The sequence below is a fragment of the Pseudomonas sp. PME37.24/025 genome (assembly GCF_055556615.1).
This window is the reverse complement of sequence record NZ_JBVHNK010000001.1, coordinates 173,015-230,685: the sequence shown is the minus strand read 5'-3', so window position 1 is coordinate 230,685 and position 57,671 is coordinate 173,015. Positions and strand designations below refer to the sequence as shown.

At 60.0% G+C, this 57,671-nt stretch carries 47 protein-coding genes and 2 riboswitches (2 of these 49 running past the window's edge); of the genes, 24 read left to right on the top strand and 23 right to left on the bottom strand.

The window, feature by feature from the left end; genetic code table 11:
- Positions 1-661, top strand: the 3' end of a protein-coding gene (locus ACZ3HH_RS00860) for a dermonecrotic toxin domain-containing protein (protein ID WP_465802215.1). 3,281 nt of this gene lie to the left of the window's left edge; only the last 661 of its 3,942 coding nucleotides appear in the window; the start codon falls outside the window, past its left edge; it ends in the stop codon at positions 659-661.
- Positions 662-701: 40 nt separating this feature from the next.
- Here the strand turns inward: ACZ3HH_RS00860 and ACZ3HH_RS00855 are convergent, their stop codons facing one another.
- Together ACZ3HH_RS00855 and ACZ3HH_RS00850 are read right to left on the bottom strand one after the other, a co-directional pair.
- Positions 702-1,196 (bottom strand): DUF934 domain-containing protein, encoded by a 495-nt coding sequence (locus tag ACZ3HH_RS00855; RefSeq protein ID WP_217856336.1) that lies wholly within the window; start codon positions 1,194-1,196, stop codon positions 702-704.
- Positions 1,180-2,838 carry a nitrite/sulfite reductase gene (locus ACZ3HH_RS00850; RefSeq protein ID WP_465802214.1) on the bottom strand — a complete coding sequence of 553 codons (1,659 nt, stop codon included), beginning with the start codon at positions 2,836-2,838 and terminating at the stop codon, positions 1,180-1,182. Before ACZ3HH_RS00850 ends, ACZ3HH_RS00855 begins: the two co-directional genes overlap by 17 nt.
- A gap of 522 nt (positions 2,839-3,360) precedes the next feature.
- On the opposite strand from ACZ3HH_RS00850, the gene ACZ3HH_RS00845 reads away from it, so the two are divergent.
- Positions 3,361-4,446 (top strand): ABC transporter substrate-binding protein, encoded by a 1,086-nt coding sequence (locus tag ACZ3HH_RS00845; protein WP_465802213.1) that lies wholly within the window; start codon positions 3,361-3,363, stop codon positions 4,444-4,446.
- Between the two features lie 6 nt (positions 4,447-4,452).
- Here the strand turns inward: ACZ3HH_RS00845 and ACZ3HH_RS00840 are convergent, their stop codons facing one another.
- Together ACZ3HH_RS00840 and ACZ3HH_RS00835 are read right to left on the bottom strand one after the other, a co-directional pair.
- A complete protein-coding gene (locus tag ACZ3HH_RS00840; RefSeq protein WP_465802211.1) occupies positions 4,453-4,668 on the bottom strand; it encodes a DUF2970 domain-containing protein in 216 nt (71 codons plus the stop codon).
- 98 nt (positions 4,669-4,766) lie between these two features.
- A complete protein-coding gene (locus tag ACZ3HH_RS00835) occupies positions 4,767-5,306 on the bottom strand; it encodes a hypothetical protein (RefSeq protein WP_465802210.1) in 540 nt (179 codons plus the stop codon).
- 216 nt (positions 5,307-5,522) lie between these two features.
- Here ACZ3HH_RS00835 and ACZ3HH_RS00830 point away from each other — a divergent pair, with 216 nt between their 5' ends.
- On the top strand, positions 5,523-8,231 hold the full coding sequence (locus ACZ3HH_RS00830) for an NEL-type E3 ubiquitin ligase domain-containing protein (protein ID WP_465802208.1): 2,709 nt from the start codon (positions 5,523-5,525) through the stop codon (positions 8,229-8,231).
- Between the two features lie 54 nt (positions 8,232-8,285).
- On the opposite strand, the gene metH is transcribed toward ACZ3HH_RS00830, so the two are convergent.
- Positions 8,286-11,996 carry a methionine synthase gene (metH, locus tag ACZ3HH_RS00825; RefSeq protein WP_465802207.1) on the bottom strand — a complete coding sequence of 1,237 codons (3,711 nt, stop codon included), beginning with the start codon at positions 11,994-11,996 and terminating at the stop codon, positions 8,286-8,288.
- A gap of 155 nt (positions 11,997-12,151) precedes the next feature.
- Here metH and ACZ3HH_RS00820 point away from each other — a divergent pair, with 155 nt between their 5' ends.
- Positions 12,152-14,437, top strand: a complete 2,286-nt coding sequence (locus ACZ3HH_RS00820) for a fatty acid cis/trans isomerase (protein ID WP_465802206.1) — start codon at positions 12,152-12,154, stop codon at positions 14,435-14,437.
- Between the two features lie 197 nt (positions 14,438-14,634).
- Entirely contained in the window at positions 14,635-15,219 is a 585-nt protein-coding gene (gene nfuA / locus ACZ3HH_RS00815; protein WP_007946504.1) for a Fe-S biogenesis protein NfuA, read from the top strand.
- Positions 15,220-15,421: 202 nt separating this feature from the next.
- Here nfuA and cobM read toward each other — a convergent pair whose 3' ends face one another.
- From cobM to ACZ3HH_RS00795, 4 genes are all read right to left on the bottom strand, one after another.
- Positions 15,422-16,168 carry a precorrin-4 C(11)-methyltransferase gene (gene cobM / locus ACZ3HH_RS00810; RefSeq protein WP_465802204.1) on the bottom strand — a complete coding sequence of 249 codons (747 nt, stop codon included), beginning with the start codon at positions 16,166-16,168 and terminating at the stop codon, positions 15,422-15,424.
- A gap of 82 nt (positions 16,169-16,250) precedes the next feature.
- On the bottom strand, positions 16,251-16,664 hold the full coding sequence (locus ACZ3HH_RS00805; protein ID WP_465802203.1) for a cobalamin biosynthesis protein: 414 nt from the start codon (positions 16,662-16,664) through the stop codon (positions 16,251-16,253).
- Positions 16,661-17,368, bottom strand: a complete 708-nt coding sequence (locus tag ACZ3HH_RS00800; RefSeq protein ID WP_465802201.1) for a CbtA family protein — start codon at positions 17,366-17,368, stop codon at positions 16,661-16,663. The genes ACZ3HH_RS00805 and ACZ3HH_RS00800 overlap by 4 nt, the downstream gene beginning before the upstream one ends.
- 11 nt (positions 17,369-17,379) lie before the next feature.
- Complete coding sequence (locus tag ACZ3HH_RS00795; RefSeq protein ID WP_095053480.1) at positions 17,380-17,571, bottom strand: CbtB domain-containing protein; 192 nt, start codon at positions 17,569-17,571, stop codon at positions 17,380-17,382.
- A gap of 121 nt (positions 17,572-17,692) precedes the next feature.
- Positions 17,693-17,919, bottom strand: a riboswitch (cobalamin riboswitch).
- A 257-nt stretch (positions 17,920-18,176) separates the two neighbouring features.
- Positions 18,177-18,392: riboswitch (cobalamin riboswitch) on the top strand.
- A gap of 101 nt (positions 18,393-18,493) precedes the next feature.
- Here ACZ3HH_RS00795 and cobW point away from each other — a divergent pair.
- The 5 genes from cobW to ACZ3HH_RS00770 all read left to right on the top strand — a co-directional run bounded on the left by cobW (position 18,494) and on the right by ACZ3HH_RS00770 (position 27,071).
- Entirely contained in the window at positions 18,494-19,555 is a 1,062-nt protein-coding gene (gene cobW / locus ACZ3HH_RS00790) for a cobalamin biosynthesis protein CobW (protein ID WP_052964350.1), read from the top strand.
- Between the two features lie 3 nt (positions 19,556-19,558).
- Positions 19,559-23,425, top strand: a complete 3,867-nt coding sequence (gene cobN, locus ACZ3HH_RS00785) for a cobaltochelatase subunit CobN (protein WP_465802200.1) — start codon at positions 19,559-19,561, stop codon at positions 23,423-23,425.
- 154 nt (positions 23,426-23,579) lie between these two features.
- On the top strand, positions 23,580-24,587 hold the full coding sequence (locus tag ACZ3HH_RS00780; protein WP_465802199.1) for an ATP-binding protein: 1,008 nt from the start codon (positions 23,580-23,582) through the stop codon (positions 24,585-24,587).
- Positions 24,588-24,706: 119 nt separating this feature from the next.
- Positions 24,707-25,252: a vWA domain-containing protein gene (locus ACZ3HH_RS00775; RefSeq protein WP_429432365.1), complete on the top strand. Its 546-nt coding sequence runs from the start codon at positions 24,707-24,709 to the stop codon at positions 25,250-25,252.
- Positions 25,253-25,424: 172 nt separating this feature from the next.
- On the top strand, positions 25,425-27,071 hold the full coding sequence (locus tag ACZ3HH_RS00770) for a phospholipase D-like domain-containing protein (protein WP_465802196.1): 1,647 nt from the start codon (positions 25,425-25,427) through the stop codon (positions 27,069-27,071).
- A 50-nt stretch (positions 27,072-27,121) separates the two neighbouring features.
- On the opposite strand, the gene ACZ3HH_RS00765 is transcribed toward ACZ3HH_RS00770, so the two are convergent.
- Positions 27,122-27,580: a thioredoxin family protein gene (locus tag ACZ3HH_RS00765; protein ID WP_465802195.1), complete on the bottom strand. Its 459-nt coding sequence runs from the start codon at positions 27,578-27,580 to the stop codon at positions 27,122-27,124.
- A gap of 343 nt (positions 27,581-27,923) precedes the next feature.
- Between ACZ3HH_RS00765 and ACZ3HH_RS00760 the strand changes: the two genes are divergently transcribed.
- From ACZ3HH_RS00760 to ACZ3HH_RS00725, 8 genes are all read left to right on the top strand, one after another.
- Entirely contained in the window at positions 27,924-28,772 is an 849-nt protein-coding gene (locus ACZ3HH_RS00760; protein WP_465802194.1) for a transporter substrate-binding domain-containing protein, read from the top strand.
- Positions 28,773-28,824: 52 nt separating this feature from the next.
- The gene (locus ACZ3HH_RS00755) at positions 28,825-29,487 is read left to right on the top strand and encodes an amino acid ABC transporter permease (RefSeq protein WP_465802192.1); all 663 of its coding nucleotides are present in this window, start codon (positions 28,825-28,827) and stop codon (positions 29,485-29,487) included.
- 9 nt (positions 29,488-29,496) lie between these two features.
- Entirely contained in the window at positions 29,497-30,159 is a 663-nt protein-coding gene (locus ACZ3HH_RS00750; protein WP_465802190.1) for an amino acid ABC transporter permease, read from the top strand.
- Positions 30,156-30,947, top strand: coding sequence for an amino acid ABC transporter ATP-binding protein (locus ACZ3HH_RS00745; protein ID WP_050681225.1), 792 nt, complete (start codon positions 30,156-30,158; stop codon positions 30,945-30,947). The genes ACZ3HH_RS00750 and ACZ3HH_RS00745 overlap by 4 nt, the downstream gene beginning before the upstream one ends.
- A 24-nt stretch (positions 30,948-30,971) precedes the next feature.
- Positions 30,972-31,361, top strand: coding sequence for a RidA family protein (locus ACZ3HH_RS00740; protein ID WP_465802188.1), 390 nt, complete (start codon positions 30,972-30,974; stop codon positions 31,359-31,361).
- Positions 31,362-31,532: 171 nt separating this feature from the next.
- Positions 31,533-32,297, top strand: coding sequence for an IclR family transcriptional regulator (locus ACZ3HH_RS00735; protein ID WP_465802187.1), 765 nt, complete (start codon positions 31,533-31,535; stop codon positions 32,295-32,297).
- A 39-nt stretch (positions 32,298-32,336) separates the two neighbouring features.
- Positions 32,337-33,554, top strand: coding sequence for an amino acid deaminase (locus ACZ3HH_RS00730; protein WP_465802186.1), 1,218 nt, complete (start codon positions 32,337-32,339; stop codon positions 33,552-33,554).
- 173 nt (positions 33,555-33,727) lie between these two features.
- On the top strand, positions 33,728-34,660 hold the full coding sequence (locus ACZ3HH_RS00725) for a sugar kinase (RefSeq protein WP_465802184.1): 933 nt from the start codon (positions 33,728-33,730) through the stop codon (positions 34,658-34,660).
- A gap of 188 nt (positions 34,661-34,848) precedes the next feature.
- On the opposite strand, the gene ACZ3HH_RS00720 is transcribed toward ACZ3HH_RS00725, so the two are convergent.
- Together ACZ3HH_RS00720 and ACZ3HH_RS00715 are read right to left on the bottom strand one after the other, a co-directional pair.
- The gene (locus tag ACZ3HH_RS00720) at positions 34,849-35,124 is read right to left on the bottom strand and encodes a peptidylprolyl isomerase (RefSeq protein ID WP_007898282.1); all 276 of its coding nucleotides are present in this window, start codon (positions 35,122-35,124) and stop codon (positions 34,849-34,851) included.
- Positions 35,125-35,190: 66 nt separating this feature from the next.
- On the bottom strand, positions 35,191-37,728 hold the full coding sequence (locus tag ACZ3HH_RS00715; RefSeq protein ID WP_465802180.1) for a PAS domain-containing hybrid sensor histidine kinase/response regulator: 2,538 nt from the start codon (positions 37,726-37,728) through the stop codon (positions 35,191-35,193).
- 119 nt (positions 37,729-37,847) lie between these two features.
- Here ACZ3HH_RS00715 and ACZ3HH_RS00710 point away from each other — a divergent pair, with 119 nt between their 5' ends.
- Complete coding sequence (locus ACZ3HH_RS00710; RefSeq protein ID WP_465802178.1) at positions 37,848-38,957, top strand: PilT/PilU family type 4a pilus ATPase; 1,110 nt, start codon at positions 37,848-37,850, stop codon at positions 38,955-38,957.
- A 124-nt stretch (positions 38,958-39,081) separates the two neighbouring features.
- Here ACZ3HH_RS00710 and ACZ3HH_RS00705 read toward each other — a convergent pair whose 3' ends face one another.
- The 10 genes from ACZ3HH_RS00705 to ACZ3HH_RS00660 form a co-directional block, all read right to left on the bottom strand.
- Positions 39,082-41,037 (bottom strand): acetoacetate--CoA ligase, encoded by a 1,956-nt coding sequence (locus tag ACZ3HH_RS00705; RefSeq protein ID WP_465802176.1) that lies wholly within the window; start codon positions 41,035-41,037, stop codon positions 39,082-39,084.
- Positions 41,038-41,187: 150 nt separating this feature from the next.
- Entirely contained in the window at positions 41,188-41,961 is a 774-nt protein-coding gene (gene hbdH, locus ACZ3HH_RS00700) for a 3-hydroxybutyrate dehydrogenase (protein WP_465802174.1), read from the bottom strand.
- A 7-nt stretch (positions 41,962-41,968) separates the two neighbouring features.
- Positions 41,969-43,360 (bottom strand): GntP family permease, encoded by a 1,392-nt coding sequence (locus tag ACZ3HH_RS00695; protein WP_465802172.1) that lies wholly within the window; start codon positions 43,358-43,360, stop codon positions 41,969-41,971.
- A 282-nt stretch (positions 43,361-43,642) separates the two neighbouring features.
- Positions 43,643-45,058 (bottom strand): sigma-54 interaction domain-containing protein, encoded by a 1,416-nt coding sequence (locus ACZ3HH_RS00690; RefSeq protein ID WP_465802171.1) that lies wholly within the window; start codon positions 45,056-45,058, stop codon positions 43,643-43,645.
- A gap of 152 nt (positions 45,059-45,210) precedes the next feature.
- Positions 45,211-46,791, bottom strand: coding sequence for an ABC transporter ATP-binding protein (locus ACZ3HH_RS00685; RefSeq protein WP_465802170.1), 1,581 nt, complete (start codon positions 46,789-46,791; stop codon positions 45,211-45,213).
- A 14-nt stretch (positions 46,792-46,805) separates the two neighbouring features.
- Positions 46,806-47,828: an ABC transporter permease gene (locus ACZ3HH_RS00680; RefSeq protein ID WP_465802169.1), complete on the bottom strand. Its 1,023-nt coding sequence runs from the start codon at positions 47,826-47,828 to the stop codon at positions 46,806-46,808.
- Positions 47,828-48,889, bottom strand: coding sequence for a microcin C ABC transporter permease YejB (locus ACZ3HH_RS00675; RefSeq protein WP_465802168.1), 1,062 nt, complete (start codon positions 48,887-48,889; stop codon positions 47,828-47,830). Before ACZ3HH_RS00675 ends, ACZ3HH_RS00680 begins: the two co-directional genes overlap by 1 nt.
- On the bottom strand, positions 48,889-50,757 hold the full coding sequence (locus ACZ3HH_RS00670) for an extracellular solute-binding protein (RefSeq protein ID WP_465802167.1): 1,869 nt from the start codon (positions 50,755-50,757) through the stop codon (positions 48,889-48,891). Before ACZ3HH_RS00670 ends, ACZ3HH_RS00675 begins: the two co-directional genes overlap by 1 nt.
- 135 nt (positions 50,758-50,892) lie before the next feature.
- The gene (locus ACZ3HH_RS00665; protein ID WP_008150918.1) at positions 50,893-51,174 is read right to left on the bottom strand and encodes a peptidylprolyl isomerase; all 282 of its coding nucleotides are present in this window, start codon (positions 51,172-51,174) and stop codon (positions 50,893-50,895) included.
- Positions 51,175-51,308: 134 nt separating this feature from the next.
- Positions 51,309-52,190, bottom strand: a complete 882-nt coding sequence (locus tag ACZ3HH_RS00660) for an esterase/lipase family protein (protein WP_465802164.1) — start codon at positions 52,188-52,190, stop codon at positions 51,309-51,311.
- 337 nt (positions 52,191-52,527) lie between these two features.
- Here ACZ3HH_RS00660 and ACZ3HH_RS00655 point away from each other — a divergent pair, with 337 nt between their 5' ends.
- Positions 52,528-53,580, top strand: a complete 1,053-nt coding sequence (locus ACZ3HH_RS00655) for a hypothetical protein (protein WP_465802163.1) — start codon at positions 52,528-52,530, stop codon at positions 53,578-53,580.
- A gap of 59 nt (positions 53,581-53,639) precedes the next feature.
- Here the strand turns inward: ACZ3HH_RS00655 and ACZ3HH_RS00650 are convergent, their stop codons facing one another.
- Complete coding sequence (locus tag ACZ3HH_RS00650; RefSeq protein WP_465802162.1) at positions 53,640-54,728, bottom strand: 3-deoxy-7-phosphoheptulonate synthase; 1,089 nt, start codon at positions 54,726-54,728, stop codon at positions 53,640-53,642.
- A gap of 627 nt (positions 54,729-55,355) precedes the next feature.
- Between ACZ3HH_RS00650 and ACZ3HH_RS00645 the strand changes: the two genes are divergently transcribed.
- The 4 genes from ACZ3HH_RS00645 to uvrC form a co-directional block, all read left to right on the top strand.
- Positions 55,356-56,114, top strand: coding sequence for a carbon-nitrogen hydrolase family protein (locus ACZ3HH_RS00645; protein WP_465802160.1), 759 nt, complete (start codon positions 55,356-55,358; stop codon positions 56,112-56,114).
- On the top strand, positions 56,115-56,558 hold the full coding sequence (locus ACZ3HH_RS00640) for a GNAT family N-acetyltransferase (RefSeq protein ID WP_465802159.1): 444 nt from the start codon (positions 56,115-56,117) through the stop codon (positions 56,556-56,558).
- 127 nt (positions 56,559-56,685) lie between these two features.
- A complete protein-coding gene (gene gacA / locus ACZ3HH_RS00635) occupies positions 56,686-57,327 on the top strand; it encodes a response regulator transcription factor GacA (RefSeq protein WP_008015884.1) in 642 nt (213 codons plus the stop codon).
- Between the two features lie 2 nt (positions 57,328-57,329).
- Positions 57,330-57,671, top strand: partial view of an excinuclease ABC subunit UvrC gene (gene uvrC / locus ACZ3HH_RS00630; protein ID WP_008066868.1) — the 5' portion only. The gene runs 1,482 nt beyond the window's last position; 342 of the gene's 1,824 nt are visible here — the first part of the coding sequence; it begins with the start codon at positions 57,330-57,332; its stop codon lies off the right edge, out of view.

Genomic DNA, 57,671 nt, shown 5'->3' with positions numbered 1-57,671 from the left:
CTTGGGTGTTCCGCCGGTGTTGCTAGGGATGAACGAACTGCGCCAAGTGAACCTGAGGAGCACAGGGATCAGAACGTGTCCGATCGGAATTCGGGACGAGCCCTACCTGATGATGCTGGACCTGAGCGCTAACCGAATCACCCGGGTTCCGCCGGCGGTGCTGAGCCAGGCCGTCGCACGGGATCGAGTGAAGCTCTGGGGCAACCCGCTGACCGACGAGGACACCTTGCGGCGCTTGGTCAATCATCGGCAACGCACCGGGATCAACCTGTGGTTGAGTACTCCAGGAGCTGACTATGGCTATCCGGTTGCGTGGTTGCGGGAGGGTAACGAAGCACTGCGGCAAGCCAGGCGAACGATCTGGCAGCAATTGGCGGTCAAACCGTCGGGCGGTCGTTTCTTGAGGGTCATCGATGGACTCAGCCTGACGGCGGACTTTCAGGTCGACTACCTGGCGTTGCAAGCGAGGGTCTGGCGACTGTTGAGCGAAGTGCAGGCGTCGGATGAGTTGTGGGGCTGGATGAATCGGTTTGTCGAAGGCACAGCGATCGATGCCGAAAACCCGCTGGGAATTTTCACCTCGCTGGAAGATCGGGCCAGGCTTTACCGCGATTGGGTAACGATGGGGCGGCCATTTCCGGTGATCACCGAACAGGTCTAGAGGATGGCCTTGAACCCTGCAAGGGTTCAAGGCCTGGACATCAACGGCGACGGAACAGCGGCAGCGGTTCGTCGGTGGCGGCCTGATAGGTCACCGAGAAGTCCTTGAGACCTTCCAGGGCTTCATACGGGTCTTTATCGGCGCGGATCGCAAAGGCGTCGAAACCGCAGCGGTGCAGGTAGAACAGCTGGTCGCGCAGCACATCGCCAATCGCCCGCAGTTCGCCTTTGAAACCATAACGGTCACGCAGCAGGCGGGCGTTGGAGTAGTTGCGTCCATCGGTGAAGGCCGGGAAGTTCAAGGCGATGACCTGGAACTGTGCAACGTCGTCACCGATTTCTTCCGCTTCTTCATCGGCATCCAGCCATACGCCCAAGCCGCCATCGCGGGCCTTGAGCATGCGGCTGTGTTCGCGCCACAGCTGCAACGGGACGATCAGGTCGTCGCAGTTGCTGATCTCGTCGATGTTGAAATCCTTGGGCAGCAGGTGCCAGGTTTCGTCGACGACTTCGTTGTTCTTAATGATTCGCTGCATAGACGCGCTCCTTGAAGAGGTCGATGCCGATACGCTGATAGGTGTCGATGAAGCGCTCGTCTTCGGTACGTTGTTCGATGTACACGTCGATCAGCTTCTCGATCACGTCAGGCATGGCTTCCTGTGCGAAAGACGGGCCGAGGATCTTGCCCAGGCTCGCATCGCGGCTGGCGCTGCCACCCAGGGACACCTGGTAGAACTCTTCGCCTTTCTTGTCCACCCCGAGAATGCCGATGTGACCGACGTGGTGGTGACCACAGGCGTTCATGCAGCCAGAGATGTTCAGGTCCAGCTCGCCAATGTCGAACAGGTAGTCCAGGTCGTCGAAACGGCGCTGGATCGACTCGGCGATCGGGATCGATTTGGCGTTGGCCAGGGAGCAGAAGTCGCCGCCCGGGCAGCAGATGATGTCGGTCAGCAAACCGATGTTCGGCGTAGCGAAACCTTGCTCGCGCAAGTCGCCCCACAGGGTGAACAACTGGCTCTGCTCGACATCGGCCAGAATGATGTTCTGCTCGTGGGAGGTGCGCAGCTGACCGAAGCTGTAACGGTCGGCGAGGTCGGCCACGGCATCGAGCTGCTTGTCGGTGATGTCGCCCGGCGCAACGCCAGTCGGCTTCAGGGACAGGGTCACGGCCACATAACCCGGTTTCTTGTGGGCCAGGGTGTTGCGGGTGCGCCAGCGGGCGAAGCCTGGGTGCTGTTTGTCGAGCTCGGCCAGTTCGGCTGTCTGGTTGTCCAGAGCCTTGTAGTCCGGATCGACGAAGTGTTTGGCCACGCGATGCACTTCGGCGTCGGTCAAGGTGGTCTGGCCACCGCGAAGGTGTTCCATTTCCGCGTCGACTTTCTGCGCGAACACTTCAGGTGTTAGGGCCTTGACCAGAATCTTGATCCGCGCCTTGTACTTGTTGTCGCGACGGCCGTAGCGGTTGTAGACCCGCAGAATGGCGTCGAGGTAGCTCAACAGATCCTGCCATGGCAGGAACTCGTTGATGAACGCGCCCACCACCGGCGTACGGCCCAGGCCGCCACCGACCAGCACACGGAAACCCAGTTCGCCCGCGGCGTTGTGCACCGGCTCAAGGCCGATGTCATGGACTTCAATGGCCGCACGGTCGGATGTCGAACCGTTGATGGCGATTTTGAATTTGCGCGGTAAATAAGCGAATTCCGGGTGGAACGTGGTCCACTGACGGACGATTTCGCACCATGGACGCGGGTCGATCAACTCATCGGCCGCGACACCGGCGAACTGGTCGGTGGTGACGTTGCGCAGGCAGTTGCCGCTGGTCTGGATCGCATGCATCTGCACGGTCGCCAGTTCAGCCAGGATGTCCGGGATGTCTTCCAGGGCCGGCCAGTTGAACTGCACGTTCTGCCGCGTACTGATGTGGGCGTAGCCCTTGTCATAGTCGCGGGCAACTTTGGCCATCATTCGCGTCTGGCGCGAAGTCAGTTGGCCATAAGGCACCGCCACCCGCAGCATCGGCGCGAAGCGCTGGATGTAAAGGCCATTTTGCAGGCGCAGGGGGCGGAATTCTTCTTCGCTCAGCTCGCCTGCCAGATAGCGTCGGGTCTGATCACGGAACTGCTTGACGCGGTCCTCGATGATCCGCTGATCGTACTCGTCGTATACGTACATATAAGTCCTGTTCTCAGGCTTGGGCCGGTCGGATCCAGTTGCGTTTTTCGCTTGCTGAAGTCTCCGATACTGCCTCGGCAATTCTGCGCGCACGGCCGCGCACTCCCAACGGAGCGGAGGCAAGATACCAGTTTGCAGTTATGCGCAAAAGTGATGTTTGAGTATATGTAAAGAACCAAAACGACTAATGAAACTCATGGGGGTAAAACCCACATTTGTGGTGCGGGCAATCATCGTCTTAACTGTGCTCGAGTCTTTATGCAATCACCGATAAAACCGACAAGAGGCGATGCAATGAGCAACCCAACCAAAGCAGGGAAAAGCGATAGCACGGTCGATGCCTGGGCGATTTTGTTCCTGATCATCCTAGTCGTGGGCACGGCGGTGTTCTGGGTCAGCCATCAATAAACGACCCCGTCCGGGCCCGGCGCCGACAACTGTCGGACAAAAGCCGGAATAAGCGCCGTTCCAGGGATTTCGCTGGCTATAATGCGCGGCGGATTTTCGGGGCTCGGACGATTAATGTTGAAGTTCTTCTACGGTGTAGTGCTGGCGCTGGGTACGGTCTTGGGGCCGTGTGCTCAGGCGGCGTCCGTTTTGTTCCTCAATCCAGGAACCACCCAAGAGGTGTTCTGGGTCAGTTACTCGCAGTTCATGCAGGCCGCGGCCAAGGATCTGGGCATGGATTTGCACATCCAGTATTCCGAGCGAAACGCTGAAACCACACTCAAGCAGGCCCGCGAAGCCCTGCAAGGGCCGAATCGACCGGACTATCTGGTGTTCGTCAACGAACTGTACGTCGCACCCGAAATCCTGCGCCTGGCTCAAGGCAGCGGTGTGAAGCTGTTTTTGGTCAACAACGGCCTGACCGCGGACCAGATGCGCCTGCTCGGCGCCCAGCCCAGCAAGTATCCCGACTGGTTGGGCAGCCTGGTGCCCAACAATGAGGAGGGCGGCTACTTGATGCTCAAGGAGCTGATTCGCCTCCATCGCCCGGTCGCGCCCGGTCAGGTCATTGATCTCGTGGCCTTTTCCGGCCTGAAAATCACGCCAGCCGCGCAACAGCGTGAGCAGGGCATGATGCGGGCATTGGCCGAACACCCTGAGGTGCGGTTGCGCCAGTTGGTCTATGGCGGCTGGACCCGCGAGCGCGCCTATGAACAGGCCAGGTTGTTGTTCAAGCGTTATCCGCAAACGTCGCTGGTCTGGTCGGCCAACGATGAAATGGCCTTTGGCGCCATGCAGGCCTACGCCGAAACGGGCGGCCGACCCGGCAAGGACGTGCTGTTCAGTGCGGTCAACAATTCACCGACCGCGTTACAGGCGCTGCTGGACGGGCGGTTGAGTGTGCTGTTGGGCGGGCACTTCACTCTGGGTGGTTGGGCCCTGGTGCAACTGCATGACTACGACATGGGGGTGGATGTCAGCCAGTACGGCGGGCGCGACCGGCAGATTCCATTGTTGCAGCTGATCAATCACGCACAAGCCAAGCGGTTGCTGGCGTTGAGTGCTACTCAGGATTACGGCGTGGATTTCCAGAAGCTCTCGGCCAAGGGGCGACCGACGTCGTATCGCTACCCGTTCAGCTTGCAAGCCCTGATGCACTGAGCCCGTTCAGATACCCGCCAGGTGCAGCACCAGTTTGACGATGCCAAACAGCGTCAACGCGAACACTGCCGTGAACAGAATCCCCAGAATCACAAAATGACTCGGCTTGCCGTGGGTGAAGTCGCGCGCCCGGTTCTTACCGCTCTGTACCCCGAACGCGGCAGCCAGCACGCTGTGCAGCATCTGCCAGAAGGTCGGCGGTTTGTTATTAGACTCATCCATAAAAGCCTCTGACTGTGCTCTGAAATGATGTGATGAGGATAGCCAATGCCACGGTTGCGGGTATTGAATTCGTCGTCCGGGTAATGTTTATCAAATAATTATGTACCGCAGAGTGAGTGCGCGATTGTGGTGTCCTGATGCTTCAACACTGACATCAGGAGAATCATTGTGTCTGGAATGGACTCATCCGCAGACAGCGGCTTGCACACCGAACTGATCAAGGGCCGGCTGCCCGGCTGGATCAAGCATGCGACCGCCACCAACCTCAAGGCGCTCGGTCGCAGCAGGCAACCCGGCCAGTTAGTGATGTACTCAAACGCCGGTTTGAAGTGTTCACGCGAGAAGTTCGACCAGTCCAGAGACAAGCCGGACCACAGTTTTTCATGTCCCTGGAAAGACCCGTCGGGCAATGTTCCAATTCCGGTATCTTTGAGGTTCAAGCGCTCCAGCTCCGGCAAATCAAGCACTCCGACCGGCCATTCACGCAGCATGCGCGAGCCAATTGCCAACCTGCGCAGATTGCGCAAACGACTGACATCCAGAGCCATCGGCGTGAGATCCGAAAAATAAACACTGAGCTCCTGCAGCGTCGTCAATGCACCTAACCTTGAAGGCATATCCACCGCGCGGGCAATCACCCCGAGCACCTGGTTGATCGGGAAGAAATGGTCAGGGACTACTGCAAGGGTGAGCTGTCGCGTCTTGTAGCGGGGATGAACGAGTCGACTGAAGGCCTGTTCAACCGGTTTGTCGAGCAGTGGCAGGGGGCAGATGCACGGTTCGAGGCGGTCGATGCCTTGAGCGAGACGTCAGGCGTGCTTGATCGTCATCTGAAAGACTGGAGCCATCGCGTGATGCAGACGCCCAAGGCGATCAATGAGATGGTGGGGCGGACATGGGCCACCCTTTCCATCAAGGCTTGCTGGCGCAACGGTGCATTCAAACGCTACGGTGCGACGGTCGACGCCACGTTGCTCGATTTGCCGAACCTGGAACTCAGTGAGTTCCCTGACTTGCCTGGCGCTGCTTTCGCACATGTTCAACGGTTGTATTTGAAAGGTGTGAAAGCGCCTGCTGAAAACGTCCGTGGCTTTGTTCGAGGGTTTACCGAACTTCAACAACTCGATGTGAGCGGTAGCGGGTTGACCGCTGTGCCAATTGCAGCGGGTGATCTTGTGCAGTTGACCCGTCTGGACCTTTCTGGCAATGCGATTGTTGGCGACCTTACGATGGGCCAGGGTTTTGATGGATTGCAGAAACTTGAATATCTGGACCTGCACAACAATCCGCTGAACTCGCTGGATGTCAGTCATATGCCGCACCTTAAAGCCTTGGACTTGCGGGCGACCAACCTGCATGAATGGCCGACAGGGGTGCACGACCTGCCAGAGCTGAGCTGGCTGGATTTGCGTGACAGCAGGATTTCCTCGCTCCCGGCGACGGTGCTGGAGCGCGAGATGCTGCTCAAGACCGACCTGACCGGCACGCCATTGACCCCGCAGGCGGTGATTTTTCTGGACATCGCCCGCCTGCAGATCGAGCTGGACCGTGGTCTGCCTGTGGGCACCCTGGAAAGGTTCGCCCGGGAGAAGGTGCCGTCAGTTTTTCCTCCGACTGAAAGCGGTTTTTCCATCGCTCGTCATTTGCTGCCCCTGCCGGAAATTCCTGTGGGAGAAGGGGCTGTGCATCTTGCCAAGCGTCTGCAGCGGATAAAACCAATGCTCGCGGAAGGTGAAGCCCTGCAAGTGATTGAACAGCTGCGCGAGAGTGGGGCTAGCGAGGTGCAAATCAGCGAGCGGATTGCCGGATGGGACCGGACCCATGATGAACTGACGCGCCAATTGAATGGTTGGCTGTTCGCGCGCCAGTCAAGTGGCGCTGGTTGGGTAGCCTCATCGGCAAGCCGCAACCAGGCCGCATTGCGAATCCTTGATTGCTGGCGTGAGAGCCTGAGTGCCGCGCAAGGTGCTGCAGACACGGTGTTGAATCTCAACGGCCTGCAGTTGGGCGATCTTCCCGAATTGCCCGCAGTGTTCGACCACGTGGGCACGTTGAACCTGACCGGGGCAAGGCTGGGTGAACAGGGCTCCAATGGGTTTCTACAGGCTTTCAAGCAACTCAGGACGCTGGAACTCAATGGCAATGACCTGCAAGCGGTCCCCGAGCCGGTTGGCCGAATGCACACCCTTGAACGGCTGGAGTTGTCCTCGAACCGATTGAGCGATAGCGATCATCTGTATGCCTCGTTGAACCTCCTGCAGCGTTTGCAATGGCTGGATCTGAGCTACAACATACTGGATGAATTTGATCTCGGCGTTTTTGAGCGATTGGAGACGCTGGATCTGCGCAACAACAATTTGACCGACTGGCCGGTTGGTATGCTGGATAGCAGTCATCTCAGGACGCTGAACCTGAGTGGTAACGACATCACGTCGATTCCTCCACAGGCCCTGGATGGCAGCCATGACGTGCTGATGTCGGGCACGGACCTCAGCGACAACTTCAATCTGTCGCTTGAGGCCCTTGAGCAGATGCGGGACTTTCGCGAAAGGGGATCGCGCGAAACCGTCCTTGGGTACTCGCGCGTTACTCTGGATGAGTGGATTGATCGAGCGCGCAATGAAAGTGAAGCGGTCAGTGAACGTAGCATCGAATCGGATGAAGATCTTTCCGGCAGGGAACTCGAGGTCGAGCAGAAGACACCCTGGCTGGCCAATGCCCCTCCCGAGGAGTTAGCCAGCAAGACTCGGCTCTGGAATCAACTGGCGGCGGAACCGGACAATGCAGCGTTCTTCCATTTGCTTTCACGGTTGCAGGACACGCGTGAGTTCCAGGTGGCAAATGCCGACCTGACGCGGCGGGTCTGGACAGTCATGGAGGCCGCCGCTGGCAACACCGGACTTCGAGAAACGCTGTTTGCCAGTTCAAACACCCACGGCACCTGCGTCGACGGTCGAATTCTGACCTTCAGTGCGCTGGAAAGTACGGTGTATACACACAATGCCTTGCACGAAGTGTCTGCCGGATCGCCCGGTGTAAAAGGCGAAGCATTATTGAGGTTGTCCAGACGGCTTTTCCGGTTGGACAAGGTCGATGAACTGGCGACGAAAGCCGCTACCCATACCGGTCAGGATCAGGCGGAGGTACGCCTGGGTTATCGAATCGGCCTGACCGGCGGGTGGGACGATGGCCTGGAGCTGCCGGGGCAGCCGAAGCACATGACGTATGCCTCAGGTGTAACTACCCGGCAATTGGCCGAAGCCCGCCGCGAAGTGATGAATGCCGAACACGGCGACGTTTTTTTTGAGAACCTTATCCAGCGTGACTACTGGGTAAGTTATCTCAAGGAAAAATATCCCGAAGCATTCAGGGCGCTCGACGAGGCAGACCTGTCGCAGGAGCAGGGTGACGGGATGGATGTCGACGATGCGAAGCTCATGGAGCAGCTGTTTGATCTGACAGCCGCACGTAACGCAAAGATGATCGAGCTGTCTCGACAAGAGGTCGAGGCGATTGAACGCTCCTCTGGCGCAGCACCGCTGCCGGGAACCTCAAGCCGATAATCAGCCTTCCGGCGCCGGGTTAACCGGCGTCGGAATTCTGATTTCTAGGGTGTCTCAGTTGTCGTAACCCAGGTTCGGCGCCAGCCAGCGCTCGGTCACGCTCAGCTCCTGGCCTTTACGCGAGGTGTAGCTCTGCACCTGATCCTTGTCGATCTTGCCCACGGCGAAATACTGCGCCTGCGGGTGAGCGAAGTACCAACCGCTGACCGCTGCCGCCGGGAACATGGCGTAGTGCTCGGTGAGGAACACGCCGCTGCGGCCGGCCTTGAGTTCTTCCGCTTCCGGGTCCAGCAACTTGAACAGCGTGGCTTTCTCGGTGTGATCCGGGCAGGCCGGGTAGCCCGGAGCAGGGCGGATGCCGGTGTATTGCTCTTTGATCAGCGCCTCGTTGTCCAGCGTCTCGTCCTTGGCGTAGCCCCAGTAGTCTTTACGCACCTGTTGGTGCAGCCACTCGGCGCAGGCCTCGGCCAAGCGGTCGGCCAGGGCTTTGACCATGATCGAGTTGTAGTCGTCGCCCGCATCCTGATAGGCCTTGGCCACTTCTTCGGCGCCGATCCCGGCGGTGGTGATGAAGCCTCCCACGTAGTCGGTCACGCCACTGTCTTTGGGCGCAACGAAGTCGGCCAGGGAGAAGTTCGGTTTGCCGTCGGTTTTGATGATCTGCTGGCGCAAGTGATGCAGCTTGGCCAATGGCTTGCCGTCATCGCCGTAGACTTCGATGTCATCGTCGCGCACCTGATTGGCCGGCCAGAAGCCGAACACCGCACGGGCGCTGATGAGTTTTTCGTCGATCAGCTTGGCGAGCATTTCCTGGGCATCGGCGTACAGCGCGGTGGCGGCTTCACCGACCACTTCGTCCTTGAGGATGCGCGGAAACTTGCCGGCCAGGTCCCAGGAGATGAAGAACGGCGTCCAGTCGATGTATTCGGCCAGCACCTTCAGGTCGATGTTATCCAGCACCTTGGCGCCGGTGAACGTCGGTTTGACTGGTTCGTAGCTGCCCCAGTCGAACTGCGGCTTCTTGGCGATGGCCACCGGGTAGCTCAGGCGTTCGGTACGGGCGCTGCGGTTGGCGGTGCGCTCGCGAACGTCGATGTATTCCAGGCGAGTCTTCTCGACGAAACCGGCCTTCAGTTCCTTGGACAGCAACTGCGTCGCCACGCCCACGGCGCGGGAGGCGTCGGTGACATAGATCACCGCGTCGTTGCTGTACTTGGGCTCGATCTTCACCGCGGTGTGCGCCTTGGAGGTGGTCGCGCCACCGATCATCAACGGCAGATGGAAGTCCTGACGCTGCATCTCGCGGGCCACGTGAACCATTTCGTCCAGCGAAGGCGTGATCAAACCGGACAGGCCGATGATGTCGCATTTCTGTTCTTTGGCGACTTGCAGGATTTTCTCCGCCGGCACCATCACGCCGAGGTCGACGATGTCATAGCCGTTACAGCCCAGCACCACGCCGACGATGTTCTTGCCGATGTCGTGCACGTCGCCTTTCACGGTAGCCATGAGGATCTTGCCCTTGGCTTCCGGCTTGTCGCCTTTTTCCAGTTCGATGAACGGAATCAAGTGGGCCACGGCCTGCTTCATCACGCGGGCGGATTTCACCACTTGCGGCAGGAACATTTTACCGGCGCCGAACAGGTCGCCGACGATGTTCATGCCGGACATCAGCGGGCCTTCGATCACTTCGATCGGGCGAGCGAAGGACAGGCGCGACTCTTCGGTGTCTTCGACGATGTGGGTGGTGATGCCCTTGACCAGCGCATGTTCCAGACGCTTGTTAACGTCCCAGTTGCGCCACTCTTCGGTCTCGGCTTCCTTGACGCTGCCGTCGCCCTTGTACTTGTCGGCGATGGCGAGGAGGGCGTCGGTGCCTTCGGGGGTGCGGTTGAGGATCACGTCTTCGACGGCGTCGCGCAGCTCGGCCGGAATCTGGTCGTAGATCTCCAGCTGACCGGCGTTGACGATGCCCATGGTCAGGCCATTACGAATCGCATACAGCAGGAACACCGAGTGAATCGCTTCACGCACCGGGTTGTTGCCACGGAACGAGAACGACACGTTCGACACGCCGCCAGAGGTCAGGGCGTACGGCAGTTCGTCGCGGATATAGGCGCAGGCGTTGATGAAGTCCACAGCGTAATTGTTGTGTTCTTCAATACCGGTGGCCACGGCGAAGATGTTCGGGTCGAAGATGATGTCTTCCGGCGGGAAGCCGACGTCGTTGACCAGAATGTCGTAGGAGCGTTTGCAGATTTCTTTCTTGCGCGCTTCGGTGTCGGCCTGACCGGCTTCGTCGAAGGCCATCACCACCACGGCGGCGCCGTAGCGCTTGCACAGTTTGGCGTGATGAATGAACTGCTCGACGCCTTCTTTCATGCTGATCGAGTTGACGATGCCCTTGCCCTGGATGCATTTGAGGCCGGCTTCGATCACTTCCCACTTGGAGGAGTCGATCATGATCGGGACGCGGGAGATGTCCGGTTCACCGGCAATCAGATTGAGGAAGGTCACCATGGCCTTCTTCGAATCGAGCATCCCTTCGTCCATGTTGATGTCGATCACCTGGGCGCCGGCTTCGACCTGTTGCAGGGCGACTTCCAGGGCTTCGGTGTAGTTGTCTTCACGGATCAGACGGGCGAACTTGGCGGAACCGGTGATGTTGGTGCGCTCGCCAACGTTGACGAACAACGAGCTGCGATCGATGGTGAACGGTTCCAGGCCCGACAGGCGGCAAGCCTTGGGAATGTCCGGGATTTCACGCGGCGCATAACCGGCCACCGCTTTGGCGATGGCTTCGATGTGGCCCGGCGTAGTACCGCAGCAGCCGCCGACGATGTTCAGGAAGCCGCTTTGGGCGAATTCTTCGATGACCTTGGCGGTTTGGGCCGGCAGCTCGTCGTACTCGCCGAACTCGTTCGGCAGGCCTGCGTTCGGGTGCGCCGACACGTAGGTGCTGGCCTTGTTCGACAGTTCTTCCAGGTACGGGCGCAGTTCACTGGCGCCCAGGGCGCAGTTCAGACCGACGGAGATCGGCTTGGCGTGGGCCACGGAGTTCCAGAACGCTTCAGTGGTCTGGCCGGAGAGGGTGCGGCCAGAGGCGTCGGTGATGGTGCCGGAAATCATGATCGGCAACTCGACGCCCAACTCTTCGTAAACACCTTGCACAGCGAAGATCGCGGCCTTGGCGTTAAGGGTGTCGAAAATGGTTTCGATCAGGATCAGGTCGGCGCCGCCTTCGATCAGGCCTTTGGTGGCCTCGGTGTAGTTTTCCACCAGTTCATCGAAGGTCACGTTGCGGTAGCCGGGGTTGTTCACGTCAGGCGACAGCGAGCAGGTGCGGCTGGTAGGACCGAGCACGCCGGCGACGAAACGCGGCTTGTCCGGGGTTTCCAGGGTCTTGGCGTCTGCCACCTTGCGCGCCAGGCGTGCGCCTTCTACGTTGAGTTCGTACGCCAGGCCCTGCATGCCGTAGTCAGCCTGGGACACTTGGGTGGCGTTGAAGGTGTTGGTTTCCAGAATGTCGGCGCCGGCATCCAGGTAGGCTTTTTCAATAGCACCAATCACGTCCGGGCGCGTCAGCACCAACAGGTCGTTGTTGCCTTTTACATCGCTCGGCCAGTCGGCGAAGCGTTTGCCACGGTAATCCTGCTCCTCGAGCTTGTAGCTCTGGATCATCGTACCCATGCCGCCGTCGAGAATCAGGATGCGCTCTTTGAGGGCGTGCTTGAGAGCTTGAAGGCGAACGCTGCGATCGGACATTTGGACTACTCGGTAAGGCCATGACGAAGGGGCGGGATAATAACAAACCTGTGCGCTTTTGGAGCATGTGCGGGTTTTGCATGAATATCGTTCATGTTGGTGCGCTGGCCAGACCGGTAGAATCGCGGCGTTTTCTCATGATCAGGACCAGGGATATGTCGTATCGCGTCGTCACCAGCCTATTGATGCTGTTTTTAAGCGGGGGCGCCGCTGCACAAGGTCCGGATATTTCCTACGTCCGCGACATTCAACCGATCTTCACCGAAAAGTGCGTGGCCTGCCATGCCTGCTACGACTCCGCCTGTCAGCTCAATCTGGGCAGTGGCGAAGGGGCGGCCCGAGGCGCTACGAAGGTGCCTGTCTATGACGGCGAGCGCCGCCAGGCCGCAGCGCCGACCCGGCTGTTTTATGACGCCTTTGGCAAACGTGCCTGGCAGCAAAAAGGCTTTTATTCGGTGCTCGACGCCCAAGGCAGCCAAGCGGCACTGATGGCGCGGATGCTCGAACTGGGCCACAAAACCCCGTTGCAGCCCAACGCCAAGTTGCCGGAAGACATCGTCCTGGGCCTGAACCGGGAGAACATGTGCGCCATGCCGGCGGAGTTCGACGGCTACGCCAGCTCCCACCCGAAAGAAGGCATGCCGTTGGCGGTCACCGGCCTGACCGATCAGCAATACCAGACGTTGCAACGCTGGCTGGCCTCCGGCGCGCCAATTGATGAGCAGGGCCTGGTGCCCAGCGCCAAGGAAGCCTTGCAGGTGGTGCAGTGGGAAAACCTGCTCAACGCGCCGGGCGCCCGGGAGAGCCTGGTCGGGCGCTGGTTGTTCGAGCACTGGTTTTTGGCGCACCTCTATTTCAAGGACGGCGAGCCGGGGCATTTCTTCCAGTGGGTACGTTCGCGCACGCCAACGGGGCAGCCGATCGACCTGATTAACACTCGCCGTCCGAATGACGATCCGGGTACTCAGGTCTATTACCGTCTATGGCCGGTGCAAGGCGTGATCGTGCACAAGACCCACATCACCTATCCGCTGAGCGCGGCGAAGATGGCGCGGATCAAAAGCCTGTTTTACAACGGCAACTGGCAGGTCAACGCGCTGCCGGGTTACGGGCCGGAGCGACGGGCCAATCCGTTTACGACCTTTGAGGCCATCCCGGCTCAGGCGCGTTACCAGTTCATGCTCGATAACGCCGAGTACTTTGTGCGCACCTTTATTCGTGGCCCGGTCTGCCGCGGCCAGATCGCCACCGACGTGATCCGCGACAACTTCTGGGCGCTGTTCCAGGCCCCGGAGCATGACCTCTACATCACCGACCCGAACTATCGCGGCCAGGCCACGCCGTTGCTGGCGATGCCGGGACAGAACGATGACGTCGGCAGTGTCCTGAGCCTGTGGCGCGACTACCGCAACAAACGCAACGAATACGAAGCCTTGCGCCGCGACAGCTATGCCGACCTGCCGGCGCCGAGCTGGTCGACCCTGTGGGCGGGCAATGACAACGCTTTGCTGAGTATTTTCCGGCATTTCGACAGCGCCTCGGTGAACAAAGGCCTGATCGGTGACGTCCCGCAAACCATTTGGCTGTTCGATTACCCGTTGCTGGAACGCACGTATTACCAGTTGGCGGTCAACTTCGATGTGTTCGGCAACGTGTCCCATCAGGCCCAGACCCGGCTGTACTTCGACCTGATTCGCAACGGTGCCGAGCAGAACTTCCTGCGCCTGATGCCGGCTGATTCACGGGACGGCTACCTCGACGATTGGTATCAGAACGGCGGCCAGTTCAAGATGTGGCTGGATTACGAGTACATCGACAACGACAAACCAACGGCGCTGAGTCTGGACGAAAAGGACCCGAAACGCGATTTCGTCCTGCAGTTGTTGGCCCGTTACGGCGAACTCAATGCCAAGCCCGACCCGATCAACCGCTGCGACGGCGCTTACTGCTCGCGGCCGAACATCGACCTGGCGCTGCAGAACGCCGAGCAGGCCTTGAGCCGCCTGACTTCACGTCCGGCTGCAGGGCTGAAAGTCATTGATCAATTGCCAGAAGCCACGATGTTGCGTATCGAGACCCAAAGCGGCAAGCGCGAGGTCTACAGCCTGCTGCGCAACCGCGCCCACAGCAACGTGGCGTTCCTGCTCGGTGAGTCGCTGCGCTATCAGCAGGGTCTCGATACGTTGACGATTTATCCGGGTGTACTCAGCAGCTACCCGAACTTCATGTTCAACATCCCGGCCGGGCAAGTGCCCGCATTCGTCGACGCGATGGAAAATGCCAGGGATGCCGCCAGTTTCGAGAAAATCGTCGAACGCTGGGGTATTCGCCGCAGCCATCCGCTGTTCTGGCAGTATTTCCATGATCTGAGCCGCTACATCCACGACACCGACCCGGTGGAAGAGGGCGTGCTGGACATGAACCGCTACGAAAACCTCTGAAACACCTGCAATCCAGTGTGGGAGCGAGCCTGCTCGCGATGAGGGCCTGACAGTCACCTGATAGGTTGACTGTGAGATGGCCATCGCGAGCAGGCTCGCTCCCACAGGGATCAGTGCATCTTTCCCGACAAAAATACTAGGACTTTGTGTGGCGCGATGATTGGCGTAAACTGCGTCCAAGCCTGCGAGGAGTTTCCATGACAGCTATTACCATTACCGACGCCGCCCACGATTATCTGGCTGATCTGCTCTCCAAGCAGAACACCCCGGGTATCGGCATCCGCGTCTTTATCACCCAGCCTGGCACCCAGTACGCCGAAACCTGCATTGCCTACTGCAAGCCGGGCGAAGAAAAACCTGAAGACACGGCGCTGGGGCTCAAAAGCTTCACTGCCTACATCGACTCGTTCAGCGAAGCATTTCTGGACGATGCGGTAGTCGACTACGCCACCGACCGCATGGGCGGCCAGCTGACCATCAAGGCGCCAAACGCCAAAGTACCGATGGTCAATGCCGACAGCCCGGTTAACGAGCGCATCAACTACTACCTGCAAACCGAGATCAACCCGGGGCTGGCCAGCCACGGCGGTCAGGTCAGCCTGATCGATGTGGTCGAAGATGGCATTGCCGTGCTGAAATTCGGCGGCGGTTGCCAGGGCTGCGGTCAGGCAGACGTTACCCTGAAGGAAGGCATCGAGCGCACCTTGCTCGAGCGTATTCCCGAGCTCAAGGGTGTTCGTGACGTGACCGACCACACGCAGAAAGAAAACGCCTACTACTAAGGTGTTCGCTGCGACATAAAAAAACGGTGCCCGTGAGCGCCGTTTTTTGTGGGTGATCGATAACCTGTGGCGAGGGAGCTTGCTCCCGCTCGACTGCGAAGCAGTCGCAATCCAGCCGATGCATTTTCCTGTGATGAATGCGTTGGCTGATTTGGGACCGCTGCGCGGTCCAGCGGGAGCAAGCTCCCTCGCCACAAGTGCTTCAGGGCCTGTACAAATGCGCATGCCCCGCGCGATACAACGACGATTCACTGAAGTGATCGCTGCCCAACACCCGGCCCACCAGAATCAGCGCCGTGCGGCGAAACCCCTTGGCTTCAACCTTCCCGGCAATATCCGCCAGCGTCCCCACCACCCAATCCTGATCCGGCCAGGTCGCCCGATGAATCACCGCGATCGGGCAATCGGCGCCGTAGTGCGGCAGCAATTCGGTGAGGATCTTCTCCAGATGATTGACCCCCAAGTGGATCGCCATCGTCGCCCCGTGCTGCGCCAGACTGCCCAACTCTTCACCGGCGGGCATCGCGGTCTTGTCGGCGTAGCGGGTCAGAATCACGCTCTGTGACACGTCCGGCAAGGTCAGTTCAGCACCCAAAAGGGCCGCGCAGGCGGCAGTGGCGGTGACGCCGGGAATGATTTCGAAAGGGATGTCGAGTTCACGCAAGTAGCGAATCTGCTCGCCAATCGCGCCGTACAGGCTCGGATCGCCGGAATGCACCCGGGCCACGTCCTGGCCGTTGGCATGGGCGGTCTTGATCAGCTCGATGATCTGTTCCAGGTGCAATTCGGCGCTGTTGACCACCTGTTCGGCCCGGTGGCCCTCCAGCACGGCGGCGGGCACCAGGGAGCCTGCATAGATGATAACCGGGCAGCTACGAATCAGCCGCTGGCCTTTGACGGTGATAAGTTCCGGGTCGCCGGGGCCTGCGCCAATGAAGTAGACGGTCATCGTCGTTTCCTGTCAGAAAAAGGGCATGGGCACGCTTCAGATGAAGATTGCTCATGATCGAAGGCGGGGATTATCGGGGATTTTACGCGGCGCTGGCCAATGCAAGAGTGGCCTGGGCGTATTTCTGTCGTGGAATCAGCAACTTTGCCGGTGCTTGAGCCAACTGTTCGGCCAGTGCCAGCGCGGCACTTTCCGCTACGCCGTAACAGCCGGTGCGTTCGAACGCGATATCCGAGTGGTGGCTGAGTTGCGGTTCATAACCGGCCAATTGTTCGCTGCTGAAGTACATCAACGGCAATGCCAGCTGTTCGGCCAGTTCGATCAGGGCGGGCTCTTCGCGCTTGAGGTCGATACTGGCCAGGGCCTTGATCTGACGAAGCTCGATTTGATGGGCCTGTAACGCCTGATCAAGTAGCGCCCGCAGCGTGCTGACGGGGCAGCCGCGCTGGCAGCCCAGGCCGACCACCAGGGTCGGCGCTGTGCTGACGTCAGTCATGCGCAGTATTGGCCATCGCTTTTGCGGCGGAACAACCAGGCACTGATCAGGCCCAGGGCCAGCCAGAACGCCATGTTGGTCAGCTGCGAAGCGATTTTGAACTGCGCCTCCAGGGCTTCCGGCGCCAGCATCGAATGGACTTCCGGTTGCGGTGCACCGATCACATGAGGCACGGCCAGGATCGCCACGCCAAGAATCTTCATCAACCAGTGGCGGCTGAATACGATGAGCGCGATGCCAACAGCGGTGGATGCGGCAGTGCCAATCCACCAGATCTGCCGTTGCGCCAGATCTGCTGCGGCAGTGCCCGGCAGCTCAGGTGGCAGGCCGAGGGTTGGCGCCAGCACGAACGTCGCATAACCGGCCAGACCCCAGAGCAGGCCCTGAGAGGTACGGCGTGGAGCGCGCAAGGTATAGAGGCCCGCGAACATCAGGGCGAAACCGACCGCTACCACCAGATTGCCGCCGGTGGTCGACAGCACGCGCTGCCAGCCGTCTTCAGGTTCCCAGGCTTCGGCGTCGTGGGTGTGAGCGGTGACAGCACCCGCGGCATGCTCGTGGATTTCGACAGCGGCCGGCTCGGATTTTTCGTAGGTCTCGGCCTGCAAAATCAGCGGGGCAACCCAAAAGCTTTGCAGCAGGGTCAGCAGCAGGGCGGCCAGCAACCCGGTGAAACCTGCGGTTTGCGCAATACGCTTGATCATGTCAGCAGGTCTCAATGGCACGGAAAGGCGGAGCTGTGACGGGTATCGTGCGCGGCATTGTGTACCGCTTCGATGTGCGAGAAACCGGCGAAATACACAAGGCACGCGCCAAGGATCGACGCGCAAAAAGCGGCGGTCAGGCGTTGGCTCAAGGTTGAAGTAGTGCTGGCGGTGCTACTGGCGGTACTGCTGATGATCGACATGGCGCTTCCCTCTGGTCTGTCAGCGGGTGAATAGAGCGCATGAAAACCTCCGCACGCCAGGGCACGCAGAGATTTCGAACAGCGCCCGCCCACCGCGGGTTTGTTATTCAGTGAACGTAAAACTCACTTTGTGTTGCGGGCCGGTCTCCGGGCTCGCGAGGGGCAGGGCTTGCGCCGACACCTGCAAGCATCACCTTCCCATGCCATATGACGGGCACAGTGGATCTGACGCTTCACTCGCTTACCGTTGCGGGGGCAGCACCGGACTGACATGGCTTTGAGTAAAGCACATGATTCACCGGTTTCCCGTTTCACCCTGTGAAGGGCACCCGTAACAAGGCGTGTAGGAGAGCATGGGCGGGGGTTGGGCGTCAATTGGCAAGGGTTCTCAACTGACACCAAATACCTGTGGCGAGGGAGCTTGCTCCCGTTCGAGCGCGTAGCGGTCGCATCAAATTCATGCGGTCTGTCCATTAGATACGCATCGCATGGTTTCACGACTGCTTCGCAGCCGAACGGGAGCAAGCTCCCTCGCCACAGGCAAGCCCCCTCGCCACAGGTGATCGCATTCTCCTATAGAACATTGACCCGCCCCCATACGATGCGTAGCCTTGCGCTTTCGAGGTTCTTCGGCATCTGCCGAAGCTAAGAAGGGAACGCGGTCGATGCCGCGGCTGCCCCCGCAACTGTGAACGGTGATGTTCGCTGCCACGCCACTGCAAGCCCTGATCCATCAGGTTCGCGGGAAGGCGCAGCGAATGCCAGGCCAATAAGGCCGGCACACCGTCAGCCAGGAGACCTGCCTCGACACAGATTCTCACTACAACCGGGCGGGGTGATCCGGTGGCGGAACTCTTGCGCGCGCGCACCTGCCGCAGCGATTGTCGTCCCGTATGCCCGCCACCTTGCCAAAGGGCATCCGATGAAAACACTGGCCAAACTCCCCGTCACCATCGTTACCGGCTTCCTCGGCTCGGGCAAAACCACCTTGCTGCGGCACATGCTCGACAACGCCCAGGGCCGTCGCATCGCGGTGATTGTCAACGAGTTCGGCGAGCTGGGTATCGACGGCGAAATCCTTAAGCAGTGCTCGATCGGTTGCACCGAAGAAGAAGCCAACGGTCGCGTCTACGAACTGGCCAACGGCTGCCTATGCTGCACGGTTCAGGAAGAATTCTTCCCGGTGATGCGCGAACTGGTCGCGCGTCGCGGCGACCTCGATCACATCCTGATCGAAACGTCGGGCCTGGCCCTGCCAAAACCTTTGGTTCAAGCTTTCCAATGGCCAGAAATCCGCAGCGCCTGCACGGTTGACGCGGTGATCACCGTGGTCGACAGCCCGGCCGTCGCTGCTGGCACCTTCGCTGCGTTCCCGGATCAGGTTGATGCCATGCGCAAACTCGACCCGAACCTGGACCACGAATCGCCGCTGCACGAGCTGTTTGCCGACCAACTGGCCAGCGCCGACCTGGTGATCCTCAACAAGGCCGACCTGATCAGCGCTGAAGACCTGGCCCGCGTGCGCCTGGAAGTCGCCGAAGAATTGCCGCCGGCGGTGAAAGTCATCGAAGCCAGCAGCGGTCGTCTGCCGCTGGACGTGCTGATCGGCCTCGGCGCCGGTTCCGAAGAACACATCGACAGCCGCCACAGCCATCACGATCATCACCATGAAGGTGAGGACGACCACGACCACGACGCGTTCGATTCCATCTCTATCGAGCTGCCACAAGCCGACGAAAGCCTGCTGATGGATGCACTGACTCAACTGGTGGTCCAGCATGGCATCCTTCGGGTCAAAGGTTTTGCAGCGGTGCCGAACAAGCCGATGCGCCTGCTGATCCAGGGCGTGGGCACGCGCTTCGACAAGCACTTCGACCGTCAGTGGGGTGCTGAAGAAGCGCGCACCACCCGTCTGGTGTTGATCGGTCAGGATCTGGACGCAGCTCAGCTCGAAGCGCAATTGCGCGCTGCGCTCAGCGTTTAAACCATGCACCTGCTCAGGACCCAGCCCGGCGGTTTCGTGTCGGATGACAACATTGCCGACCTTGGACAAACCCCCGCCGAGCTGGTGATTCTGTGCAGCGGCGATTCCAGCCTGGCGCTGCTCGCCGAAGCGGCGCAGCAGTTGCCCGACGATTACCCGAGCGTGCGCCTGGCCAACCCGATGCAGGTGCAGAATCACGCCTCGGTCGATCTCTACGTCGACGAAGTGCTGCGCCACGCCAAAGTGATTTTGATCTCGCTGCACGGCGGCATCGCCTATTGGCGTTACGGCATCGAGCGTCTGGTGGAATTGTCCGAGCGCGGCGTGCAACTGATTCTGGTGCCGGGTGACGATCGCCCGGACCCGGAACTCAGTGACCTGAGCACCGTAACCGCGCAAGACCGCGACCGGCTCTGGCACTTCCTGCGTCAGGGCGGCATGGCCAACGCGCTGGACCTGTTTCGCTGCCTCGCCAATCGTTGGTTGGACCGCGACTACCCCTGGTCCGAGCCGCAAACTCTGCCACGCACCGCGATTTACCACCCGCAAAAAAGCCCCGCAGAACTGAAGGATTGGCAAGCCGACTGGCAAGCTGATCAGCCGGTGGCGGCGGTGCTGTTTTACCGCTCGCATTTGCAGGCGGCGAACACCGGTTTCATCGATATTTTCTGCCAGCGTTTGCAAGCAGCGGGGTTGAACCCGTTGCCGATTGCGCTGGCCAGTTTGAAAGAGCCTGGCTGCCTGACGGTGGTCGAGGACCTGCTGGATGAAGTCGAGGCGGGGGTGATTCTCAACACCACCGGTTTCGCCCAGTCCAGCCCCGAAGCGCCGCATCTGCGACCGTTTCGCCGCAATATTCCGGTGATCCAGGCGATCTGCGCCCAGGACAATGAACCCGGTTGGCGCGCCAGCGAGCAGGGCCTCGGTCCCCGCGATCTGGCGATGCACATCGCACTGCCGGAACTGGATGGGCGAATCATCAGCCGGCCGATCAGTTTCAAGGATCTGGCCTGGCGCAGTGAGCGCAGCCAGTCCGACGTGGTCTGCTACCGGCCGCAACCTGAGCGCATGGATTTTGTCGCCGAACTGGCGCGGCGCTGGATCGATCTGGCGCGAGTGCCTAACGGTGAAAAACGCATCGCCCTGATCCTCGCCAACTACCCGACTCGCGACGGGCGCATCGGTAATGGCGTGGGTCTCGACACTCCGGCTGCGGCATTGAATATCTTGCGCGCCCTGCACGCCGAAGGTTATCCGCTACCGGCCGAGTTGCCGGACAGCGGCACCGCGCTGATCCAGCAATTGCTCGGCGGCGTCAGCAACGACCTCGACACCCTCGACCAGCGTCCCTGCCATCAAAGCCTCGCGCTGGACGACTACAACCTGATGTTCAACGCACTGCCCGAGGCTAATCGCCAAGCCGTGCTGGAGCGCTGGGGCGCCCCCGAAAACGATCCAATGTTCCGCGGCGGACGAATGATGATTGCCGGTCTGCGCTTCGGCTTGACCTTCGTCGGCATTCAGCCGGCCCGGGGTTACCAAGTCGATCCAAGTGCTGTCTATCACGACCCGGACCTGGTGCCGCCCCACGGCTATCTGGCGTTTTACTTCTGGTTGCGCAACACCTACGGCGCTCACGGCGTGATCCACGTCGGCAAGCACGGCAACCTCGAATGGCTGCCGGGCAAGGGCGTCGGGTTGTCGGAAAACTGCTGGCCGGACGCATTGCTCGGGCCGCTGCCGAACATCTATCCGTTTATCGTCAATGACCCGGGCGAGGGCGCCCAGGCCAAGCGCCGTACGCAGGCCGTGATCATCGATCACCTGATGCCGCCGCTGACCCGCGCTGAAACCTACGGTCCGCTGCGCAATCTCGAATTGTTGGCCGACGAATATTACGAAGCGCAATTGCTCGATCCGCGCCGCGCCCGGGAGTTACAGCGCGACATTCTGCAATTGGTGCGCGACACGCACATCGACCGCGAACTGCAACTGGACGAGAAGCTCGACAGCGATGCCGATGCGGCGATTTGGTTGCCGCGTCTGGACACGTATTTGTGCGACTTGAAGGAGTCGCAGATCCGCGATGGCCTACACGTGTTTGGCGAGTCGCCGGTCGGGCGGTTGCGCATCGACACCTTATTGGCCTTGCTGCGCATTCCTCGCGGTGATGGCCGTGGGGCGCAATCGAGCTTGTTGCGGGCATTGGCCAAGGCGTTTGAATTGGGCTTCGATCCGCTGGATTGTGCGTTGGCCGAGCCTTGGGTCGGGCTGCGTCCGGATGCCCTGTTGTCGGTCAGCGATGAGCTATGGCGCACAGCGGGCGATACCCGCGAGCGACTGGAGCTATTTGCCGCTGAACTGATCTTGCTGACACTGAACCCATCTCAAGCCCACCACGACCCCTGTGGGAGCGGGCTTGCCCGCGAAGGCGGCGTGTCAGTCGACATTGATTTATCTGACCCACCGCTATCGCGGGCAAGCCCGCTCCCACAGGGTCTTGCGTGGGCTGACGTCAGCGCCATCCTTGAGAGCCTGCGCGAAGTGGTCGCACCACGCCTGGACGCCTGCGGCCCAGCGGAAATGCGCGGTCTGCTGGACGCTCTCAACGGCCGATTCGTCCCGGCCGGCCCTAGCGGTGCGCCAAGTCGCGGCCGTCTGGACGTGCTGCCCACCGGGCGTAATTTCTATTCGGTGGACGTGCGCAACCTGCCGACCACCACGGCGTGGCGCATCGGTTTTCAGTCAGCAAATCTGATTCTTGAGCGGCACTTGCAGGATCACGGCGATCACCTGCGGCAGCTCGGTCTGTCGGTCTGGGGCACCGCGACCATGCGCACAGGCGGCGATGACATTGCCCAGGCCATGGCGCTGATGGGCGTGCGACCGGTCTGGGCTACCGGCAGCCAGCGCGTCGACGACTTCGAGATTCTGCCGTTGAGCCTGCTGGACCGCCCACGCGTGGATGTGACTTTGCGCGTCTCCGGATTTTTCCGCGATGCCTTTGCCAACCTGATCCGGCTGTTCGACGCCGCCGTGCAAGCGGTCGCCGCGCTGGATGAACCGGATGATCTCAACCCGTTGGCGGCCAAGGTCCGCGCTGAGCGGCAAGCGCTGCTGGAATCCGGTCTGGATGAAGACGCGGCGCGGCGACAGGCCGGCTGGCGCATCTTCGGGGCCAAACCGGGTGCTTACGGCGCGGGCGTGCAAGGCGCCATCGACGGTCGCTTGTGGCAAAGCCGTGAAGACCTGGCCGAGGTTTACCTGAACTGGGGCGGCTACGCTTACGGCGGCTCCGACGAAGGCACCGCCGCCCGCGAACAATTCGCCCAGCGTCTGAGCCAGGTGCAGGCGGTGCTACAAAATCAGGATAACCGCGAGCACGACTTGCTTGATTCCAACGATTATTACCAGTTCCAGGGTGGCATGCTGGCGGCCGTCGAAAGCCTCAGTGGTGAAGCGGCTGCCAGTTATCACGGCGACCACAGTCAGCCGGACTTGCCGAAGATCCGCACGTTGAAGGAAGAACTTAACCGGGTGATCCGTTCCCGTGCGGCCAATCCGAAATGGATCGACGGGGTCAAGCGTCATGGCTACAAAGGCGCGTTCGAACTGGCGGCGACGGTCGATAACCTGTTTGCGTTCGACGCGACGACTCAGTTGATCGACGATCACCAATATGCGTTGCTGGCGGACGCTTATTTGCTCGATCCGGCGACCCGGGAGTTTGTCCGCGAACACAATCCCCATGCCTTGCGCGACATGACCGAGCGCATGCTCGAAGCGCAGCAGCGCGGGATGTGGAAAGAGCCGGGCGAGTACCGCGAGGCGCTGGAGAATTTGTTGCTGGATATAGAAGAAGACGGGTAACTCTGTGACACCGCTAACCTGTGGGAGCGTGGCTTGCCCGCGAAGAGGCCCTCACAATCAACATTGATTTCGACTGAGCGGACGCCTTCGCGGGCAAGCCACGCTCCCACAGGTACAAGGTGTGCCTGCCACCGACCATGACTGAGATTTGAAAATGACCGACACCCCCCATTTCCCGCTCTCCGCCGTGGTCGGCGCCGATGACTTGAAGCTCGCGCTGTACCTGACCGCCATCGACCCGAAAATCGGTGGCGTACTGATCGAAGGTCCACGGGGCATGGCCAAATCGACCCTGGCCCGAGGCCTGGCGGACTTGTTGGCCAGCGGTCAATTTGTCACCTTGCCCCTGGGCGCCACCGAAGAACGGCTGGTCGGCACCCTCGACCTCGACGCGGCCCTGAGCGAGGGGCGCGCACAGTTTTCCCCCGGCGTACTGGCCAAGGCCGATGGCGGCGTGTTGTATGTCGATGAAGTCAATCTGCTGCCCGATCACCTCGTGGACTTGCTGCTCGACGTGGCCGCCAGCGGCACCAACCTGATCGAGCGCGACGGGATTTCCCATCGGCATTCGGCGAAGTTTGTGTTGATCGGCACCATGAACCCGGAAGAGGGCGAATTGCGCCCGCAATTGCTCGACCGTTTTGGCCTGAACGTCGCCCTCAGTGGCCACACCGCACCCGCCGAGCGCGGTCAGATCATCCGTCGCCGACTGGATTTCGACAGCGACCCGCAAGGGTTCTGCGCCGAGTGGGAAAGCCAGCAACACGCACTGCGCGAGCGCTGCCAAAAGGCGCGCTCGGCACTGGCGAGCATTCCCCTCGACGATGCCGCGCTGGCGCAGATCACCGAGCGTTGCTTTGCTGCTGGCGTCGATGGTCTGCGGGCCGATCTGGTCTGGTTACGCGCGGCCCGGGCTCATGCGGCCTGGCGCGGAGCGAATGCCATTGGCGAAGAAGATATCGACGCGGTCGCCGAGTTTGCCTTGCGCCATCGTCGTCGCGAACACTCGCCACCGATGCCGCACCAATCACCCGCAGCACAGCCGCCTTCCAACCAGAACGCCAACCCGAGCGAAGGTCAGGGCCAGTGGGGCGAAATGCCCGCCCAGGCGCTGCCGGTCGGCGCTCGACGTGAAGTGCCGAGCTGGCCAAAAAAGCCCTAGGCATTCGCCCTCGATCAGACGCGGGGGCGAATGCCAGACCCCGCGCAGGACGGCTGGATCACGGTAAGCAGGGCAAGCGTCACGCGGCCCTGAGCGGATCGATCAATTGGCCCGGCACCTTGCTCAATGGCCGACCGCGTCAACGCGACGATGTGCTGTTTCACCTGCGCACCCGCAGTCCTCATGAATTATGGCTGGTGATTGTCGATGCCTCGGCCTCCACTCGACGTCATCAAGCGTTGAGCGATGCCAAGGGCCTGCTGGCGCAACTGTTCGACGATGCCTATCGACAGCGTGCGCGCTTGGCTTTGCTGACCGCCAGCGGCCATGTGCCGAAGTGGCAGGTGCAAGGGTTAAAAGCCTCCGCTGGCTTGCGCGACTGGCTCGACGGGCTCGGTGCCGGCGGCGGAACACCGATGCTGGCGGCGCTGGGCGAGGCAGGGCGTTGGCTGGCGGCTCGGCAAAAGCGCTTTCCGGCAGAGCAGCAACGGCTGTTGCTGGTGACGGATGGACGGGTGAAGGAATGGTCAACGTTGCCGGCGCTGGAATGTCCGGGGTTGCTGATCGACATTGAGCGCGGGCCGATACATCTTGGCCGGGCAAAGGTGTTGGCAGCGCAGTTGCAGGTTGATTATCGACATATCGATGAGCTGATTTCAGGTTGAGTTTTGTGCTGACAGTATTGACCCCATCGCGAGCAGGCTCGCTCCCACATTTGATCTGCGGCGTGTGGGAGCGAGCCGGCTCGCGATGGCATCACCTCGGAATCGGATAATCGCAGTTCGTCTGCATCGCTGCCCTATGCTGCTGTAAACAAGCCAATCACAGGAGTGACCCATGCGCGTTCTAGCCCGCAACGATCAGGACGATTTTCGCGTCAAAGCCTACGCTGGCACCAACGGTGTGTTGCTGGCCATCGACGTGGCCGAACCCCGCCGCAAAGGTCTGCTGGGTTTCGCCATCGAAAAGCAGCAAGGCAGCAAACCCTGGTTGTTTCTGTTCAACAGCCTGACCTTCCCCGGCAAGGCTCATACGTTCCCCCAGTTTCACGCCACCCCCAGCGATACCGCGCCGTTGCAGAAATTTCGCTGGGCCGATTACGCAGTCAATCCGGGCGTGACGATCCATTATCGGATTCACCTGGCCTACGGCACCGCCGATGCGCCACAACTGGGTGAATTCCTGGAAGTGACGGTCAGCACCGACAATGGCCTGCCCAAAGGCCAAAACGTCATTTTCAATCGGGCGGTGGCCGCCAGTCAGGCTTTCCAGCGCAAGTTCGCCGACGTTGATGCGCTACTCAGCGTCAACAAGAAACTGCCCATCGAAGAATGGCCCGACGCCCCACGGCAATGGCTGGAAAATGGTCTGCTCGCACGCTTGCTCGGGTTCATCGAACGGGCCGAGGATGGCCAATGGGCGCTGGACATCGCGATCTATGAATACCAGTTGAAAGTGATCGTCGATGCGGTGAACGCCGCTTTCGAGCGCGGCGTAAAGGTTCGGGTTCTGTACCATGCCCAACCGGACGAAGACACCACGGCGCTGAACGAAGCCAGTCTGGAAAAAATCCCGGCGGCGAACAAACGCGGGCGAGTCACCCACAACATTTTCCACAACAAATTCATCGTCCTGAGCCGACTCGACGGGGCAGGGCTGCATCAGCCCGAAGCGGTACTCTGTGGCAGCACCAATTTCACGGCCAACGGTGTTTATCGTCAGGCCAACGTCGTGCATGTGCTGGACGATGCCCGAATCGGCGCCAGTTACCTGCAAACCTTCGAGCAGGTCTGGTCCACACCGGCGGACGTCGGCGCCACCCGTGAATGGCTCACGGAAAACAATCCGATGCAGTCGGACCAGGGGCTGTTCGCAGGGTTCTCACCGCGCACGGGTCAGGGCGACTTGCGTGAATTTGTCGAGATCATCAATGCCGCCAAAAAAGACCTGCTGTTTGTCACGGCGTTCACCTTGCCGGACGAAATACTCAACGCCTTGCTCGGCCAGCCCCATGACGACATCTTGCGTTACGGTTTGCAAAACACCGTCAGCAGCATCACCGGTTTCCATGCCGACCGCACCGCCGAGTTCGCCGCCACCGCGCTGCTCAACACCGGCCTGGAAGGCTGGCTCAAGGAAAACATGAAAGGCCAGAAGGGCAACCTGCTGGTGCACACCAAAGCCATCGTCGTCGACTTCACCAGCGACACACCGACCATCATCAGCGGCAGCCACAACCTTAGTGAAGCGGCCAGTAACGGCAATGACGAAAACTACCTGATCATCCGTGGCGACACCGACCTGGCCGATCGTTACGGGCTGGAACTGCTGCGCTTTTACGAGCATTACCGGTTCCGCTACTTCGCAAAAAAACTGCAACTCAAGCAGGTCCGGCCTTTGGCGGCGGATGACAGCTGGACCGATGATTATTACCTCGAAGGCGATTTGCGCATGTTGTCGCGGTTGCGCTTTGCCGGACGATAAACAGCCTGGTGATTCCCTGTGGGAGCGAGCCTGCTCGCGATAGCGATCGTTCATACGACGCAAACTTTACTCATCAACCGTACATTCAGCAGCTCCCGTGCCCGTGGTGCGGTGCATAAAGCGCTGAAGGTTTTCTGCAACCACGGCAAGTCGTGGCGGGGTTTGCGGGCAATCTGTTTAGGCCTGAGCTTGCCGATGTGCTTTTTGAAGTTTTCTTCCAGGGTTTCCCGGGTTCCAATCCCCTTGAGCTTTTTCAGCAACTTCCCCTCCTTGTAAAACAGCACAGTGGGTGTGCCGGTGACATCTGGATGCCGAGGAGATTCGCTCGTACTCAGCACATAGATGTGCGCGTGATCTTTGTACTTCTCGGCAATAGCACGGAAAACCGGTTCGGCCATTTCGCAGGCGGGACAGTGTTGGTTGCCGAAATACAGGATCACCGGGCGCCAGGTTTTCAGCGCCTTGCGGTAGACCGCTGCCATGGTCGTGTGGGTGTTCATCGAGCTCATTGAAATCTCCTTTTCAAAGACAATCGAAGGCCTGTCGACGTTAAAGGAGGCGAGCAGGTGGGGTCTACTGTCAGAAATTACAGGTAGGGCTCTGCTTCATTTTGAATCGCTATGGCTTCAGATGTGGTGCAAGTACTCGAGCGTTGTGTCCCACGGTAGCGTTCTCTTATTTGTGCGTTTCGTAACGCCTTCTTCGCGCTAACGCGCATCCATCTGATTCAAAACACTTTTCAATTCCTCCGAGATTCCGCCCACAACCTGTGGCACACTTTCTGCTGTCTATTCCGTTGTTACATACCTGTTTCCGGTATAGCGGAATAAACATGACCCTGGAGTGCTTGCCATGCATCGCCGACCTTCGTTGTTTAAAGCGTGTGTTTTCGTTCTCGCGGCTTCGGCCGCTGTCATGGGTGTCGCCCAAGCGGCAGACAGCAAACTCGACAGCGTGCTGGCCCGTGGGAAGTTGATCGTGGGCACGGGCAGTACCAATGCGCCGTGGCACTTCCAGGGAGCGGATGGCAAGTTGCAGGGTTTTGATATTGATATCGCGCGGATGGTGGCCAAAGGGTTGTTCAACGACCCGAGCAAGGTCGAGTTCGTGGTGCAGTCGTCCGATGCGCGGATTCCGAATCTGCTGACCGACAAGGTCGACATGAGTTGCCAGTTCATCACCGTGACCGCCAGTCGCGCGCAGCAAGTGGCGTTCACCCTGCCGTACTACCGCGAAGGCGTGGGCCTGTTGTTGCCGGCCAACAGCAAATACAAGGAAATCGACGACCTGAAAGCTGCCGGTGACGGTGTAATCGTGGCAGTGCTGCAGAACGTGTACGCCGAAGAGCTGGTGCATCAGGCGTTGCCCAAGGCCAAGGTCGATCAGTACGACAGCGTGGATTTGATGTATCAGGCGGTGAACTCCGGCCGTGCCGATGCCGCAGCTACCGATCAGTCGTCGGTGAAGTACCTGATGGTGCAGAACCCCGGTCGCTATCGCAGCCCGACCTACGCCTGGAGCCCGCAAACCTATGCGTGCGCGGTCAAACGCGGCGATCAGGACTGGCTGAACTTCGTCAACACTACATTGCATGAAGCCATGACCGGCGTTGAATTCCCGACCTACGCGGCTTCCTTCAAGCAGTGGTTCGGTGTCGATCTGCCGACTCCAGCCATCGGTTTCCCAGTCGAATTCAAATGATCCCGTGAGAGCGGGGCGGTTTTAAATCGCCCCGCTCAAGGTACTGCTGACCATGAACTATCAGTTGAATTTTGCCGCCGTCTGGCGCGATTTCGACACCCTGCTGGCGGGGCTCGGTCTGGGCCTCGAACTGGCGCTGGTGTCGATCGCCATCGGTTGCGTGATCGGCCTGATGATGGCGTTTGCTTTGCTGTCAAAGCATCGCGCATTGCGGGGGCTGGCGTCGGTGTATGTGACGGTGATCCGTAATACGCCGATTCTGGTGTTGATTCTGTTGATCTACTTTGCCTTGCCAAGTCTGGGCATTCGTCTGGACAAGATCCCGTCATTCATCATCACGCTGTCGCTGTATGCCGGGGCCTATCTGACCGAAGTGTTTCGCGGCGGGTTGTTGAGCATTCCCAAGGGGCTACGTGAAGCCGGCCTGGCCATCGGGCTCGGCGAGTGGCAGGTCAAGGCGTACATCACCGTGCCGGTGATGCTGCGCAATGTGCTGCCGGCCTTGTCGAACAACTTCATATCGCTGTTCAAGGACACCTCGCTGGCGGCGGCGATTGCCGTGCCGGAGCTGACCTATTACGCGCGCAAGATCAATGTCGAGAGCTACCGGGTGATTGAAACCTGGCTGGTGACCACAGCGCTCTATGTTGCGGCCTGTTACCTCATTGCCATGATGCTGCGTTACCTCGAGCAGCGTCTGGCGATTCGCCGATAGGAGGCCCCCATGTACGAATCCCCCAGTTGGTTGCATGAGTTATGGGTGGCGCGGGACGTCCTGTGGCAGGGCTTTCTGACCAGTGTGCAGTGCTCGGCGCTGGCGATTTTGTTGGGCACGCTGGTCGGCATCGTTGCAGGTCTGGTGCTCACCTATGGCACGTTCTGGATGCGCGCGCCGTTCCGTTTTTACGTCGACATCATTCGCGGCACGCCGGTGTTTGTATTGGTGTTGGCCTGCTTCTACATGGCGCCGGCACTGGGCTGGCAAATCAGCGCATTCGGGGCCGGCACCCTGGGGCTGACGCTGTTTTGCGGCTCCCACGTTGCGGAGATTGTGCGCGGTGCATTGCAAGCGCTGCCCAGTGGCCAGATGGAAGCGAGCAAGGCCATCGGCCTGACGTTTTACCAGGCACTGGGCTACGTGTTGTTGCCCCAGGCGTTGCGGCAGATCTTGCCGACCTGGGTCAACTCGTCCACCGAGATCGTCAAGGCCTCGACGCTGTTGTCGGTGATCGGCGTTGCCGAATTGCTGCTTAGCACCCAGCAGATCATCGCCCGGACCTTTATGACCCTGGAGTTTTACCTGTTCGCCGGATTTCTGTTTTTCGTCATCAACTACGCCATCGAATTACTCGGCCGGCACATTGAAAAGCGGGTGGCCTTGCCATGACTCAAGCTCAAGTTTCGACACAGGATCAAGCGCTGCTGGACATCCGTGGCCTGCACAAACAATACGGCCAGCTCGAAGTGCTCAAGGGCGTCGACTTGACCATGCAACGCGGCAACGTGGTCACGCTGATCGGCTCCAGCGGCTCGGGCAAGACCACGCTGCTGCGCTGCGTGAACATGCTCGAAGAGTTCCAGGGCGGGCAGATTCTGCTCGATGGCGAATCCATCGGCTATCACGAGGTCAACGGCAAGCGCGTGCGTCACGCGGAAAAAGTCATCGCCCGCCATCGAGCGATGACCGGCATGGCGTTCCAGCAATTCAATCTGTTCCCGCACCTCACCGCGTTGCAGAACGTCACCCTCGGATTGCTCAAGGTCAAAAAGCTGCACAAGGATGAGGCGGTGGCGCTGGCGGAGAAATGGCTGGAGCGGGTTGGTCTGCTGGAGCGCCGCGACCATTACCCCGGTCAGTTGTCCGGCGGCCAGCAACAGCGCGTGGCGATTGCCCGGGCGATTGCGATGAACCCGAGCCTGATGCTGTTCGATGAAGTCACCTCGGCCCTCGATCCGGAGCTGGTCGGCGAAGTACTGAACGTGATCAAAGGCCTGGCCGAAGACGGCATGACCATGCTGCTGGTGACCCACGAAATGCGCTTTGCCTTCGAGGTGTCGGACAAGATCGTGTTCATGAATCAGGGGCGGATCGAAGAGCAGGGGCCGCCCAAGGAACTGTTCGAACGCCCGCAGTCGCCGCGTCTGGCGGAATTTCTCAAGAACACTCGCTTTTAACTTTTTCAATCAGGAGAAACACCCATGAGCATTACTCGTTACGGCACCGGCAGCACCGCCGGTGGCGGCCAGCCCCGTCCTTTCGCCCGTGCCGTCGAAGCCGATGGCTGGCTGCACGTGTCCGGCCAGGTGCCGGCGCTGGATGGTGAAATCATCGTGGGCGGCATCGTCGCGCAGACTCACCAGACCATGAAAAACCTGATCGCGATTCTGCAAGAGGCCGGTTACGGTCTGGAAGACGTGGTCCGTACCGGCGTGTGGCTGGAAGACCCGCGGGATTTCTGGAGTTTCAATAAAGTGTTTTCCGAGTACTTCAAAAGCGAACACGCCCCGGCCCGGGCCTGTGTGCAGGCGAACATGATGGTCGATTGCAAGGTCGAGATTGACTGCATCGCGTACAAGAAAAAGGCCTGAACCGAGGCGCGCCCATCGCGGGCAAGCCCGCTCCCACAGGGATGGAAGGTGTGTCTGCAACCTGTGGCGGCACATAGAACCTGTGGGAGCGTGGCTTGCCCGCGAAGGCGGCCTAACAGTCGCCGCAGCACTCTGGGTAAACTCCCGGCACTTTGAATGGGAACCTGAAACATGACCGAAGACACCATCAAGCGCCGGGCTCGTGGTCTGGACCGGGCGTTCGACATTCTCGATTTCCTCAAGGAAATCGGCCAGCCCCTGCGCCCGAACGAAATCGCCAGCGGCATCGGCAGCCCGAAATCCACGGTCTACGAACTGGTCGCGTCCTTATTGGAACGGCGCATTCTTGAACCTGTGGGCAAGGACGGTCACGTGTACCTTGGTCGTCAGCTGTACTTCCTCGGGCAGGCGCATTTGCGCCATTTCGACCTGACCCGCGAGGCCGATCTTGCCTTGCAAGAGATCGTCAGCCAGACCCGTGAAACCGCGCAGATGTGCCTGCTCAACGGGCGTAAATACACCGTAGCGTTGATGAAAGAGGGCGAGCGGCATTTTCGCATTTCCTCGGACATCGGCGAGAACGCGCCGATCCCCTGGACCGCTTCCGGGCGCTTGTTGCTGGCGCACCTGAGCGATCAGCAGATCGTCGATTTGATCGACCCCGACGACTTCATCCTGCCCGATGGCGAACGTCTGCCGCTGGAGCGGTTTATCGAGGAGATCCGCCAGGCCGGTATCGATGGGTTCTTTTCCTTCGATAGCGTTGCCGACACCTTTACCCACTGCTTCGCCGCTCCGGTCAAAGACCCGAACGGCGTGGCCATTGCGACTCTGTGCATCGTCGCCCCACGGGCCGATGCGAAGAACAATTACAACGACTATCGTCAGGTGCTGATCGACAGCGCCAACAGCCTCGCCCGGCGTATCAACGAATAACAGCGGCTGCCTGCGGCCGCGAATGTGAGGAGTTCGACCATGTCTTCTGCCAAAAATACTGCCGCCGTGGAAAAGGGCTTTGCTCACACAGGCGCCAATCTTGTGCGCGACGTCAGCCTGCCGGCGCTGGTGCTGCACCGCGACGCGCTGGAACACAACATTCGCTGGATGCAGGACTTCGTCAGCAACAGCGGCGCGGAACTGGCGCCGCACGGTAAAACCAGCATGACCCCGGCGCTGTTTCGTCGCCAACTGGACGCCGGTGCCTGGGGCATCACCCTGGCCAGTGCCACGCAAACCCGCGCGGCTTACGCCCATGGCGTGCATCGGGTGCTGATGGCCAACCAATTGGTCGGCACGCCGAACATGGCGCTGATCGCTGATCTGTTGGCAGACCCGACCTTCGATTTCTATTGCATGGTCGATCACCCGGATAACGTCGCGGACCTCGGCGCGTATTTCGCTTCGCGCGGTGTGCGGCTGAACGTGATGATCGAGTACGGCGTGGTCGGCGGTCGTTGCGGTTGCCGCACCGAAGCCGAAGTGCTGGCGCTGGCCAAGGCGATCGCGGCTCAACCGGCGCTGGCGTTGACCGGCATCGAGGGTTACGAAGGGGTGATTCACGGCGATCACGCGGTGAGCGGCATCCGCGAGTTCGCCGATTCTCTGGTGCGTCTGGCGGTGCAGTTGCAGGACAGCGGTGCGTTCGCCATTGCCAAGCCGATCATCACGGCATCGGGTTCGGCCTGGTACGACCTGATCGCCGAATCGTTCGAAGCGCAGAATGCCGGCGGGCGTTTCCTCAGCGTGCTGCGCCCCGGCAGTTACGTGGCCCACGACCATGGCATCTACAAAGAAGCGCAATGCTGCGTGCTCGACCGTCGCAGCGACCTGCACGAAGGTTTGCGCCCGGCGCTGGAAGTCTGGGCGCATGTGCAGTCGTTGCCGGAGCCGGGTTTTGCGGTGATCGCCCTGGGCAAACGCGACGTGGCCTACGACGCCGGTTTGCCGGTGCCGTTGCTGCGTTACAAGGCCGGTGTGGTGCCGGCGATCGGCGAGGATGTGAGTGCCTGCAAGGTGACGGCGGTGATGGACCAGCACGCGTTCATGACCGTCGCGCCGGGGGTTGAGTTGCGGGTGGGCGATATCATTTCGTTCGGTACTTCGCACCCGTGCCTGACGTTCGACAAGTGGCGCATTGGGTGTTTGGTGGATGAGCAGTTGCAGGTGATAGAGACCATGGAAACCTGTTTTTAAGGTTTCCAGACCTAGGTGCGGCCATCGCGGGCAAGTCGGATCGCCGCACCGCCGCTCCCACAGGTTTTTTGGTGTGGTTGCAATTTGTGGCAATTCACAAATCGCTGTGGGAGCGGGCTTGCCCGCGATGACGGCCTACCAAACAGCATCGCAATACCAGAGACCCCACGACGATGAGCAGCATCAGCCCCCTAGGCCCCAACACCCCGCGCATCGCCCTGATTGGCGAGTGCATGATCGAATTGCAGCAGCGCGCGGACGGCACGCTGCAACAAAGCTTCGGCGGCGATACCCTGAACACCGCGGTCTACCTGGCCCGTGAACTGGGCGATGGCGGCACGGTGGATTACGTCACCGCCCTGGGCGATGACAGTTTCAGCGATGCGATGTGCCAGAGCTGGGCCAGCGAAAACATTGGCCTGGACATGGTCCAGCGTTTGCCCGGTCGCTTGCCCGGCCTGTATTGCATCCAGACCGATGCGGCCGGCGAACGGCGTTTTCTCTACTGGCGCAACGAAGCAGCGGTGCGCGATTGCTTCACCACTCCGGCCGCCGCGCCGATTCTGGCGGCGCTGCCGGATTACGACGTGTTGTATTTCAGCGGCATCACCTTGGCGGTGCTCGGTGTGCAGGGGCGAGAAAAACTTCTGGAAACCCTGATCGAAGCCCGGCAACGGGATGCGCGGATCGTGTTCGACAACAACTACCGGCCACGTTTGTGGGCGTCGATTGAAGAGGCACGGGCGGCTTATCGCAGCGTTCTGCCCTATATCGACCTGGCGTTGCTGACGGTTGACGACGAGCAGGCGCTGTTCGACTTTTCCGATTGCGCGGCGGTGTTTGCCGCTTATGAGCAGATGGGCACGCCTGAAGTGGTGCTCAAGCGCGGCGCCGAGGCGTGTCTGATTCGCTGCGATGGAGAGTCGTTCGAAGTGCCGGCGCAGGTGGTCGAACGGGTGGTGGACACCACGGCGGCGGGGGATTCGTTCAGTGCGGCTTATTTGGCGTGTCGGCTTAAGGGCGGTAGCCCGGTTGAGGCTGCCGAGGCGGGGCATCGGTTGGCGAGTCGGGTGATTCAAGTGCCGGGGGCGTTGATCCCCCGATAAGCGGTGGATGGCCGCTTGCTGCGCAATCGGATCGCGGGCAAGCCCGCTCCCACAGGGATTTGTGAGTTGCCCACGATTGCAATCACATCACCGCTCCCACAGGTTTTTTGGTGTGGTTGCAATCTGTGGCAATTCACAACCCCTGTGGGAGCGGGCTTGCCCGCGATGAGGCCCTAAAGCCAAGCCCATCAATCCCGATAAAACACCTGCACCAGGTGATACCCGAACTTGCTCTTGATCGGCCCATGCACCACCCGCAGCGGTTTTTTGAAGATCACCGCATCGATCACGCCGACCATCTGCCCGGGCCGTACTTCGCCCAGGTCGCCGCCGCGTTTGCCGGAGGGGCAGGTGGAGTATTTCTTGGCCAGCACGTCGAAGGCTTCGCCCTTGGCGATGCGTTGTTTGAGCTGCTCGGCTTCTTCCGAGGTTTTCACCAGGATATGGCGGGCTTGGGCTTTCATTGGCAGTACCTTGCAACGGTGGTGGCTATGTTGGTGCCAGCGTGGGGCGCGCGATTATGCCTTAACTCAGTCCGCTTGGCCGATCATCGTGCGAATCTTGTTGGCCAACAGGTCAATGGAAAAGGGTTTGGCCACCATGTCCATGCCTTCCTCCAGGAAACCCTGGCGTTCGGCGGCTTTTTCCGCATAACCGGTCATGAACAGCACCTTCAGACCCGGGCGATGCTGACGCGCGATTTCCGCCAGTTGCCGACCGTTCATGCCCGGCAGCCCGACATCGGTGACCAAAAGATCGACCCGCAGGTCGGACTCCAGCAAGGGCAGGGCGGCCTTGGCGTCTTCAGCCTCATGAGCGTGATAACCCAACTCATTGAGCAGGTCGAGCACCAGCATGCGCACCGCCGGATCGTCTTCCACCAGCACCACGGTTTCACCGGCCACCGCCGCCGGTGTTTCACCGGTGAGCGGCATCAAAGTAAGTTCCGGCACCGCTACGTGCAGCCGGGGCAAATACAGACGAACGCTGGTGCCTTGGCCCGGCAGGCTGTGAAGACTGACGTGTCCGCCCGACTGCTGGGCGAAGCCATAGATCATTGACAGCCCAAGGCCGGTGCCCTGGCCGATGGGTTTGGTGGTGAAGAACGGGTCGAAGGCCTTGGCCAACACTGACGGGGTCATGCCCGTGCCGTTGTCGCTGACGGCAATCATCAGGTAATCCCCGGCCCTGACCGGTTCCAGAGGGGTGATGTCGCTGCCGTCGAGGTGAACGTTAGCGGTTTCGATCAGCAGCTCGCCACCTTCGGGCATCGCATCCCGGGCATTGATGACGAGGTTGAGCAAGGCATTTTCCAGTTGGCTGACGTCAGTACTGACCGGCCAGACTTCATCGGCCAGTTGCATTTTGAGCTCGATATGGTCGCCCTTGGTGCGGCGGAACAAATCTTCCAGGGAATGCACCAGATGGTTGGCATTCAGCGGCTTGCGATCCAGCGACTGACGCCGGGAGAACGCCAGCAAACGATGGGTCAGGGCGGCGGCGCGGTGGGCCGAGGACACCGCGGCTTCGGTAAAACGACCGATCTCGGCGGCACGCCCGTCGGCGATGTAGCGTTGCATCAGATCGAGGCTGCCGATAATCCCGGTGAGCATGTTGTTGAAGTCATGGGCGATGCCGCCGGTGAGCTGTCCCACCGCTTCCATTTTCTGCGCGTGCCGCAAGGCGTCTTCGGCGCGCTCGCGTTCGAACATCTCGTTCTGCAGCCGCTGGTTGGCTTCGGCCAATTGTTGAGTGCGGGCGCTGACGCGTTCTTCAAGGGTTTCGTTGAGATTGCGCAGGGCTTCTTCGGTCTGTTTGCGCTCGGTTTCGTCGATTACGAAGATGTAAAAACCATTTGCCGCGCCGTCCGGGCCATGACGGGGCAGGTAGTTCATCAAGGCCTGACGGGTACCGCCGTCGCGGTGCGCGGCGCTGATGCTGAAACTGCAGGCCTTGCCTTTCAGCGCCTCGGCAATGTATTCGGCGCGCGAGGCATAGGCTTCGTCGCCCAGCACTTCGCGGATGGTGCGGCCGTAAAGCTCTTGGGGCGTCAGGCCGTACCATTCCAGATAGGCGGCATTGTTGAGGCGAAAGCGCTCCTCGCTGTCGACGTAACTGATCAGGATCGGCATGGCGTTGATGATCAGTTGCAGCTCAGTCTGGCTCTGGCGCAAAGCCTGTTCGATGTGTTTGCGTTCCGTCAGATCGAGTGCTGCGCCAAGGAAACGGATCGGCCGGCCATGATGGTCCTTGTAGCAGCGGCCTCGGGCAAACACCCAGCGCAATTGGCCGTCGGGCTGCAGCAAGCGATATTCCTCGGCGTACTCGCTGCCATGGGTGATGCAGTGCTTGATGCTGCGGGCAATCATGGCGCGGTCTTCCGGGTGCACGCCGTGGAGGTATTCGCTGATGGGCAACTGGCTGGCCATGGCCGGATTGATGCCATGCAATTGGGCGAAGTGGGCATCGGCGATGAAACGGTCTTCGCCAATGTCCCAGTCCCAGGTGCCGACCGCATCGGTGGCGGCCAGCGCCAGTTGCAGACGCTGCTCGGTTTCCTGCTGGGCCTTGAGGCTCGCGGCGGAGCGTTGTTCGAGTTCCAGGGCGATGCGGCGGCGTTCGTTGGTTTCGATGGCCGTGACCAGAATCCCGGCGACCTCGGCGCTTTCATTGCGAATGGGGCTGTAGGTCAAATCCAGCCAGAAGTCGGAATCCTGACCGTCGCGCTGCAAGGTAAAGCGCTGTTCGCTGTAGGTCCGCACCTGGCCCTGTAGGACGGCGCTGTAAATCGGGTCGGTGAAGTCTTTCAGTTCTGGCCAGATCAGGTGCGTCGGTTGTCCGAAAGCGTGTGGGTGCTTGCTGCCGGCGAGGAAGGCGAAGCCGTCGTTGTAGATCTGCGTAAGCTGCGGGCCCCACAGCAACAGCATCGGCATCGGCGAGTGAATCACAATGTCCACGGCGGTGCGCAGGCTCTGTGGCCAGTGCTCGGCGGCGCCCAGCGGGTTGTTTGTCCAGTCCAGTCGAGCAATCAAGGCTTGGGCGTCGCTGGCGGTCGGTGGTGCGTTCATTACAATGTCCTGCGCGTCAGTCGGTGTGGCGGCGTCTACTATCCTTGCAGGGCGGTAGACGCTGGATGACCCGTTTTGGGTCATTTTTTCAATTGAATGCTTCGCGGGTGTTTTTTGCCATGGAAATCGATGCACTGTTGCAGATTCTGTCCAGCCGCAATGGCTCCGATCTTTACCTGTCCACGGGCGCGCCACCCAGCGCGAAATTTGACGGTGTGCTCAAGCCCCTGGCCGAGCAAGCGTTCAAACCAGGAGAAGTCGCAGCCATCGCGGCGTCCATCATGGACGCCGAACAGCGCCTGGAGTTCGATCGCGAACTGGAAATGAACCTGGCGCTTTCCCTGGCCGGGGTCGGGCGCTTTCGGCTCAATATCTTCAAGCAACGCAACGATGTGTCCATCGTGGCGCGCAACATCAAACTCGACATTCCCCGCTTCGAAGACCTCAAGCTGCCGCCGGTGCTGCTCGAAACCGTCATGCTCAAACAGGGGTTGATATTGTTCGTCGGTTCGACCGGCTCAGGCAAGTCGACTTCGCTGGCGGCACTGATCGATTACCGCAACCGCCACAGCAGCGGCCATATCATCACCATCGAAGACCCGGTCGAGTTTATCCATCGGCACAAGAAGTCGATCGTCAATCAGCGCGAGGTCGGCGTCGATACCCGCAGTTTTCATGCCGCGTTGAAAAACACCCTGCGCCAGGCACCGGATGTGGTGCTGATCGGCGAAATTCGCGATCGCGAGACGATGGAGCACGCGCTGGCGTTTGCCGATACCGGTCATCTGGTCATTTCCACTTTGCATGCGCACAACGCCAATCAGGCGCTGGACCGCGTGATCAACTTCTTTCCCGAAGAGCGCCGGGCGCAACTGCTCCATGACCTGGGCAATAACCTCAAGGCCTTTGTTTCCCAGCGGTTGGTGCGTACCCGCGATGGGCAGCGCCGGGCGGCGGTGGAGATCATGCTGGGAACGCCGACCATCGGCGACCTGATCCGGCGCAATGAGTTTTCCGAGCTCAAGGGGATTATGGAGAAGTCTTCAGAGGCAGGGATGCAGACGTTTGATGGGGCGCTGTTCGAGCTGTTTGCCGAGGGCGCGATCGATGAGGCAGAGGCGCTGAAACATGCGGACTCGGTGAACAACTTGCGACTGCGCCTGAAAATGCACGCCGAGGCTACGCCCGGGCCCCATACACCGCCGGGGGAATGGGGATTGGTGGACTGAAGGGGCCGACGCTGATCAAAAATGTGGGAGCGAGCCTGCTCGCGATAGCGGTGTTCAGGCGACATCGATATTGATTGACCCGACGCCATCGCGAGCAGGCTCGCTCCCACAGTGGATCTACGTTTCAATCGTTCAATTCAGGGCGGTCACGAAACTGCTCCAACGCCTCGGGATTGGCCAGTGCATCGGTGTTCTTCACCTTCTGGCCATGCACCACATTCCTCACCGCCAGCTCGACCACCTTGCCGCTGATAGTCCGCGGAATGTCCGTCACCGCGACTATCTTCGCCGGCACATGCCGTGGTGTGGTGTTGGCGCGGATGACCTGGCGAATCTGTTGTTGCAGCGTTTCGTCCAGCTCGATACCGTCGCGCAACTTCACGAACAGCACCACTCGCACGTCATCCTGCCATTGCTGGCCGATGGCGACGCTGTCCAGCACCTGCGGGACTTTCTCCACCTGACGATAGATTTCCGCCGTGCCGATGCGGACGCCGCCGGGGTTGAGCACCGCGTCAGAGCGGCCGTGGATCAGCATGCCGCCGTGAGGCAGTTGCTCGGCGTAGTCGCCTTGGGCCCAGACGCCGGGGAACAGGCTGAAATAGGACTTTCGCAGTTTCTCCCCGTCAGGGTCATGCCATAAGCCGATGGGCATCGCCGGAAAATGTCGGGTGCACACCAGCTCGCCTTTTTCCCCGATCACAGGTTGCCCGGCGTCGTTCCAGACTTCGACCGCCATGCCCAGGCTCTTGCACTGCATTTCGCCACGGCGCACCGGCAGCACCGGGTTACCGATCACAAAGCACGAAACGATGTCGGTGCCGCCGGACATTGATGACAGGCACAGGTCGGACTTGAACGCGCGGTAGACGTAATCGAAGCTTTGCGGGGACAGCGCGGAACCGGTGGACAGCACGGTTTTCAGGCTGCTCAGGTCATGACTTTCGCACGGCTTCACGCCATTGCTTTCCAGCGCGGTGAGGAACTTGGGACTGGTGCCGAAGACGTTGATGCGTTCGTCGTCGATCAGATCGATCAAGCGCTCCGGGCCTGGATGAAACGGCGAGCCGTCGTAAAGCACCACGGCGCTGTCGACTGCCAGGGCCGAGACCAGCCAGTTCCACATCATCCAGCCGCAGGTTGTGTAGTAGAACAAACGGTCGCCGGCGCCGAGATCGGTGTGCAGACCATGTTCCTTGACGTGTTGCAGCAGCACGCCGCCGGTGCTGTGAACAATGCATTTCGGCACGCCGGTAGTGCCACTGGAATAGAGGATGTACAGCGGATGAGCGAAGGGCACGGGAACGAATTGCGGCTCGCCGCCCGGGTCGTAGAAATCGTCCCACAGCGTCACGTTGGCCTGGCAACGGAAATCCTCGATGTGCGCCTGGGGGCGTGCGTAAGGCACAACGATCAACTGCTGCAAGGACGGCAGTTGCCCAAGGATTTCATTGACCTTGGCGGTCTGGTCGATTTCTTTTCCGGCGTAGCGGTAACCGGCGCAGGTGATCAGCACTTTCGGCTCGATCTGGCCGAAGCGGTCAATCACCCCGTGGGTACCGAAGTCGGGAGAAGAACAAGACCAGATCGCGCCCAGACTGGTGGTGGCGAGCATGGCCACCAGGGTTTGCCAGGTGTTCGGCATGCACGCGGCCACACGGTCGCCGAGGCCGACACCGGCGGCTATCAGGCCGTTTTGAAAACCGGCGACATGGTTCGCCAGTTCGGCCCAGGTCAGTTGTTCCCGTTGGCCGTTTTCGCCGATGGCCACTACTGCCACGGCATCGTCGCGACGGCGCAGCAGGTGTTCGGCGAAGTTCAGCGTGGCGCGAGGGAACCACTGGGCGCTGGGCATTTGTGCGCCTTCTATTAGCACCGCATCCGGTTGATCGTGAAAACGGATGTCGAAGAAATCAACGATGGCCTGCCAGAAAACTTCCCGCTGATCGATGCTCCATTGGTGCAGGGCAGGGTAGTCGGCGATCTCAAGGGTGTGTCGCTGATTGACGAAGCGCCGGAAGGCCTCCATGCGGGTCTTGCCGATGCGCTCGGTGCCGGGTTGCCAGAGGATGTCGGACATGGCTTGGCCTCTTTTTCTTATGTGTACACAGTCTACTGTGGCGAGGGAGCTTGCTCCCGCTGGACAGCGAAGCTGTCCCAAAACCGATTTTACGACTGCTTCGCAGCCGAACGGGAGCAAGCTCCCTCGCCACAGGGGTCTGGCTGCGGGTTACTGCGCCAACCACCCACCATCAATATTCCACGCAGCCCCACGCACCTGGCTACCGGCCTCGCTGCATAAAAACAGCACCAACTCACCCAGTTGCGGCGGCGTCACGAATTCCAGCGACGGCTGCTTCTCGGCCAGCAAATCATGTTGCGCCTGCTGCGGGTCGATCCCGGTTGCGGCGCGATCATCGATCTGCTTCTGCACCAGCGGCGTCAGCACCCAACCCGGGCAGATGGCGTTGCAGGTGACGTTCGTCGTAGCCGTTTCCAGACCGACCACTTTGGTCAAACCGATCACGCCATGCTTGGCTGCAACGTACGCCGCTTTGCCCACCGAACCGACCTGGCCATGCACCGAGGCGATGTTGATGATCCGTCCCCAGCCTTTGGCGCGCATCCCCGGCAAACTCAAGCGGGTGCTGTGAAACACCGACGACAGGTTGATCGCCATGATCGAATCCCAGCGCTCCACCGGAAAATCTTCCACCGACGCCACGTGTTGGATGCCCGCGTTGTTGACCAGGATATCCACGCCGCCGAACTCACGCTCGGCGTACTCGATCATGTCGGCGATCTGCGCCGGGTCGCTGACGTCGGCCGGGTGATGGCCGACCTTGCCGCCGAATTGTGCGACTTCGGCAATCACCCTGGACGCATCGCCGAAACCGTTGAGGATCAGGTTGGCGCCAGCCTTGGCCAGGCTCAGGGCGATTCCCAGACCGATGCCGCTGGTGGAACCGGTGACCAGTGCGGTCTTGCCCGAAAGAGTCGTCATGAATACCTCACACAATGCCAGTGGCGTAGAAAGTACCGATCACCACAAAAACAGCGAGTGTCTTGATCAGCGTAATACAGAAAATGTCTTTGTAGGCCTCGCGGTGGGTCAAACCGGTGACCGCCAGCAAAGTAATCACCGCGCCGTTATGCGGCAGGGTGTCCATGCCGCCACTGGCCATCGCGGCGACCCGGTGCAGCACTTCCAGCGGAATATTGGCGGCGTGGGCGGCGCTGATGAACGTCTCGGACATTGCCGCCAGGGCAATGCTCATGCCGCCCGACGCCGAACCGGTGATGCCGGCCAGCAGGGTCACGGTAATCGCTTCGTTGACCAGCGGGTTGGGAATGCTTTTGAGCCAGCCGGACAGCACCAGGAAACCCGGAAGCGAGGCGATTACTGCACCGAAACCGTATTCCGACGCGGTATTCATCGCCGCCAGCAGCGCGCCGCTGACCGCACTTTTACTGCCTTCGGCCAACTTGCCGCGAATCGTCTGAAAGGCGAACACCAGCACCATGACGATGCCCACCAGCAAGGCTGCCTGGACCGCCCAGATCGCCGTCAGTTTGGCGATGTCGGTGGTCACCGGCGCTGCCATGCCTGGCAACGAGAGGCTGTGAGTCTTGCCGTACCACAGCGGAATCCAGCGGGTGAACAGCAGGTTCATCAGGCCCACCATCAACAGCGGGGAGAGCGCGATCCACGGGTTGGGCAGCTTGATGTCCGGCGCGGTTTCCGGTTCGTTGCGCAGCTCTGAACCATAACCTTCACCCGTGCGCTGGGCCTTGTTGCGCTGGCGCTGAAGAAACAGCATGCCGGCGCAGAACACGAAAATCGTGCCGATCAATCCCAGCCACGGTGCCGCCCAGGCGGTGGTGTTGAAGAAGGTGCTGGGGATGATGTTCTGGATCTGCGGAGTGCCGGGCAGGGCATCCATGGTGAACGAGAACGCGCCGAGGGCGATGGTCGCCGGGATCAGGCGTTTGGGAATATTGCTCTGGCGGAACATCTCGGCGGCAAACGGGTAGACCGCAAACACCACCACAAACAGCGACACGCCGCCGTAAGTGAGCAGGGCGCAGACCAACACGATCACCAGCATCGCCTGGCGAGTGCCGAGCAAGCGAATTGCCGCTGCGACGATGGAGCGCGAGAAACCCGACAACTCGATCAGCTTGCCGAACACGGCACCGAGCAGGAACACCGGGAAATACAGTTTGACGAAGCCGACCATTTTTTCCATGAACACCCCGGTGAAGACTGGGGCAACCGCGGAAGGGTCAGTGAGCAGGACGGCGCCGAGGGCGGCGATCGGGGCAAAGAGGATAACGCTGTAGCCACGGTAAGCAGCCACCATCAGCAGCGTGAGAGCTGCCAAGGCAATGATCACACTCATGGTGTGTCTCCTTCGATTGTTATTTTTGTAGGGTGAAGCTTTGTGGGAAGGGCTATAGCGAGTTTCGTGCCAGAAGATTAAGTTATTGAAATATAAGATTTTATTTTGATTTTTTTGAAAGCCAGGAAGACTGTGGTCTCTATTTAGAGACGTTCGGCGCAAAAAAAGATCGCAGCCTTCGGCAGCTCCTACAGGGGAACGCGAAAATCCACCGTAGGAGCTGCCGAAGGCTGCGATCTATTGATTTTGAAAATCTATCTACCAATGGAGATCAGTGTCTCGTTATTGAGACTCCGCAATCCCCAACGCCACCATCTTCTTGTACAACGTCGACCGCCCCAGACCCAACCGAGCCGCCGCTTCGATAACCTTCCCGCCACATTGCGCGAGGGCGGATTCAATCAATTGCCGATCAAACCGTTCGCGAGCCTCACTGAAGGTTTCATGGGCAACCGGCTCGATGGCTAAGGGCGCCACACGCTGCACCGGGGTAAAACTGCCAATCGCCGCGCGGATATCCGCCGCGTTCAGCATCAAATCATCACTGAGTAACGCCGCGCGCTCCAGAACGTTGCGCAGTTCGCGGATGTTCCCCGGCCAGGCGTGTTGACCCAACAAATCCAGGGCTTCGGAGTTCAGTTCGTGCTGACTGCGCAGCTCTTCGAGGATCGCTTCGCTGAGGGCTGGCAGGTCGTCGAGTCGATCACGCAGGGGCGGGACCTGAATCGGCAGCACGTTGAGGCGGTAATACAAGTCGGCACGAAACTCGCCGCGTTTGATCGCCGCTTCCAGATCGGTGGAGGTGGCCGCGATCACCCGCACATCACTCTGGATCACTTCGTTGGAGCCCACCGGTTCGAATTCCTTTTCCTGCAACACGCGCAGCAGTTTGCTTTGCAGTGGCAGCGGCATGTCGCCGATCTCGTCGAGAAACAGCGTGCCCCCCTGAGCGATCTGCAACTTGCCGGTACGGCCCTTGCGATCCGCGCCGGTGAACGCGCCGGGTGCGGTACCAAAGAACTCGGCTTCCAGCAGCGATTCGGGAATCGCCGCGCTGTTGATGCTGACGAACGCTTTGTGCGCCCGAGGCGAGGCGCCGTGGATCGCCTGGGCCAGCAACTCCTTGCCGGTACCGGTTTCGCCGAGCAACAACACCGGCGACTCGGCACTGGCGCTGCGCCGGGCGCGGCGTTTGACTTCGAGGCTGGCGGCGCTGGTGCCGATGAAATGGGCGAAGTTGTACTTGGTCTGCCGCGCCCGCAGCAGCGAGCGGGTCGATGCCAGTTCTTCCTGCATGCTCAAGTAGCGCTTGAGCATCGGCGACAGGCTGCGCAATTCATCGAACAGAGCAAAACCGATGGCGCCGATCACCGCGCCGGCATCGTCGTGAATCGGCAGGCGCATCACCACCAGCGGCTCCTTGGGGGTGTCCTGCATGTCCAGCAGGATGGGTCGTCCGGTGCGCACCACCTCACGCAACAGGCTGCCGGGGATCACGCTTTCACAGGCCCTGCCGATTGCACCTGCGGCCGATTCGAGACCGAAGCGCCGGGCATAACGCTCGTTCATCCAGACGATGTTCGCATCGCGGTCGACAATCACCGTGCCTTCGCTCGATTGCTCGATGATTTCGAACAGCGAGCGGATCGCCAGGGTGCGAACGCGCTGGTAGTCCTTGAGGCTTTCGGTGATGTCCATGGGGGCTGATCCTGATTAAGTATTGCCTGTGCCGGCCCAATCGCGGGCAAGCCCGCTCCCACAGGATTTGGGGTTGCCGCTGAATTTAGGCACGACATAAAACCTGTGGGAGCCGGGCTTGCCCGCGACGCGGTTCATCGGCGTACACGGGATTATGCCCACCCCGGACGCGCCGCCGCCAACAGCTCTTTGGTATACGGATGCTGCGGCGAATCGAACACGTCGTGGCTCGCGCCGCTTTCAACCACTTTGCCGTCCTTGATCACGATCATGTCGTGGGCCAGGGCGCGCACCACCGCCAGGTCGTGGCTGATGAACAGGTAGGTCAGGCCATGTTTTTCCTGAAGCTGACGGAGCAGGGCGACCACTTGTTTTTGCACTGTGCGATCCAGTGCCGAGGTCGGTTCATCCAACAGGATCAGCGCCGGTTTCAGCACCAGCGCGCGGGCAATGGCGATGCGCTGGCGTTGGCCGCCGGAGAATTCGTGCGGGTAGCGGTGACGGCTTTGCGGGTCGAGGCCGACTTCTTCCAGCACCCGGATCACCTGGGCTTCGCATTCATCCGGGGTGGATTGGCTGTGAACCTCAAGGCCTTCACTGATGATCTGCGCCACGGACATACGCGGGCTGAGACTGCCAAAGGGGTCCTGGAACACCACCTGCATCTTTTTGCGCCACGGCCGCAGCTGCTTTTGCGTCAGGCCATCCAGCGCCGCACCCTGAAAGCGAATGCTGCCCTGCGAGTCGAGCAAGCGCAGGATCGCCTGACCCAGCGTGGACTTGCCCGAACCGGACTCACCGACGATGCCCAACGTCTTGCCGCGCTGGATGTTCAGGCTGATGCCGTCCACCGCGTGCAGGTAAGTTTTACGCTGAAACAGGCCACCACCGATGGCGAACCGCACTTGCAGATTATCCACTTCCAGCACTTTTTCGCGCTCGTCCCGGGGCAGGGCTTCGCCTTCCGGTTCGGCGTTCAATAGTACGCAGCTGTAAGGATGTTTCGGCTCGGTGAACAGTGTTTCGCAGGGCGCCTGCTCGACGATTTCCCCGGCACGCATCACGCATACCCGTTGGGCGATGCTGCGCACCAGATTGAGGTCGTGGCTGATCAGCAGCAGCGACATACCGAGCCGCTGTTGCAGCGATTTGAGTAGCAGCAGAATCTTGCGCTGCACCGTCACATCCAGCGCGGTGGTCGGCTCATCGGCGATCAGCAATTCCGGTTCGCAGGCCAGTGCCATGGCGATCATCACCCGTTGTCGCTGGCCGCCGGACAATTGATGCGGATAGGCCTTGAGCCGCTCTTCGGGTTTCTGGATGCCCACCAGTTGCAGCAACTCGAGAATCCGCGCTTGCGCCGCTTTGCCGCCCAGCCCCTTATGCAGCAGCAGGGTTTCGCCGATCTGCTTTTCAATGCTGTGCAGCGGGTTGAGGGAGGTCATCGGTTCCTGGAAGATCATCGCGATCCGGTTGCCGCGCAGCTCGCGCAAAATCTTGATGTCGGTGCCGATCAGTTCCTGACCGCGGTAGCGAATTCTGCCGGTGGTTTCAGTGCCGGTCTCGGGCAGCAGTTGCAGGATCGAGTGGGCAGTCACCGACTTGCCGCAACCCGACTCGCCGACCAGCGCGAGGCACTCGCCGGGGCGGATGTCCAGGCACAGGTTGCGCACCACGGTCTGGCCGCTGAAGGCCACGTTGAGGTCACGGATTTCGATCAGGTTGTCACTCATATCAACAGTCCGCGTCATGATCGTGGATCAAAGGCATCGCGCAACGCCTCTCCGATGAACACCAATAAAGAAAGGATCAACGCCAAGGTGAAGAAAGCCGTCAAACCCAGCCACGGTGCTTGCAGGTTCTGCTTGCCTTGACCGATCAATTCGCCCAGGGACGCACTGCCGGCCGGCATGCCGAAGCCAAGAAAATCCAGCGCCGTGAGGGTAGAAATCGCCCCGGTCAAAATGAACGGCAAATAACTCAGGGTGGCGTTCATCGCGTTGGGCAGAATGTGCCGCACGATCACCTTGCGATCGGTCAGGCCCAGCGCACGGGCGGCCTTGACGTATTCCAGGTTGCGCCCGCGCAGGAACTCGGCGCGCACCACGTCCACCAGGGCCAGCCAGGAAAACAGCGCCATGATCCCCAGCAGCCACCAGAAATTCGGCTCGACGAAGCCAGACAGAATGATCAGCAGGTACAGCACCGGCAGCCCCGACCAGACTTCCAGCAAGCGCTGACCGATCAGGTCGACCCAGCCACCGTAATAGCCTTGCAGTGCTCCGGCGGCGATGCCGATCAACGCACTGATGAAGGTCAGCGCCAGCGCGAACAGAATCGACACCCGCGCCCCGAAAATCACCCGGGCCAGCACGTCGCGGGCCTGATCGTCGGTGCCCAGCCAGTTGACCTTCGACGGCGGGCTCGGCGCCGGTTGATTGAGGTCGTAATTGGGCGTGTCGTCGCTGAACGGGATCGGTGGGAACAGCATCCAGCCGCCATCCTTGTGGATCAGCTTCTGCACGTAATCGCTGCGGTAGTCGGCCTGGAATGGCAATTGCCCACCGAACTCCTGCTCGGTGTGGCGTTTGAGCGCCGGGAAGTACAGCGAGCCTTGATAACTGACCATCAGCGGTTTGTCGTTGGCGATCAGCTCGCCGCCCAGGGTCAGCAGGAACAGGCCGATAAACAACCACAGCGACCACCAGCCCCGGCGGTTTTTCTTGAAACGGTCGAAACGGCGACGGCCCAGCGGCGAGAGCTTGAACATCAGGCGTTCCTCGCAGCGAAGTCGATACGCGGGTCGACCAGGGTGTAGCAAAGGTCGCCGATGATTTTTATCAGCAGGCCGAACAAGGTGAAGATGAACAGCGAACCGAATACCACCGGATAGTCCCGTGACACCGCGGCTTCGTAACTCATGCGCCCCAGGCCATCGAGGGAGAAAATCACTTCGATCAGCAGCGAGCCGGCGAAAAAGACGCTGATGAAAGCCTGCGGAATTCCCGACACCACCAGCAGCATGGCGTTGCGAAACACATGGCCGTAAAGCACCCTGCGTTCGCTCAAGCCCTTGGCCCGGGCGGTGACCACGTATTGGCGGGTGATTTCATTGAGGAAGGAGTTCTTGGTGAGGATGGTCAGGGTGGCGAAACCGCCGACCACCAGTGCCGTCACCGGCAGCACCAGGTGCCAGAAGTAATCGGCGACTTTGCCCAGGGTCGACAGCGACTCGAAATTGTCCGAGACCAGACCGCGCACCGGGAACCAGTTCAATGAGGTGCCGCCGGCGAAGACCACGATCAGGAACATCGCGAACAGGAACGCCGGCATGGCGTAACCGATGATGATCGCGGTGCTGCTCCAGATATCGAAATGGCTGCCATGATGCACAGCCTTGCGGATGCCCAGAGGGATCGACACCAGGTAGGTGATCAACGTGGCCCAGAGCCCGAGGGAAATGGTCACCGGCATCTTTTCCAGAATCAGGTCGGTGACGGTGGCGCCGCGAAAAAAGCTCTTGCCGAAGTCGAGGCGGGCGTAGCTCTTGAGCATCAGCCACAGGCGTTCGGGTGCCGGCTTATCGAAGCCGTATTGCTTTTCGATCTCCTTGATCAACTGTGGATCGAGCCCACGACTGGCGCGCGAACTGCCCTGCAGCGCTTCGCTGGAACCCCCGCCGACATTCGCGCCGCCGATGCCTTGCAGGTGCGCGATAGCCTGTTCCACGGGACCGCCCGGAGCGGCCTGGACGATGACGAAGTTGACCAGAAGAATGATCACCAGTGTCGGAATGATCAGCAGCAAGCGCCGCAGTACGTAAGCCCACATCAGTGCGGCCCTCCGGGTTTGCCGCGTTTGATGAGTTCGGCGGTCATCTGTTGGTTGGTCAAGGGGGTGGAACTCACTTCCCACCAACTGTCGATGGCTTCGTCATTGCTCGCTTGCACCGAGGGAATGCCGAAGCGGTTCCACCACACGGTCGAGCTGCCTGGCGGGTAATAATTGGGAATCCAGTAGAAGTTCCATTGCAGGACGCGGTCCAGGGCATGGGCGTAGCGCAGCATGTCAGTCTGGGTGGTGGCGCGAACCAGGCCGTTGATCAGCGTATCGACCGCTGGGTTCTTCAGCACCATGTAGTTGTTGGAACCAGGATCGTTGGCCGCCGCCGAGCCAAAGTAGTTGTACAGCTCGTTGCCCGGCGAGGTGGTAACCGGATAGCCGGTGACGATCATGTCGTAATCCCGGGACATCAGGCGGTTTATGTACTGGGAGGCGTCGATGCGGCGAATATTCAGCTCGATGCCGATTTGTTTCAGGGTGCGCTTATAAGGCAGCAGCAATCGATCCATGCCGTTCTGGCTGATCAGGAAGGTGAAGCTCAGCGGTTGACCTTGGGCATTGACCAGTTGATCGCCATCGGGTTTCCAGCCGGCCTGTTCGAGTAAGTCCAGGGCTTGCAACTGTTTGTCGCGAATCACGCCGCTGCCGTCGGTTTTCGGTGCTTCGAAGACCTGGGTGAAGACTTCGTCGGGGATTTGCCCGCGCAGCGGTTCGAGAATCGCTCGCTCATCTGCGTCGGGCAGTTGCCGGGCTGCAAGGTCGGTATTGGAAAAGTAGCTCTGCTGGCGGATGTACAGTTCTCGCATCATCTGCCGGTTGCTCCACTCGAAATCCCAGAGCATGGCCAGGGCCTGACGCACGCGGCGGTCCTGGAACATCGGGTTTTGCAGGTTGAACACAAACCCCTGGGCCGATTGCGGTGCCTCTTTGGCCAGGTGGGCCTTTTGCAGGCGACCGTCGCTAAGGGCCGGGCTTTCGTAGCCGATGGAGTAGGCGGTGGCGGAGAATTCGCGGTTGTAATCGTAGGCGCCGCCACGCAGCACCTGACGGGCAACGTCGGTATCGCCGAAGTATTCGATGCTGAAATGATCGAAGTTATAGAGGCCGCGACTGACTGGCAGATCTTTGCCCCACCAGTCGGCGTTGCGCTCGAAGGTGATGCTGCGCCCGGAGTCGACCTTACTCACGCGGTATGGCCCGCTGCCCAGCGGGGGCTCGTAACCGCCACCATTGGCAAAGTCGCGGGTTTTCCACCAGTGCTCGGGAAGTACCGGCAAGGTAGCGAGGTCGAGGGGCAGGGTGCGGTTTTCGTTGCTCTTGAAGTCGAACCGAACGGTAAGGGGTGACTCTACCTCGACGCCTTTGACGTCGGCGAATTGGGTGCGATAGCGCAGGCTGCCTTGGGTCATCAGCAGGTCGAAGGTATAGCGCACATCTTCAGCGGTGATCGGTTTGCCATCGGCGAAACGGGCCTTCGGATTCAGGTAGAAACGCAGCGACAGTCCGTCGTTGGCGCGCTCCATCTGTTGGGCCACCAGGCCGTAAACGGTATAGGGTTCGTCCAGCGAGCGCTGGGCCAGGGGCGAGTAGATCAAGCCATCGATCTGCGTGACACCCGTGCCCTTGTCGATGTACGGCAGGATATGGTCGAAATGACCGATTTCCATCGCCGAGCGACGCATCGTGCCGCCCTTGGGCGCTTGCGGGTTGGTGTAGGCGAAATGGCTGAAGCCAGCGGGATACTTCGCCGGTTCACCGTACACGGTCAACGCATGTTGCGGTGCAGCGTTCACACCGGCGGCGCCCAATAACAGGGCCACGGCAGTGAACAACAAAGTGAGGAAAACCAGTCGCATTGTCAGCCTTAGAGCCGGGTGGTCGATAACCACAATTTGTACGCTAGCGGCGCGTCCCTCGCCAGCCGTATCACGTAACGAAAACACAACGGCCCACCAAAAGGCGGGCCGTTGTGTAGCAAACTCAAGGGTTGATCAGTCCTGACGGCTGGTCACTTCCAGCAGGTGGTAACCGAACTGGGTCTTGACCGGGCCTTGTACCACGTTGATCGGTGCGCTGAAGACCACGGTGTCGAATTCCTTGACCATTTGGCCTGGACCGAACGAACCCAGGTCACCGCCCTGGCGGCTGGACGGGCAGGTGGAGTTGGCTTTAGCGACTTCGGCGAAGTCGGCGCCGCCTTCGATTTGGGCTTTGAGTTCGTTGCACTTGGCTTCGCTGGCAACCAGGATGTGACGGGCAGTGGCTTTGGCCATGGGAAAATACTCCATTCAATGTTCAATAAAGTGCGGAGCCTACCGGATTCAGTGGGCTATTTCTCTCTCAAAGTTCCGTGAATATCAATTCCGTGGATATCAGTTCCGTCTATCGCGTGGCATCAAGGTATTGCTTAAAGGCCAGCATTTCTCAAGCGTTCGGCATGCTGTACGTACAGGGCGATCGGGTCGATGCCCTTGCGGACCTGACCGGTTGTCTGGCCGAGGCTTTCCAGATGATCCAGCGGATAGTCTGAACGGATCACTTTCCCCAAATGGGCGCTGAATCGGCCGACCATGCCGTCATTCTGTTCGGCTTCGGTGGTGAAATAGTGGGAGAAGGCCCGCAGGAATCCGTGCAGCGGATTGAGTGCATGGAGCCCCTCATCGAGAATGTTTCCCTGCAGGGTGCCGCTCCAGGAATAGTAGCGCACGCCGTTCACCAATTCGCGGCCCTTGCCGCCCCAGGTTTTCGGTAACCCTTGAGGGTACTTGTCGTTGAATGCGCCGACGCCTTCGGTGGTCAGCGCATTGAGCGCGGCGATGGCGTTCTGCGGCAGGTGCCGGTTGCCACTGAGCAACGACAGGAAGTCGGCGAACAGGGTGGCCACCGCTCCGGCGACATGCTCCGGCAGGCGCCCGGGCGTCAGCGCCTTGCGCAGGAAGTCGGCCAGTTCCGAGCCATGGTTCGGTCCGCTGACCGATGTCACCGAAGCGACCGCCTCCGGCGCTAGCGCTCCCGCATACCGTACAGCCAGTGCCCCCTGACTGTGACCGATCAGGTTGACTTTGCTTGCACCGGTTCCTTGCAATACCCGGTCGATCTGCGCCAACAGTTGTTCGCCGCGGGTTTCATTACTGTGGGTGGCTGACAGGTGTGGGATGAAAACTCTCGCGCCGGCGTTTCTCAGGGCCAGTTTGACGTCATGGAACAGTTCCAGGTTGCCAATGCGGTCGAAGCCGAAGAGCCCGTGGACCAGCAGGATCGGATACTGAGTGGTTGCATTCCGTAGCATATACATTCCTTTTTCGCAGTAAGTCAGGTGTGTGCTCAAGGGGGCACTCTAAAGCACACCACCCGCACGGCGATGTATGAAAAAGCCGCTGTAACCTGACGAAAACGGAATAGAAATGGTACGAAAGTTCGGATGAGCATGAGGTCTTGGTCGGAATATCCGGACATCTTTTTAACGATGACTGCACGTTTCTTCACAATGACCTACCTCTGAAACGTCCTTTTACCGTGCAAGCCGACGCGATTGTCCGGCAGCGCGAATCAGTACCGTGGGTTTCAATAGGCTTCGTTCGATGCCGACCTCAAGGCGGCATTTATTCCAAGGACTGGAGCGTTGAATGACTACTTATGAAGCAGATAACTTGAATGTTGTAGAGCAATGCCTGGTGGCACCACAGCTGGATCAGGCGGATAACGCCACGCTCGATCCGTCCGACAATAAGGCCATTATCACCGTCGTGCCTTATCCGGACATGGCTTGTGGAGACAAACTAGTCATGTTCTGGTCTGGCATCGATGCAGAGGGTATTGCGTATCGGTATGAGGTATCGCGTTTTGTCAGCGAAGCTCAGGTGGGCAGGGCGATTGTCTTTAGCGTATCGGCTATGCACATCGCCGCACTGGACGGCGGGTCACTCGAGCTTTATTACACCCTCTACACTGCGCGTCTTCGTGAACCTGTGGAGTCTGGGCGTTTATACCTGAGCGTCGGTGATGCCCGGCCAGATTTGCTGCCTGTGATTGTGGACGATGCGGTGGGCGGCACGCTCGATCCGGACAGGGTCGCGCAGGGCGCGCGCGTAACGATCAGGCCGTATGCCCGGATGGCAGCTGGAGATCGGGTCTTGTTGTCCTGGGCAGGTGTTACGCCACAAGCGAGTTTCAGTGACGCATTGAAAATCGAATCCTTTGCAGTCGGAGCCGAACTATCGTTTTGGGTAAATTCCGACTGTATTGCACCCAATCTCGGGGCAGTCGTTACGATCAGCTATTGCATCGAGCGGAGTGGGCAGCCGTCACGCTTCTCGGAGCCTGTACAGCTGTTGATCGGCCCGCTGGAGCGAGGACCGCTTTTGCCACCTACCGTTCTGGAAGCCGATGAAGGTTGGCTGGATCTGCAAGATGCGATCGATGGTGTCACCGTCGTGATCGACGATGCCCAGGCCGAAGAGGGGGAACTGGTCTATCTGAAATGTGACGGGGAGCATTTCAGTCATCGCGATGATCGTGAAGTTTCCAGGGAAATGGCCGGTCAACCGCTGGTATTTATCGTTCCGTACAGGTTTTGGCGCGAGCATCAGGACTTGACGGTCCGAGTAGCCTATTCGGTCGAGCGTCTTGACGAGGTGAGCCAGCAGTCCGAAGCCACGTTGGTGCAAGTGCACTCGTAACCTGATTTAACGTCAACCGCCTTCCGGTTTTCGATTGAAAACCGGAAGGCGGGCATGGGTCACTTTGGCTGTTGAGTGTGGCGCTGCGTACGAAGTCGCTCGGCTGCCTGCAGCAACAATTGTTCCGTCCCGGTCCAGCCAAGGCAGCCGTCCGTTACCGACACACCGTAGCGTAGCGACGGGCTCAATGGCTGGCAGCCTTCGAACAGATGGCTTTCAATCATCATGCCGACCAGCGAGCGATCACCTTGCAGGCGCTGCTCAAGCACGTCGTTGAACACGGCTGGCTGACGCAATGGATCTTTACCGCTGTTAGCGTGACTGCAGTCAACCATGATCCGCGCCGGGATCTTGAGTCTGGTCAAGTCGCTGTGTACTTGGGCGATGCTGTCGCGGTCGTAATTCGGCCCGCGATGGCCACCACGTAGCACCAGATGAGTGTCGGGGTTGCCCGGCGTCTGAATGATTGCAGGGTGCCCTTGGCTATCGACGCCGAAATGACGATGCGGATGGGCGGCCGAGCGCATGGCGTCGCTGGCGACAGTCACACCGCCATCGGTGCCGTTCTTGAACCCTACCGGCATGCTCAGGCCGCTGGCCATTTCCCTGTGGATCTGTGATTCGGTGGTACGGGCGCCAATCGCGACCCAGCTCAGCAGGTCGTCGAAGTAGCCGGCGGCCATCGGTTGCAGCAGTTCGGTGGCAACGGGCAAGCCCAGTTGGAGCATTTCGCGCATCAATTCGCGGGACAGCGTCAAACCACTCGCCATGTCGTCGCTGCCATCCAGATGCGGGTCGTAGGCCAGCCCTTTCCAGCCAATTGTGGTGCGGGGTTTTTCGACGTAGGCGCGCATCACCAGCAGCATTTCATCGCTGACTTCGGTGGCCAGCCGGGCCAGGTTGGCGGCGTATTCGAGGGCTGAACGGGGGTCGTGAATCGAGCAGGGGCCGACGATGACCAGCAGACGGGAGTCTTCACCGTTGAGGATCGCGCGAACTGCCTGACGGTGGTCGGCGACTTGCCGGGTCAGGGCATTGCTGAGGGGTAATTGCTGTTTGAGTTGCAATGAGCTGGGCAGACGCAAGGTCAGCGCTTCATTGGCAGGGCTCAGGGTGGACAGCGGCAGAGCAGAGACGGACGAGTTCATATTCGGGCTTCCTGGGCTGGCGGCGGGTTCGTTCCCGCGCGCTCGGCCCTACTGGGGTGTTCGACAATTGGCCGGATTGGCTGCGTGTGTGTGCTTGCCACCTGTGGGTGACCGATCGGAGGCGGCAGGCTGTCCCGAGCGGAGGCTGGTAAATCGCCAGGCGGTAAAACTGTCGTAACGGTAATAAGTGGCGTAGTTCATGTCGTGAATCCTCAAATTGTCTGGTTGACGCTAAAAATGTTCAGGGCTGAAAAAACAAAACCCCCGGTCGGGGAGCCGACCGGGGGTTGAGAATTCTCTGGTGGCGACCCGTTTAAAGTAGGCGCCGTGTGGGTATCAGGCGCGCCAGTGGCTAAACCAATACCCAAAATAAAAGCTGACCGAAGCACAAACGTCATTCGCCCGGGCAGCCGCAACCGAGCGCGGGGCGCTGGCGGTACGAAGCTGTGAGAGGGCGTTGAGCATGGTCTGTCTCCGATGAATGCGCCGAGCTTACTAGAGGCCGGTACGCGGATTCAATCAGAAAATGCTATCGATGATCATGGGCTTTTCTATCGCTTGAGTACGTCGGGGGTTGTGACACACTTTGCGCTGCGCCCAACTACCACAACGTCACAAGGATGAACCATGACGACACTGACCATTGCCGCCGCTCAATCGATCTCCATCGCCGGTGATCTTGCCGCCAATATGGCCTGGCATCGGCGCTTCATGCAGGTTGCTGCGGAGCAGGGCGTGCAATTGCTGGTGTTTCCGGAACTGTCGCTGACCGGGTACGAACGCGGCTTGGCAGCGGAGCTGGCCATAGCGCCAGACGCCGGGGTGCTGCAACCGCTGCGCGACTTCGCGCGGGAAGTCGGTGTAACCAGTGTCGTTGGGATGCCGATTCGTCTGTCGGACGATTCGCCGGTATTGATCGGTGCTCTGGTATTGGGTGCCGATGGTTCGCTTGGGGTTTATAGCAAGCAGCATCTGCACCCGGGCGAGGAAGTGGCATTTGCCCCGGGAGCGGGCGGTTCGATATTAAAAATCGGTAGCGACACCGTCGCGCTAGCGGTATGCGCCGATTTTTCTCACGCCAGTCACGCGGCAGCCGCGGCACGGCAGGGCGCTGATCTTTACGCTGCGGGCGTGTTGATCACAGAAAACGGCTACGCTCCAGATACCGTACTGTTGCAAGGCTATGCTTGCACCCTCTCGATGGCGGTTCTGATGGCCAACCATGGTGGCGCAACGGGTGGCTGGGAGTCGGCAGGGCGCAGTGCAATCTGGGCGGCAGACGGGACGTTGATTGTGGCGGCGCCGGGTACCGGGAACCTTATGGTCGTTGCTCGTCGCAATGCTGATGGCTGGAAAGGGCAAATCGTCGCTGTGGCGGAGGCTTGAATGGGTTTCGAATTGCGTCCGGCAACACCTCGGGACCTGGACTTTGCTCGTGACCTGACTTGTCGAAATATGCTTCGCTACTACATTCAACATGAGCTGTTGTGGCTGGACGAGGCCTTTGATGTCGCCTGGGAGGGGCGCGAAAACTGGCTGATTGTGCGTGATGACACGTTGATGGGGTATGTCAGCCTGAGCCGTGACGCCAGGGCCTTGTATATCCGCGAATTGCATTTACTTGAAGCGTACCAGGGGCAGGGCGCCGGTTCCTGGACGATCGATCAGGTATTCGCCATGGCGTGCAGGGAACGACGCCCGGCATTGCGTCTGACCGTTTTTGAAAATAACCCGGCGAAAGTGCTCTACGAGAGAAAGGGCCTGAAGGTGGTCGGTAAAGACGAGTGTTTCCTGAGAATGCAGCGTGATATCAATGAACTGCATCGCTGAAACACACAGGTGGCAAGCCTTGCCAGATGAATTGATACTTTTTATATGCGGCTTGCCGCTAGGTCTGCCAGTTGCTTTTTGCTAAGGTGTCCGACAACCCAATAAGACCAAATCGCGAGGTGTCTGCTTGATTAGGGTGCTAGTAGTCGATGACCATGATCTCGTTCGTACAGGCATTACACGAATGCTGGCTGACATCGATGGCCTGCAAGTAGTCGGCCAGGCTGAGTCAGGGGAGGAATCCCTGCTTAAAGCGCGTGAGTTGAAACCTGATGTGGTGCTGATGGACGTCAAGATGCCCGGGATCGGCGGTCTTGAAGCCACGCGCAAATTATTGCGCAGTCATCCAGACATCAAAGTCGTCGCGGTCACCGTGTGCGAAGAAGATCCGTTTCCTACCCGACTGTTACAGGCAGGTGCCGCGGGTTACCTGACCAAGGGTGCCGGATTGCCGGAAATGGTCCAGGCCATTCGCCTGGTGTTTGCCGGGCAACGCTATATCAGCCCGCAGATTGCCCAGCAACTGGCGATCAAGTCGTTCCAGCCAACCAATGATTCGCCCTTCGACGCCTTGTCGGAGCGGGAAATCCAGATTGCGTTGATGATTGTCGGCTGTCAGAAGGTGCAGATCATTTCCGACAAACTGTGCCTGTCGCCAAAAACAGTGAATACCTACCGTTACCGTATTTTCGAGAAGCTTTCGATCAGCAGCGATGTCGAGTTGACGCTGCTGGCGGTTCGTCACGGCATGGTTGATGCCAGCCTCTGAAAATGACTGAAATCTTCGATCCAAGTGCTTTTCTGTCAACGGTCAGTGGGCGGCCGGGCGTCTATCGCATGTTCGACAGCGATGCGCGCCTGCTTTATGTCGGCAAAGCCAAAAATCTCAAGAAGCGTTTGGCGAGTTACTTCCGCAAAGCCGGTCTTGCCCCCAAGACCGCTGCGCTGGTTGGCCGTATCGCCCAGGTCGAGACCACCATCACGGCCAACGAAACCGAGGCCTTGCTGCTTGAGCAGACGCTGATCAAGGAATGGCGTCCGCCGTACAACATCCTGCTGCGCGACGACAAATCCTACCCTTACGTCTTTCTCTCGGATGGCCAGTTCCCACGC

Bases quoted from the DNA above. Each gene is read 5' to 3' on its own strand.
- ACZ3HH_RS00855 (WP_217856336.1), bottom strand. From the start codon at position 1,196: ATGCAGCGAATCATTAAGAACAACGAAGTCGTCGACGAAACCTGGCAC.
- ACZ3HH_RS00850 (WP_465802214.1), bottom strand. From the start codon at position 2,838: ATGTACGTATACGACGAGTACGATCAGCGGATCATCGAGGACCGCGTC.
- ACZ3HH_RS00845 (WP_465802213.1), top strand. From the start codon at position 3,361: ATGTTGAAGTTCTTCTACGGTGTAGTGCTGGCGCTGGGTACGGTCTTG.
- ACZ3HH_RS00840 (WP_465802211.1), bottom strand. From the start codon at position 4,668: ATGGATGAGTCTAATAACAAACCGCCGACCTTCTGGCAGATGCTGCAC.
- ACZ3HH_RS00830 (WP_465802208.1), top strand. From the start codon at position 5,523: ATGCAGACGCCCAAGGCGATCAATGAGATGGTGGGGCGGACATGGGCC.
- metH (WP_465802207.1), bottom strand. From the start codon at position 11,996: ATGTCCGATCGCAGCGTTCGCCTTCAAGCTCTCAAGCACGCCCTCAAA.
- ACZ3HH_RS00820 (WP_465802206.1), top strand. From the start codon at position 12,152: ATGTCGTATCGCGTCGTCACCAGCCTATTGATGCTGTTTTTAAGCGGG.
- nfuA (WP_007946504.1), top strand. From the start codon at position 14,635: ATGACAGCTATTACCATTACCGACGCCGCCCACGATTATCTGGCTGAT.
- cobM (WP_465802204.1), bottom strand. From the start codon at position 16,168: ATGACCGTCTACTTCATTGGCGCAGGCCCCGGCGACCCGGAACTTATC.
- ACZ3HH_RS00805 (WP_465802203.1), bottom strand. From the start codon at position 16,664: ATGACTGACGTCAGCACAGCGCCGACCCTGGTGGTCGGCCTGGGCTGC.
- ACZ3HH_RS00800 (WP_465802201.1), bottom strand. From the start codon at position 17,368: ATGATCAAGCGTATTGCGCAAACCGCAGGTTTCACCGGGTTGCTGGCC.
- ACZ3HH_RS00795 (WP_095053480.1), bottom strand. From the start codon at position 17,571: ATGTCGATCATCAGCAGTACCGCCAGTAGCACCGCCAGCACTACTTCA.
- cobW (WP_052964350.1), top strand. From the start codon at position 18,494: ATGAAAACACTGGCCAAACTCCCCGTCACCATCGTTACCGGCTTCCTC.
- cobN (WP_465802200.1), top strand. From the start codon at position 19,559: ATGCACCTGCTCAGGACCCAGCCCGGCGGTTTCGTGTCGGATGACAAC.
- ACZ3HH_RS00780 (WP_465802199.1), top strand. From the start codon at position 23,580: ATGACCGACACCCCCCATTTCCCGCTCTCCGCCGTGGTCGGCGCCGAT.
- ACZ3HH_RS00770 (WP_465802196.1), top strand. From the start codon at position 25,425: ATGCGCGTTCTAGCCCGCAACGATCAGGACGATTTTCGCGTCAAAGCC.
- ACZ3HH_RS00765 (WP_465802195.1), bottom strand. From the start codon at position 27,580: ATGAGCTCGATGAACACCCACACGACCATGGCAGCGGTCTACCGCAAG.
- ACZ3HH_RS00760 (WP_465802194.1), top strand. From the start codon at position 27,924: ATGCATCGCCGACCTTCGTTGTTTAAAGCGTGTGTTTTCGTTCTCGCG.
- ACZ3HH_RS00755 (WP_465802192.1), top strand. From the start codon at position 28,825: ATGAACTATCAGTTGAATTTTGCCGCCGTCTGGCGCGATTTCGACACC.
- ACZ3HH_RS00750 (WP_465802190.1), top strand. From the start codon at position 29,497: ATGTACGAATCCCCCAGTTGGTTGCATGAGTTATGGGTGGCGCGGGAC.
- ACZ3HH_RS00745 (WP_050681225.1), top strand. From the start codon at position 30,156: ATGACTCAAGCTCAAGTTTCGACACAGGATCAAGCGCTGCTGGACATC.
- ACZ3HH_RS00740 (WP_465802188.1), top strand. From the start codon at position 30,972: ATGAGCATTACTCGTTACGGCACCGGCAGCACCGCCGGTGGCGGCCAG.
- ACZ3HH_RS00735 (WP_465802187.1), top strand. From the start codon at position 31,533: ATGACCGAAGACACCATCAAGCGCCGGGCTCGTGGTCTGGACCGGGCG.
- ACZ3HH_RS00730 (WP_465802186.1), top strand. From the start codon at position 32,337: ATGTCTTCTGCCAAAAATACTGCCGCCGTGGAAAAGGGCTTTGCTCAC.
- ACZ3HH_RS00725 (WP_465802184.1), top strand. From the start codon at position 33,728: ATGAGCAGCATCAGCCCCCTAGGCCCCAACACCCCGCGCATCGCCCTG.
- ACZ3HH_RS00720 (WP_007898282.1), bottom strand. From the start codon at position 35,124: ATGAAAGCCCAAGCCCGCCATATCCTGGTGAAAACCTCGGAAGAAGCC.
- ACZ3HH_RS00715 (WP_465802180.1), bottom strand. From the start codon at position 37,728: ATGAACGCACCACCGACCGCCAGCGACGCCCAAGCCTTGATTGCTCGA.
- ACZ3HH_RS00710 (WP_465802178.1), top strand. From the start codon at position 37,848: ATGGAAATCGATGCACTGTTGCAGATTCTGTCCAGCCGCAATGGCTCC.
- ACZ3HH_RS00705 (WP_465802176.1), bottom strand. From the start codon at position 41,037: ATGTCCGACATCCTCTGGCAACCCGGCACCGAGCGCATCGGCAAGACC.
- hbdH (WP_465802174.1), bottom strand. From the start codon at position 41,961: ATGACGACTCTTTCGGGCAAGACCGCACTGGTCACCGGTTCCACCAGC.
- ACZ3HH_RS00695 (WP_465802172.1), bottom strand. From the start codon at position 43,360: ATGAGTGTGATCATTGCCTTGGCAGCTCTCACGCTGCTGATGGTGGCT.
- ACZ3HH_RS00690 (WP_465802171.1), bottom strand. From the start codon at position 45,058: ATGGACATCACCGAAAGCCTCAAGGACTACCAGCGCGTTCGCACCCTG.
- ACZ3HH_RS00685 (WP_465802170.1), bottom strand. From the start codon at position 46,791: ATGAGTGACAACCTGATCGAAATCCGTGACCTCAACGTGGCCTTCAGC.
- ACZ3HH_RS00680 (WP_465802169.1), bottom strand. From the start codon at position 47,828: ATGTTCAAGCTCTCGCCGCTGGGCCGTCGCCGTTTCGACCGTTTCAAG.
- ACZ3HH_RS00675 (WP_465802168.1), bottom strand. From the start codon at position 48,889: ATGTGGGCTTACGTACTGCGGCGCTTGCTGCTGATCATTCCGACACTG.
- ACZ3HH_RS00670 (WP_465802167.1), bottom strand. From the start codon at position 50,757: ATGCGACTGGTTTTCCTCACTTTGTTGTTCACTGCCGTGGCCCTGTTA.
- ACZ3HH_RS00665 (WP_008150918.1), bottom strand. From the start codon at position 51,174: ATGGCCAAAGCCACTGCCCGTCACATCCTGGTTGCCAGCGAAGCCAAG.
- ACZ3HH_RS00660 (WP_465802164.1), bottom strand. From the start codon at position 52,190: ATGCTACGGAATGCAACCACTCAGTATCCGATCCTGCTGGTCCACGGG.
- ACZ3HH_RS00655 (WP_465802163.1), top strand. From the start codon at position 52,528: ATGACTACTTATGAAGCAGATAACTTGAATGTTGTAGAGCAATGCCTG.
- ACZ3HH_RS00650 (WP_465802162.1), bottom strand. From the start codon at position 54,728: ATGAACTCGTCCGTCTCTGCTCTGCCGCTGTCCACCCTGAGCCCTGCC.
- ACZ3HH_RS00645 (WP_465802160.1), top strand. From the start codon at position 55,356: ATGACGACACTGACCATTGCCGCCGCTCAATCGATCTCCATCGCCGGT.
- ACZ3HH_RS00640 (WP_465802159.1), top strand. From the start codon at position 56,115: ATGGGTTTCGAATTGCGTCCGGCAACACCTCGGGACCTGGACTTTGCT.